This window comes from Paenibacillus sp. DMB5, assembly GCF_001517085.1.
In the GTDB taxonomy this organism is placed as follows: Bacteria; Bacillota; Bacilli; order Paenibacillales; family Paenibacillaceae; genus Paenibacillus_AQ.
Window position 1 is genome coordinate 1 of the sequence record NZ_LRAC01000136.1, and the last position, 57,671, is coordinate 57,671.

45 protein-coding genes, 2 tRNA genes, 3 pseudogenes and 1 other annotated feature (1 of these 51 running past the window's edge) are annotated in these 57,671 nt (G+C 51.3%); of the genes and pseudogenes, 37 read left to right on the plus strand and 13 right to left on the minus strand.

Annotated features, from left to right (window positions below; all coding sequences use genetic code 11):
* Positions 1–37 precede the first annotated feature (37 nt).
* Positions 38–445, plus strand: coding sequence for a hypothetical protein (locus AWJ19_RS21180; RefSeq protein WP_068726807.1), 408 nt, complete (start codon positions 38–40; stop codon positions 443–445).
* Here AWJ19_RS21180 and AWJ19_RS21185 read toward each other — a convergent pair.
* Both AWJ19_RS21185 and asnB read right to left on the minus strand, forming a co-directional pair.
* On the minus strand, positions 378–1,205 hold the full coding sequence (locus AWJ19_RS21185; protein WP_068726809.1) for a type II CAAX endopeptidase family protein: 828 nt from the start codon (positions 1,203–1,205) through the stop codon (positions 378–380). The two genes, AWJ19_RS21180 and AWJ19_RS21185, sit on opposite strands and share 68 nt — an antisense overlap.
* Positions 1,206–1,290: 85 nt before the next feature.
* Entirely contained in the window at positions 1,291–3,135 is a 1,845-nt protein-coding gene (gene asnB, locus AWJ19_RS21190) for an asparagine synthase (glutamine-hydrolyzing) (protein WP_068726811.1), read from the minus strand.
* A gap of 183 nt (positions 3,136–3,318) precedes the next feature.
* Here asnB and AWJ19_RS21195 point away from each other — a divergent pair, with 183 nt between their 5' ends.
* On the plus strand, positions 3,319–3,687 hold the full coding sequence (locus tag AWJ19_RS21195) for a hypothetical protein (protein WP_039876597.1): 369 nt from the start codon (positions 3,319–3,321) through the stop codon (positions 3,685–3,687).
* A 189-nt stretch (positions 3,688–3,876) separates the two neighbouring features.
* Positions 3,877–3,950, plus strand: a tRNA-Arg gene (locus AWJ19_RS21200).
* A 547-nt stretch (positions 3,951–4,497) separates the two neighbouring features.
* Here AWJ19_RS21200 and argS read toward each other — a convergent pair.
* From argS to AWJ19_RS21210, 3 genes are all read right to left on the minus strand, one after another.
* Complete coding sequence (argS, locus tag AWJ19_RS21205; RefSeq protein WP_068726812.1) at positions 4,498–6,426, minus strand: arginine--tRNA ligase; 1,929 nt, start codon at positions 6,424–6,426, stop codon at positions 4,498–4,500.
* A gap of 82 nt (positions 6,427–6,508) precedes the next feature.
* Positions 6,509–6,730 (minus strand) — a binding site (T-box leader).
* Between the two features lie 80 nt (positions 6,731–6,810).
* Complete coding sequence (locus AWJ19_RS37375) at positions 6,811–6,936, minus strand: hypothetical protein (RefSeq protein ID WP_277815829.1); 126 nt, start codon at positions 6,934–6,936, stop codon at positions 6,811–6,813.
* A gap of 31 nt (positions 6,937–6,967) precedes the next feature.
* Positions 6,968–7,273, minus strand: coding sequence for a hypothetical protein (locus AWJ19_RS21210; RefSeq protein ID WP_068726814.1), 306 nt, complete (start codon positions 7,271–7,273; stop codon positions 6,968–6,970).
* A 229-nt stretch (positions 7,274–7,502) separates the two neighbouring features.
* Here AWJ19_RS21210 and AWJ19_RS21215 point away from each other — a divergent pair, with 229 nt between their 5' ends.
* Together AWJ19_RS21215 and AWJ19_RS21220 are read left to right on the plus strand one after the other, a co-directional pair.
* A complete protein-coding gene (locus AWJ19_RS21215) occupies positions 7,503–7,853 on the plus strand; it encodes a hypothetical protein (protein ID WP_068726815.1) in 351 nt (116 codons plus the stop codon).
* A 393-nt stretch (positions 7,854–8,246) separates the two neighbouring features.
* Positions 8,247–8,984, plus strand: a pseudogene (locus AWJ19_RS21220) (exosporium glycoprotein BclB-related protein); the annotation flags it as partial.
* A 329-nt stretch (positions 8,985–9,313) separates the two neighbouring features.
* On the opposite strand, the gene AWJ19_RS21225 reads toward AWJ19_RS21220, so the two are convergent.
* The 5 genes from AWJ19_RS21225 to AWJ19_RS21245 all read right to left on the minus strand — a co-directional run bounded on the left by AWJ19_RS21225 (position 9,314) and on the right by AWJ19_RS21245 (position 16,104).
* Entirely contained in the window at positions 9,314–9,895 is a 582-nt protein-coding gene (locus tag AWJ19_RS21225) for a thioredoxin family protein (protein ID WP_068726819.1), read from the minus strand.
* 136 nt (positions 9,896–10,031) lie between these two features.
* Positions 10,032–13,370 carry a DEAD/DEAH box helicase gene (locus AWJ19_RS21230; RefSeq protein WP_068726821.1) on the minus strand — a complete coding sequence of 1,113 codons (3,339 nt, stop codon included), beginning with the start codon at positions 13,368–13,370 and terminating at the stop codon, positions 10,032–10,034.
* A 211-nt stretch (positions 13,371–13,581) separates the two neighbouring features.
* Entirely contained in the window at positions 13,582–14,271 is a 690-nt protein-coding gene (locus tag AWJ19_RS21235) for a TetR/AcrR family transcriptional regulator (RefSeq protein WP_068726822.1), read from the minus strand.
* Positions 14,272–14,338: 67 nt separating this feature from the next.
* A complete protein-coding gene (locus AWJ19_RS21240) occupies positions 14,339–15,376 on the minus strand; it encodes an ABC transporter permease (protein WP_068726824.1) in 1,038 nt (345 codons plus the stop codon).
* Positions 15,373–16,104: an ABC transporter ATP-binding protein gene (locus AWJ19_RS21245; RefSeq protein WP_068726826.1), complete on the minus strand. Its 732-nt coding sequence runs from the start codon at positions 16,102–16,104 to the stop codon at positions 15,373–15,375. Before AWJ19_RS21245 ends, AWJ19_RS21240 begins: the two co-directional genes overlap by 4 nt.
* A 685-nt stretch (positions 16,105–16,789) precedes the next feature.
* Here AWJ19_RS21245 and AWJ19_RS21255 point away from each other — a divergent pair.
* The 5 genes from AWJ19_RS21255 to pstA all read left to right on the plus strand — a co-directional run bounded on the left by AWJ19_RS21255 (position 16,790) and on the right by pstA (position 21,682).
* Complete coding sequence (locus AWJ19_RS21255) at positions 16,790–17,239, plus strand: hypothetical protein (RefSeq protein WP_068726830.1); 450 nt, start codon at positions 16,790–16,792, stop codon at positions 17,237–17,239.
* A 201-nt stretch (positions 17,240–17,440) separates the two neighbouring features.
* Entirely contained in the window at positions 17,441–18,856 is a 1,416-nt protein-coding gene (locus tag AWJ19_RS21260) for a stalk domain-containing protein (protein ID WP_068726831.1), read from the plus strand.
* A gap of 60 nt (positions 18,857–18,916) precedes the next feature.
* A complete protein-coding gene (locus tag AWJ19_RS21265) occupies positions 18,917–19,780 on the plus strand; it encodes a phosphate ABC transporter substrate-binding protein (RefSeq protein WP_068726833.1) in 864 nt (287 codons plus the stop codon).
* Positions 19,781–19,859: 79 nt separating this feature from the next.
* Complete coding sequence (gene pstC, locus AWJ19_RS21270) at positions 19,860–20,804, plus strand: phosphate ABC transporter permease subunit PstC (RefSeq protein WP_082708029.1); 945 nt, start codon at positions 19,860–19,862, stop codon at positions 20,802–20,804.
* Complete coding sequence (pstA, locus tag AWJ19_RS21275; RefSeq protein ID WP_068726835.1) at positions 20,804–21,682, plus strand: phosphate ABC transporter permease PstA; 879 nt, start codon at positions 20,804–20,806, stop codon at positions 21,680–21,682. Before pstC ends, pstA begins: the two co-directional genes overlap by 1 nt.
* A 203-nt stretch (positions 21,683–21,885) precedes the next feature.
* On the opposite strand, the gene AWJ19_RS21280 is transcribed toward pstA, so the two are convergent.
* Positions 21,886–22,758: a LysR family transcriptional regulator gene (locus tag AWJ19_RS21280; protein ID WP_068726836.1), complete on the minus strand. Its 873-nt coding sequence runs from the start codon at positions 22,756–22,758 to the stop codon at positions 21,886–21,888.
* A 135-nt stretch (positions 22,759–22,893) separates the two neighbouring features.
* Between AWJ19_RS21280 and AWJ19_RS21285 the strand changes: the two genes are divergently transcribed.
* The 7 genes from AWJ19_RS21285 to AWJ19_RS21310 all read left to right on the plus strand — a co-directional run bounded on the left by AWJ19_RS21285 (position 22,894) and on the right by AWJ19_RS21310 (position 31,008).
* Positions 22,894–23,487, plus strand: a complete 594-nt coding sequence (locus AWJ19_RS21285; protein ID WP_068726838.1) for a LysE family translocator — start codon at positions 22,894–22,896, stop codon at positions 23,485–23,487.
* A 252-nt stretch (positions 23,488–23,739) separates the two neighbouring features.
* On the plus strand, positions 23,740–25,539 hold the full coding sequence (locus AWJ19_RS21290) for a sensor histidine kinase (protein WP_068726840.1): 1,800 nt from the start codon (positions 23,740–23,742) through the stop codon (positions 25,537–25,539).
* Complete coding sequence (locus AWJ19_RS21295) at positions 25,539–26,510, plus strand: response regulator (protein ID WP_068726841.1); 972 nt, start codon at positions 25,539–25,541, stop codon at positions 26,508–26,510. Before AWJ19_RS21290 ends, AWJ19_RS21295 begins: the two co-directional genes overlap by 1 nt.
* Positions 26,396–27,163 (plus strand): helix-turn-helix transcriptional regulator, encoded by a 768-nt coding sequence (locus AWJ19_RS34240; RefSeq protein WP_157890061.1) that lies wholly within the window; start codon positions 26,396–26,398, stop codon positions 27,161–27,163. Before AWJ19_RS21295 ends, AWJ19_RS34240 begins: the two co-directional genes overlap by 115 nt.
* A gap of 242 nt (positions 27,164–27,405) precedes the next feature.
* Complete coding sequence (locus AWJ19_RS21300; protein WP_068726843.1) at positions 27,406–28,335, plus strand: ABC transporter permease subunit; 930 nt, start codon at positions 27,406–27,408, stop codon at positions 28,333–28,335.
* A gap of 17 nt (positions 28,336–28,352) precedes the next feature.
* Positions 28,353–29,231: a carbohydrate ABC transporter permease gene (locus AWJ19_RS21305; protein ID WP_068726844.1), complete on the plus strand. Its 879-nt coding sequence runs from the start codon at positions 28,353–28,355 to the stop codon at positions 29,229–29,231.
* A 67-nt stretch (positions 29,232–29,298) separates the two neighbouring features.
* Positions 29,299–31,008, plus strand: a complete 1,710-nt coding sequence (locus AWJ19_RS21310; protein ID WP_068726846.1) for an extracellular solute-binding protein — start codon at positions 29,299–29,301, stop codon at positions 31,006–31,008.
* A gap of 34 nt (positions 31,009–31,042) precedes the next feature.
* Here AWJ19_RS21310 and AWJ19_RS21315 read toward each other — a convergent pair whose 3' ends face one another.
* Positions 31,043–32,017: a DMT family transporter gene (locus AWJ19_RS21315; RefSeq protein ID WP_068726848.1), complete on the minus strand. Its 975-nt coding sequence runs from the start codon at positions 32,015–32,017 to the stop codon at positions 31,043–31,045.
* A gap of 178 nt (positions 32,018–32,195) precedes the next feature.
* Here AWJ19_RS21315 and AWJ19_RS21320 point away from each other — a divergent pair, with 178 nt between their 5' ends.
* The 3 genes from AWJ19_RS21320 to AWJ19_RS21330 all read left to right on the plus strand — a co-directional run bounded on the left by AWJ19_RS21320 (position 32,196) and on the right by AWJ19_RS21330 (position 35,533).
* Positions 32,196–33,539 carry a PLP-dependent aminotransferase family protein gene (locus AWJ19_RS21320; RefSeq protein ID WP_068726850.1) on the plus strand — a complete coding sequence of 448 codons (1,344 nt, stop codon included), beginning with the start codon at positions 32,196–32,198 and terminating at the stop codon, positions 33,537–33,539.
* A 126-nt stretch (positions 33,540–33,665) separates the two neighbouring features.
* Positions 33,666–33,884 carry a hypothetical protein gene (locus tag AWJ19_RS21325; protein ID WP_068726852.1) on the plus strand — a complete coding sequence of 73 codons (219 nt, stop codon included), beginning with the start codon at positions 33,666–33,668 and terminating at the stop codon, positions 33,882–33,884.
* A gap of 92 nt (positions 33,885–33,976) precedes the next feature.
* Positions 33,977–35,533: a FapA family protein gene (locus AWJ19_RS21330; RefSeq protein ID WP_277815830.1), complete on the plus strand. Its 1,557-nt coding sequence runs from the start codon at positions 33,977–33,979 to the stop codon at positions 35,531–35,533.
* 238 nt (positions 35,534–35,771) lie between these two features.
* Here the strand turns inward: AWJ19_RS21330 and AWJ19_RS21335 are convergent.
* Positions 35,772–35,846 (minus strand) — tRNA-Arg (locus AWJ19_RS21335).
* 216 nt (positions 35,847–36,062) lie between these two features.
* Here AWJ19_RS21335 and AWJ19_RS21340 point away from each other — a divergent pair.
* The 17 genes and pseudogenes from AWJ19_RS21340 to AWJ19_RS21415 all read left to right on the plus strand — a co-directional run.
* Positions 36,063–36,907: pseudogene (locus AWJ19_RS21340) on the plus strand (hypothetical protein).
* A 95-nt stretch (positions 36,908–37,002) separates the two neighbouring features.
* On the plus strand, positions 37,003–38,325 hold the full coding sequence (tig, locus tag AWJ19_RS21345; RefSeq protein WP_068726855.1) for a trigger factor: 1,323 nt from the start codon (positions 37,003–37,005) through the stop codon (positions 38,323–38,325).
* Positions 38,326–38,619: 294 nt separating this feature from the next.
* Entirely contained in the window at positions 38,620–39,210 is a 591-nt protein-coding gene (gene clpP, locus AWJ19_RS21350; RefSeq protein WP_068726857.1) for an ATP-dependent Clp endopeptidase proteolytic subunit ClpP, read from the plus strand.
* Between the two features lie 12 nt (positions 39,211–39,222).
* Positions 39,223–40,479, plus strand: coding sequence for an ATP-dependent protease ATP-binding subunit ClpX (clpX, locus tag AWJ19_RS21355; protein WP_068726859.1), 1,257 nt, complete (start codon positions 39,223–39,225; stop codon positions 40,477–40,479).
* 115 nt (positions 40,480–40,594) lie between these two features.
* Positions 40,595–41,727 (plus strand): annotated as a pseudogene (gene ispG, locus AWJ19_RS21360) (flavodoxin-dependent (E)-4-hydroxy-3-methylbut-2-enyl-diphosphate synthase).
* 198 nt (positions 41,728–41,925) lie between these two features.
* Positions 41,926–43,632 (plus strand): ATP-dependent protease LonB, encoded by a 1,707-nt coding sequence (gene lonB, locus AWJ19_RS21365; RefSeq protein WP_068726861.1) that lies wholly within the window; start codon positions 41,926–41,928, stop codon positions 43,630–43,632.
* 421 nt (positions 43,633–44,053) lie between these two features.
* Complete coding sequence (locus AWJ19_RS35335) at positions 44,054–44,209, plus strand: hypothetical protein (RefSeq protein ID WP_157890062.1); 156 nt, start codon at positions 44,054–44,056, stop codon at positions 44,207–44,209.
* Positions 44,210–44,327: 118 nt separating this feature from the next.
* Positions 44,328–45,560, plus strand: a complete 1,233-nt coding sequence (locus AWJ19_RS21370; protein ID WP_068726863.1) for a hypothetical protein — start codon at positions 44,328–44,330, stop codon at positions 45,558–45,560.
* Between the two features lie 109 nt (positions 45,561–45,669).
* Positions 45,670–47,031 carry an O-antigen polymerase gene (locus tag AWJ19_RS21375; protein WP_082708034.1) on the plus strand — a complete coding sequence of 454 codons (1,362 nt, stop codon included), beginning with the start codon at positions 45,670–45,672 and terminating at the stop codon, positions 47,029–47,031.
* A gap of 874 nt (positions 47,032–47,905) precedes the next feature.
* Positions 47,906–50,269 (plus strand): endopeptidase La, encoded by a 2,364-nt coding sequence (lon, locus tag AWJ19_RS21380; protein WP_068726866.1) that lies wholly within the window; start codon positions 47,906–47,908, stop codon positions 50,267–50,269.
* A 14-nt stretch (positions 50,270–50,283) separates the two neighbouring features.
* Positions 50,284–50,967 carry a ribosome biogenesis GTP-binding protein YihA/YsxC gene (gene yihA / locus AWJ19_RS21385; protein WP_068726868.1) on the plus strand — a complete coding sequence of 228 codons (684 nt, stop codon included), beginning with the start codon at positions 50,284–50,286 and terminating at the stop codon, positions 50,965–50,967.
* A 208-nt stretch (positions 50,968–51,175) separates the two neighbouring features.
* Positions 51,176–51,763: a non-ribosomal peptide synthetase module gene (locus AWJ19_RS21390; RefSeq protein ID WP_068726870.1), complete on the plus strand. Its 588-nt coding sequence runs from the start codon at positions 51,176–51,178 to the stop codon at positions 51,761–51,763.
* Positions 51,764–51,865: 102 nt separating this feature from the next.
* The gene (locus tag AWJ19_RS21395) at positions 51,866–52,648 is read left to right on the plus strand and encodes a CpsB/CapC family capsule biosynthesis tyrosine phosphatase (RefSeq protein ID WP_068726871.1); all 783 of its coding nucleotides are present in this window, start codon (positions 51,866–51,868) and stop codon (positions 52,646–52,648) included.
* A 138-nt stretch (positions 52,649–52,786) separates the two neighbouring features.
* Complete coding sequence (locus AWJ19_RS21400; RefSeq protein ID WP_068726873.1) at positions 52,787–54,763, plus strand: S-layer homology domain-containing protein; 1,977 nt, start codon at positions 52,787–52,789, stop codon at positions 54,761–54,763.
* A 103-nt stretch (positions 54,764–54,866) separates the two neighbouring features.
* Positions 54,867–55,646 (plus strand): Wzz/FepE/Etk N-terminal domain-containing protein, encoded by a 780-nt coding sequence (locus AWJ19_RS21405; RefSeq protein ID WP_082708036.1) that lies wholly within the window; start codon positions 54,867–54,869, stop codon positions 55,644–55,646.
* Positions 55,627–56,313, plus strand: coding sequence for a CpsD/CapB family tyrosine-protein kinase (locus tag AWJ19_RS21410; RefSeq protein ID WP_068726875.1), 687 nt, complete (start codon positions 55,627–55,629; stop codon positions 56,311–56,313). Before AWJ19_RS21405 ends, AWJ19_RS21410 begins: the two co-directional genes overlap by 20 nt.
* Positions 56,314–56,356: 43 nt before the next feature.
* On the plus strand, positions 56,357–57,671 hold the 5' portion of the coding sequence (locus AWJ19_RS21415) for a nucleoside-diphosphate sugar epimerase/dehydratase (protein ID WP_068726877.1). The gene runs 497 nt beyond the window's last position; only the first 1,315 of its 1,812 coding nucleotides appear in the window; its start codon is at positions 56,357–56,359; the stop codon falls past the right edge of the window.

The window sequence follows — 57,671 nt, forward strand, 5'->3', positions numbered from 1 at the left end:
CCCTTGATTTCGCCTGCGCTAGACCGGAATCGGGGGAATGAAGGTCAAAAATGCCCTTGAATTGGCCCGCGCAGCCCGAATCGGGAGAATGAAGGTCAAAAATGCCCTTGAATTGGCCCGCGCAGCCCGAATCAGCAGAATGAAGGTCAAAAATGCCCTTGAATTGGTCCGCGTAGCCCGAATCGGGAGAATGAAGGTCAAAAATGCCCTTGATTTCGCCTGCGCGGCCCGAATGGACAGAATGAAGGGCAAAAATGCCCTTGATTTCGCCGCACGGCCCAAAATCGGCAGAATGAAGGGCAAAAGTGCCCTTGATTTCGCTCGCACAGAGAATAAACTCGTGCGAAAGCCTACGTTCGCAGGTACAAGTAGCTCAGCTAAATTCCGTTCGGTGTACGATGGCGTCTGCCCAGTATCCGCATCAGCAGAATGCCGTGGAGGATAACGAGCATGCTGCATACCATAGCCATAACCTCTGCCGCCTGGTCGCTGGCAGTCAGCAGATCGAAGATGCCGTGCCAGACTATAACAGGAATAATACTCCAGCGGCTTCCGGCACAGATCCAGGCCAGCACAACAGAACCGTAAGTCAGGCTGATCGCCCAGCCGATCACCCCGGGGCCCATGCCGAGATAGCTTTCATTGAACCAGAAGGCAGGCAGATGCCAGGCCATCCAGATCAAAGCTACCAGCAGGGCTGAGGTATTCAGGGAATACCGCTTGTGCAGAGCCGGAAGCAGGTATCCGCGCCAGCCGCTCTCCTCACCGATCCCGAAGGTCAGCATCCATACCAGTGAGGTTGTCCAGAGATTGAACTGCGGCGGAAGGTCCGAGGTGAGGCCGAAGCTGTGCAGGTCAGGCGCTTTTCCCGTGACCAGAGTATGAACCAGGACAGCTACAGCTCCATAAGCCAAAGGTAATCCGGCGGATAGCACCAGCCATTTTTTGGGGAAAGCAACGGAAAAGGCTGTATTGAACCACCTTCTAAAGCCGTCTCCACCCGGCAGGATAAGGCTGCAGAGCGTTCCGAGGAGCGGACCGAAGGAGCCCATGTAGAATTGCCCGGGAAGCACAGGAAGGCCGGCTGCAAACTGCTTGTTGAGCAGCAGCGGCAGCCAGCACAGCCAGGTGAAGCCAAAGGATACAATAAGGAAGGGAACAAGTTTGGCGGAAGATAATCCGGACGGTTTTGCAGAGGTCGGCATCAGGGTTAATCCCCCCTTGACTAAGATATGTTTATCTATAGTTGTAGAGGTTTTAGGCCTGCCCCGCTATGGGAATAATCACGGCTTAGCCGATGGATACATTATACTTCTGCAGCCATAGATTCACCTGGGCGAGATAGGCAAACAGCTGCGGGCCGGACATCAGCTGGCCGAACCAGGGCAGGTTACTGGAGGATCCCGGTGATGCGGCAATCTCACGGATTTTGGCCGGATCGATCAGCGGCAGGATTGGAGCTGACGGATCGTCCAGGATATTCAGCATCTGTGTACGTACGGCGTTCAGATAGGCAGGATTATGGGTTTTGGGATATGGGCTTTTTTTGCGGTAAAGCACATCATCCGGCAGTACACCTTCCAGCGCTTTCCGCAGAATGCCCTTTTCGCGGTTGCCGACTGTCTTGATCTCCCAGGGGATGTTGAACACGTATTGCACCAGCCGGTGATCGCAATAGGGAACGCGTACCTCGAGCCCGACACCCATGCTCATCCGGTCCTTGCGGTCCAGCAGCGTAGGCATAAACCGGGTGATATTGAGGTAGGACATTACGCGCATCTGCGCCTGTTTGCCGGTTTCACCGTCAAGCCTCGGCACTTCAGCCACTGCGTCGCTGTAACGGTCGCCTAAATATTCCAGCGGACGTATCCATTCGCGGACTTCGGGCGACAATAGACCTGCACGCATCTCCGGGGCTACCGACCACGGGAAGGTTCCTGAGGATAGGGCCTCTTCACGGTGAAACCAGGGGTATCCGCCAAAAATTTCGTCAGCCGCTTCGCCGGAAATTGCAACCGTCGCATTCTTTTTAATCTCCCGGCAAAATAAGTACAGCGACGAATCCACATCCGTCATCCCCGGCAGGTCACGCGAATAGAGGGCGTTATCCAGCGCTGCCACCAGCTCAGGTGTATCAAAAGTGACATAATGATGATTGGTCTGCAGCTCATCTACCATCCGTTTAATCCACGGGCCGTCTGCGCCCGGCTGGAAGGAATGGCTTTTGAAATGCTTGTCGTTATCGACATAATCGACCGAGTAGGTGTCTACCTGTCCCTGGCCGCTGCGGTTGTAAAAATTCACGGCGAGTGCGGTCAGGGCACTGGAATCCAGCCCTCCGGACAGCAGGGAACATACCGGAACGTCGGAGACGAGCTGGCGCTCCAGCGTATCCTGCAGCAATTCACGCACTCTGGCGGCAGTTTCATCAACACTATCGGTGTGGGGATGGCTTTCCAGTTCCCAGTATGCATACTTGCGGATGCCGCTGCGGCTATAAATCATGGCATGACCCGGGCGAAGCTCGAATATATCTTTGTATACACCCTGTCCCGGAGTGCGGGCCGGACCGACGATGAAAATCTCAGCGAGTCCTTCCGGTCCGACCTTCGGCTGAACCTTGGGATGCTGCAGCAGCGCCTTGGGCTCGGAGCCAAAGACAAACACATCGTCTACATGGCTGTAGAACAGCGGTTTTACGCCAAGCCGGTCGCGGGCCAGAAACAGATGCTCGCGCACGCTGTCCCAGACGGCAAAAGCAAAAATTCCGTTCAGTTTTCCGGTGCAGTCCGGCCCCCACTCCATGTAGGCGTGCAGCAGAACCTCAGTATCACACTGGGTCAGAAAATGATGTCCGCGCTGCTTGAGCTCGGTTTTAAGCTCACCTGCATTATAGAGCTCGCCGTTATACGCAAGCGCGTAGACATTCTCATCCTGGCGGGCGATCATCGGCTGTGCGCCGTTCTCGGGATCAATAACGCTAAGTCTGCGGTGTCCGAGGGCGCAAGGGCCTGAAATCCACGTTCCGGCGGCATCCGGTCCGCGGTTGGATAAGGTTTCTGTCATTTTTACGAGCAGCTGCGAGTGCTGGGTAAGGTCACCGCGCCACTCGATAAAGCCGGTTATTCCGCACATGGTGTTCATCCTCTCTTTGTGCGATGCTACTGCTCCGGAAGCGGGGCTCCCTTGAAAAGCAGGTATAATCACTTGTTTCTTTTTTGCCAAGTAATACAGATATATGCCGATTGAAGGGATAAAATGTATGTCCTTATCCGAACACTAGGGTAGAGGAAAATTTGCCAGGAGGGATGATGACAAGTGTATTACATTAAAGACGCCAAGATCCGCAGAATGACTGAATATGACGGTGCTCCATGTGCCGAGGTTGGCGTATTGCCGGGAGCTGTAGGGGATTCAGCGCTTTTGGTATATATTGTGGAAGACCAGCATGAGGAAGGCTACGAAATTGTACGCATCCTGACGAATGATGCAGACACCCAAACCGACTGGTTTGATAATAATATGCATAATGCCTTCGAGGATGTGACAGTCAGTGCATTCACCGGGAGTCCTGTCATGAGCCCAGAGGATGAACGCTCCAAATTCCAGCGCGAGCTGCTGATCTTCGGCCATCTGAAAAAGCAGCTGGGTGAGCATTTCCGGCAAGTGTCGCTGAAGCGGCACTGATAGCCTGCTGCTGCAAGGCGGCCACTGCTCCGGCGGCGGATGGAGGGAGTGTATGCGGTGAACAGGGCCGTGGCACCCGCTGCCGGGGGCAGAATGTTTTTTTTGGCGTGCAGCCTTGAAAAAATATTTCAATGCGTTATAATAGATAACGTTGCGTTAATACATAGTATATAAATCTACACTTCATATGTCCCGGTAGCTCAGCTGGATAGAGCATGCGCCTTCTAAGCGCACGGTCGGGGGTTCGAATCCCTTCCGGGACGTAACACAAGAAGCAGCCTTCCTTTGGGGAGGCTGTTTCTGCGTTCCGGCGGGATGAGAACCCCAAGTCTGGGGGACGTTGGAGCATCGGCATCGTTAGCATCTGCTTCGCAATCAGCCCGAAAGGGCTGCATCCCTTCCGGGACGTAACACAAGAAACAGCCTTCCTTCGGGGAGGCTGTTTCTGCGTTCCAGGGAGAACAGGGAAGGGAGCAGCTTTAAGTGTAGATTGTACAACTAAAAGCACTGTCAGGCCCGCGGAATCCCACTTTAGCTGTACTTTGTGCAGCTAAAACTCCTGAAATCTGGATAAATGGACGATTTTGCTGATTTTAGTTGCACGGAATACACTTATCCCAATGAGAGATGCTTTTTTACGGGATATAGCTGCACAAAATGCAGTTATATCAATGGCGTTGCAGCCTTTAGGATCGATCAAGCAGTAGACCGGATTAAATCCCTCTGTATGGACTTTATTTAGTCCGGTCTTCCTCATATTTATCGAAGCAGGTAAGCCACACATTAGTTCAAAACAAGCAATCACGGCTGCTACATCCGCTCCGGCTGCGGCAGGCCGAGTACCTCCAGCACTTCACCGAGTGTGTCCCGGAATCTTTGCGTGAGCCAGAGACGGAAGGCCACGGATTCAGGCTCGCCTTTCAGAATCGGGCAGGCCGAGTAAAAATTGTTGAACAGCGACGCCAGCGTATGCGCGTAGCTGCAGATTGTATTCGGCGTCAGCTGAACGCTTGCGCTGTAGAGCGTGTCCTGCCAGTTGCTGAGATGCCTCAGCAGAGCGAGCTCAGCCTTTTGCAGTGTCGCCGGGAATACGGGAAGGGCATCCGTCTGCTCGGCTTCAGGGGTGGCTTTTTCCGCAGCAGGGTTAGCCTTCTCCGCATTAAGATTAGCCTTTGCCGCCGTAACCACTGCTTTACTGAGCACACTGCCTGCACGCGCATAGGTGTACATCAGGTACACGCCTGTGTTGCCGGAAATCTCGGTCGCCTGCTTGAAGTCGAAAATAATCTCCGTCCCCAGATTAAACCGCAGCAGATAATAACGGATGGCAGCGGTGGCGATGAGCCGGCTGGAGAGGCCGCTTTTGTCAGAACGGGTAGCGTCAATTGTGTTCTCCATCAGCTGCACCAGCTCGGTAACCTTGATGCCGATGCCCTGGCGGCCGGACATGGCGTAAGAGGCTTTGCCCTCGGAGATGTCGATGCCAAGCTCGGCTGCGGACGCCGGACTGAGTGAAACCACGCCATAGCTTACGTGATGCAATTTTTCAGCCTGCTCTGTGTACCCCAGTACCTCGAGTGCCTGCTTGACCATCGCCTGCGGATATTCCTGTCTGTAGTCGATGACATTAACCACCCGGTCAGCCCGGCCAAAAGCCAGCTGCTCTCCGCTCAGCCCCGTAGTCCAAAGTCCGGCGGTAAATTCGCTGTAGCTGAAATCCTTATCCAGCAGGCCGAATTTCCAGAGATGGTAAGCGATATCCTTAGCCGTATAGGTTAAAATCCCGTTCGAGCGCACCAGCACCTTATCCTTGTGATGCTCATCCGCATCTGGCTCTGACGACTCCTCCGCAGCCTGTTTGAGAATCCAGCAGCCCGCCAGCTTGCCCTCCGTTTCCTGCATGAATACCTCAGTCTGCTCCAGCAGCGCAAAAGCCGATGACCAGAAGCCCTCCTTAAGAATGCTGCTCTCCCAGACCAGCAGGTCATAGCCAATGCCAAAGCCCTTCATCTCCGCGACATGCTCCCGCACAATCCGTTCGGCAACAAGACTGCCCAGCCATGCGGTATTGCCGTGCCCTTCTTCCAGTGCGTGAAGAATCTCCGTCCGCTTGTGCACACTCTCCGGATGCAGCGCGTATTCTTTGTTCACACCGGCATAAATGTCCCAGCAGTAATCGCCAAAACGGACATGATCACCAGCCAGCGGCACATTCAGCAGCCCGACCACTGTATCTGCCAGCTGATTGCCGAGATCATCGACATAGTTATGCACCTCAACGCTATACCCGGTTTTCCGTAAAATACGCACCAGTGCATCCCCGATACAAGCGTTTCTAAGGTGGCCTACGTGCATCGATTTATTCGGATTAACGCTCGTATGCTCGATGATTACTTTTTCCCCTGCAGTCTCAGGCAGCTCAAAGCTGCGTCCGGCCCACTCCTGCCAGTCGATATATAGATTAATGAAGCCCGGTGCGGCAATATCGATTTTGTAAAATAGTCCGTTTAAATCACCTGATTGACTAATTTCAGTTGTTATCAGCTCTGCGATAGCCATAGGTGCCTTACGCAGTACTTTGGCCAGCTGCATGGCAATATTACTGGAGTAGTCCCCGAAATCGGGATTGGCCGGCTGCTCGAGCACAACAGAGGGAAGCTCCGTAACTGCTGCACCCAGAGCTCTGAACACCTGCCGGACGCTTTGCTCCAGGCTGTTTATGATAAGTTGGCTTAACATGAATATGACCTCCTATATTAGTTAAGGCTGCAGCATCGATGAACGGGTAACCTTTTTGCATAAGAAAAAGCCCTCATCTCATAAAAGAGACGAAGGCTTGATTAGCGCTCGCGGTACCACTCTCGTTGCTGAACCAGGGGTTCAACCACTCACAAGTTAACGGTCTTCAGCCGGGGCTTCCTACTGTTAGTTCAGAAGTCCATCTCCCGGGTGCGCTTCATGTATTGGCTCTGTACCGGTTTCCACCTATCCCGGCTCGCTGAGACTAGATCCAACACATTACTGTCCCGTTCATCGATTGCGTATGATTTTTTTCAAGTATAGCGAATTTCCGGAAGAAAGCAAGAGGCGGGAGGGAGAACGGCTGGTTTTTTATGAAAAATATTAATCCGAGGTAGGTGCTGCGGTGAGGGTTTTAATGTCTGTGGAGCCGTAGATCAGCAGTGCAATCACAATGACGAGCAAAAGTCCGCCGGCGAATTCCTCCCCGTCAAAATCCGCTTTTCCCATTAGAGCTGTTCCCCCTTTCCGGCTATATTCCTTATGTGTTATCCGCTTTTTGCTTCAGGGCGGTCATGATTTCGTTTAAAGTTAGGCTGCTGTTATCATCCAGAAAGCTGACCAGCTTATCCACGTTGCTCTGGCTCAGATTGCTTAACGTTTTATATTTGCCGACCAGGCCGACCACCAGAGAGGCATCAGTAAACATCTGAATCGAATCCACCTTCAGCTTGCCGGTCAGCAAAAGCGCTGCAACTGCGAATTCCAGCCCCTTCGGGCTTTGGGCTTTTGGATTTGCCGGCTGTTTCTTGGCACTTGTCTTTTTTCCTTTGCCAGGAGGGGCCATGGGACTCCCTTCTTCCATTTCCATCGTTCAGGAAAGCAGCAGCACAAAAGGCATTCTCTCCATGGAACAGCGTATGCGGATTTGAAGATTTCGGTGAATGCAGCCTGTCTGCCGTCCACACGGCTGGCACTGCACTGGAATATTAATATATTGTGCGGTTCATTGGAAGGCCGCTAGAATCAAAGCTTATTTTCATAGACGGGAGAATGGAAAGGAGGAATAGAACAGGATGGCGATATTATCAACAGGACCGATCGAAAATAATCCTGTGTCCGGGGTAAGACCTGCCCAGCTTGTAACTATCAAAATTGTTAACCGGTCCTCTTCGGCTGCTGCCGGCGTTTTGATTGAAGGCTACTACCTTACCACAATAAGAAATTTATATGTCAGTGAGGTTCTCAACCTTGCTCCGAATGAGGCTGTGAGCCGGGAGTATTTTGCAGATCTGGACGGCTATGAGTTTGTCATTACAACCGGAGAGATTATGGAGGCTGATCTGGGCATCTCCGTGTGGGGCAAGCAGGCAGGCGGCCAACTGGTGGAAGCCCACCGTGTTGTATCTTATGAAGTCATGGATTAATCACTAATTTCATAGAAAAGGAGAGTTGCGCAGATGAGTTTCTTATCTACTGGACCGATTGAAAACAATATGGTTGCCGGAACAAGACCCACAACCCAGGTAACGCTCCGTGTAGATAACCGTAGCAGCATTACGGCTTCTGAGGTGCTGGTACAGGCTTACTATCTGCTTGGCGGTGTAAGAAATCTGTATGTCAGTGAGACCCTCACTGTGGCTCCGAACCAGGTGATTACGAATAACTATTATGCGGACCTGGATGGTTTTGAATTTATGTTCGTTACGCCTACCGGCCCGCCTGATGATCCGATTCAAATCTCTTTATGGGGCAAAAACAGTGCGGGCGAGCTCGTAACAGCCCATCGTCTGGTATCAGCTGAGCTAATGGGCGAGGTGACCGGGGTCACAGGTGCAACTGGAGCAACTGGTGAAGCCGGTGCTACAGGAGCTACCGGGCCAGCCGGCGCAACGGGGGCAACAGGCCCAGGCAGTGGTGCTACCGGAGCAACGGGAGCGACTGGTTTGCCTGGAGCGACCGGTGTGACGGGAGCGACGGGGTTGGCTGGAGCGACCGGAGTGACGGGAGCGACTGGGGCTACCGGACCAACCGGCTCTGGCGCGATCATTCCTTACGCTTCGGGCGTTCCGGCTGCACTGACTACTGTACTGGGCGGGCTGCTTAATACTTCCAGCTTGATCGGCTTTGGCAACAGTGCTACTGGAGTTACCATCACTGGCGGGGTCATTGACCTCACAGGTGCTGCAGGTACGCTGCTCAACTTTGCTTTCTCCGTGCCGCGTGCGGGTACGATAACTTCCTTGGCCGCATACTTTAGCACTACAGCTGCATTGGCTCTGGTAGGCTCTACAGTAACAATTACAGCTCAATTATTCCGTTCGACAACACCGAACAATACGTTTACCGCTGTACCGGGTGCACTTGTTACCTTGGCACCGCCACTGACTGGTGTCGTCGCTTTAGGCACAATCAGCAGCGGCCTTACCTCCGGGCTCAGTATTCCTGTTACGGCAGGCGAACGGCTGCTGCTGGTCTTCTCGGCCTCTGTTACAGCAGGCCTTGATGTAGCTACTACAGTGGGGGGATACGCCAGCGGCGGTCTGACGATCGTCTAGTTACAGGTTTCTTTAGCTAACAATAAAATAATAAAGAGGGACTTCTCCAGCTTCCGGCTGGAAAGTCCCTCTTTTTATGCAAATCAGGCATAACTCAGCTACGCAAGCCCCGTTTAAAGGGAAAAATCCCCTTAACTCAGGCCAAACCAACCACGCAAGCCCTGGTTAAAGGGAAAAATCCCCTTAACTGAGCCCAAACCGAGCACTCAAGCCCCGTTTAAAGGGAAAAATCCCCTTAACTGAGCCCAAACCAACCACCCGGGTGGCTTGGCCTTGACCTATCGAATATAATTCCATGCCGATGCGATCTCAACCGGCTAAAAACCCATCTACACCAAATCACAAGCCTCTGCAGGCATCCAGTGCGCATCCTGGCCGTCCCATTTGACGTTGCAGCCGATCGGATTGGTCAGCGGTGTGGTAATGGCTTGTCCGGCGAGCAGCTGGGACAATGCGTTGTCCAGGTCGTTGACCGTCATTTTGGCGGTTTCACGCGGGTTATCGACGCCGCGGCCGGTGTAGACCAGCTTGCGGTCCTGATCAAAAACAAAGAAATGTGGCGTGCGCAGCGCACCGTAAGCCCGTGCAGTTTCCTGCGTGTCATCGCGGAGATAGAGCCACGGGAAGTTCTGCTCTTCCATCCGCTTCACCATATGCTCGTAGGAATCGTCCGGATGGGTGGTCTCGCTGTTGGCGTTAATTCCCGCAAAAGCTACTCCCAGCTCACGGTACTTTTCGGCGGTCTGGCGCGTGACCTCATCGGACCCGACGACGAACGGACAATGATTGAAGGTGAAGAAGATAACCAGTGCTTTGGCCGTAGCAAAGCTGTCGAGCGAATACGTCTGGCCGTCTGTTGCTTTTAGAGAGAAATCGGGGGCTGAAGCGCCCAGTTCCAGGGTAAAACTCATGTTAATGCACCTCCGTAGAATAGTATTAAAACCATTGAGAGAAGCGGCAGAAGGCCCAAACGGCCTGCTGCTTAAGCAATAACAATCCCTGCTATTATACTTTATTTGCTTCTGCGCTTCCAAATCCTTCAACTCATCAGAGCATCAGAATCTCGCGGATATCTTGCTCGGTGAGGGCCGAGAGCGCCTCTGCCCCAGGCTGGATGACCTCCTCGATCAGGTTCTTTTTCTTCTGTTGCAGCTCGTACATTTTGTCCTCGACGGTGCCCTGGGCAACGAGGCGGATTACCTGCACCACCTTCTTTTGCCCGATCCGGTGGGCCCGGTCGGCAGCCTGCTGCTCGACAGCCGGGTTCCACCACAGATCATACAGGATCACCGTGTCCGCTCCGGTCAGGTTAAGGCCGGTGCCGCCGGCTTTTAACGAAATGAGAAACAGGTCGCGTTCACCCTCATTGAACCGGCTGCACAGCTCTACGCGCTGGTCGGCCGGCGTCTTGCCGTCCAGATAAAAATGCCGGACGCCCTGCAGGGCAAGCTCCCGGCCGATCATCCCGAGCATCTCCGTGAACTGGGAGAAGATCAGCATCCGTTTGCCGGAGCTGCGGCATTCCTCGATGATCTCCAGCAGCTGGTCGAACTTGGCCGAGCCGCCGCTGTAGCCCTCGATGAACAGGGCAGGGTGGCAGCAGAGCTGGCGCAGCCGGGTGATACCGGCCAGCACCTTGATCCGGCCGTGGCCGAAGCTCTCATTGTCGAGATGCTTCAGCGCCTCCTTACGGAGTCTGGCGAGGTAAGCCATGTACAGCTTTTTCTGCTCAGGCAGCAGCTCCGAGGCATGCAGCGATTCGATTTTGTCCGGCAGCTCCTTGAGCACATCGCTTTTCAGCCGGCGCAGCAGGAACGGGCGGGTCCGCTTGGCGACCGTTTCCCGCGGCAGATCATGGAACGCTTTTTTGCCGGGGAACAGGCCGGGGAAAATAACACTGTAAATCGACCACAAATCCTCCAGCGCATTTTCCACCGGCGTTCCTGTGAGGGCGAAGCGGTAGCGGGCCTGCAGTATTTTTACCGCCTGGGCAGTCTGGGTTGCATGGTTCTTGATCATCTGGGCTTCATCCAGAATCAGGGTGTGGAAGGACAGCCGGGCATACAGCTCAATTTCCCGCCGCAGCAGCGGATAGGAAGTGATAATCACGTCAGCGCCTGAACCTTTGCGAACCGCCCTGGTACGTTCATTCAGGTTGCCGTCAGCAATAACGGCCTTGATGTCCGGGGCAAACCGCTTCAGCTCATTCTGCCAGTTGTAGAGCAGGGAGGCGGGAGCGACGATGAGCGCCGGCTTGCCGCCTTCACGGATATCCGTAAGCTCTGAGAGCAGGAATGCAATGCTCTGCAGCGTTTTGCCAAGTCCCATATCATCAGCCAGAATGCCGCCGAACCGGTAGTGGGCCAGCGTCTTCATCCACTGGAACCCGAACTGCTGATAGTCGCGGAGTACGGTGGAAAGGCTATCCGGCAGCGGAAAATCGAGATTTTCGGGACTGGCCATATTGGCCATTAACCGCCGGAAGGAGCGTCCAATCGTAACAGCATCGCCATGCCGGGATTCCGGATTCAACTGCAGTCCCTGAACCAGCGGCAGAGTAAATTGTGGTTTGTTAAAAGGAACACTGTGTACCCCGAGCTCATTCATGAACTGGATAATCTCCAGAAACTCCGCACTTTCCAGCGGCAGCAGCGCACCATCCGGGAGGCGGTAGTATCTGCGTTTTTCCTGCAGTGCCTCAAGAATCTGCACAATGTCATTCTCTCCGATGCCCTGCACGGCAAATTTGAACTCCAGCCAGTCGGTTTTTTCGTTCCAGGTCAATACAGCCTTAGGCGTGTAGGTATCGGCGGCGATCCGGCCTTTGACGGCAGTAGTGGCATACACCTGAAGCAGCGGCTCCAGGAGCGGAATCGTGTGGTAGAGAAAATCATACTCCGCTTCCTCATCGCTCATAATAAAGCCGCCTTCTGTCCGCACAAAAGATTCATGCGCCATCAGCCCGAGAATCCGCCGCTCGGCCTCCCCGTCCCGCATCAGGATGATCTCGCTGCCCCGGCTGCGGCTGTCCTCCTCCAGCGGATTAATAACGATGCTGCCATACTGGAATTCGAGGCCGGCCAGCAGCCGGTCCCGCACCCGGTCCAGGTACAGCCGCGCCTGCATCGGGGTCTGCACAATCCGGTCAGCGATCGCCTCGGCGATGTGCACGCTGCCCAGCTTTTTCAGCCCGGGAATGACCTGCTCCATAAAAGGCTCCATCTGCTCAGGTGCAATGGCAATCCCGTCCTTGCGGGCGGCGGCCAGCATCCGCTTCAGCTCGGCGAGCCTGCGGCATTCCTCAGCATCCAGCTTCAGCAGCTTGCCCCCGGCCAGCACCAGCCCGTAATCCTCCAATACCATAACCTGCGCCATGCCATCAATGTCCAGTCTATAGCCTTCCTCCGCCGACTGGTCGAACCGGAAGCTTAACGGCGGGGATTCAGTGGACAGCTGCAGCTTCTCCAGAATCAGGTCGCCCTGCTGCAGCCAAGCGGAGGGGGCAGCAAGCAGCGCCGGAAGCAGGCCATCCCAGAACAAGGGCGGAACCGCCAGCAGCCGCTCGCCGCCCATGCCGCCTGATTGTGCAGCATAGGGATTGACGCCGGCACGGTACAGCTTTTCATTGGATGAGATGTCAATCAGCTTCAGCAGAACATTGTTGTCTTCCTTGTTGAACGAGTGCAGCGAAGGATCGTAGCTGAAATGCCTGGAGAACTCAAAAGGCTCGCCGCGCCGGACATGCTCCAGGAAGGTTCTGATTTTTTGCACAATATAGAGGCGCTTGGGGCCGACTTTTATCTCAATGCCGAGCATTTGCGTGCTGTAGCTGACGGTGACCGGCTTGCAGATGAACTCCACCTGCAGCGGTGTGCGGAGATCGGAATAGCTGCCTGTAACGCTCGGCCGGGAGCGGCTTAAGCCTGCGAACACCTCCAGCATACCGTTCACCAGCTGGCGGTCTCCGTTGTGTGCTGCTGCACCAGTAGTGCCGCTATGTGCGGTGCGTGGTGTAAGGACGCCGGTCTCCGCCAGCAGCGGGTCTGATTCCTCATGAGGCGGGCTCTCAATCTCATCGTCCGCACCCTCCTCCAGACGCAGAATAGTGAACAGGCTGGCTGCGATATGCCGGCAAAAAGCCCCTCCGTGGTAATAGGCAGGACAGGTGCATTCCGCATTCACATCCCCGTCACTGTCGATGGCCAGCGCAACATCATAGCTCTCCAGCCCCTGAACCGCCGTGCGGTATTTGGAATATTCAAGCCTGTCGTCATTCTCTCTATAATTCAGCAGGACCCTCCCGGCTTCGTAGTCAGCACGGCCTTTATCCAAGGCATCACTTCCGCACAGCAGCCGGATGACCCGCTCGGGAACATAATAACTCATGTTACATTCACTTCCTCACACCTGTCCGGATTTTCCGGTTATTCGATAGTATTCATCTTATCAGAACAGATGTGCGTCTTAAAGTCCGGGACCGACTAGCCAGGACATTTTAGGGGGAAGTTACCAATCCTGTATCCGAAAAAAAACACTGCAGAAGGTGTCTTCTACAGTGGCTTTGGAGAGTATAAGCTCATTTTATACCAGCCGGACTTTACTGCTCACGCAGCGCCGGCCCGCCGATCCCGTGCAGCATGAAGCGGATCAGTTGACTGATCTCCTCCTCATCGTCCCAGTCCTTCTCCGGCATCAGCAGCAGTCGGGCCAGCAGATAGCCGATCACTGAGGACACAGTGAACCGGATAATGGCGGGGGTTGGCGCATCAATAACCTCACCTTCAGCCTTAAAATGCTCCGTAATCGCAGTCACCCGCTCCAGCACCTGCGCCAGGACATTTTCGGCAAACTGCTCGCGGAGTGCAGGCTGAAACGGGATTTCCTGAACGAGAATCCGGATAATTTTGAAATTTTTACGGGCAAAGTCCAGCCGGTTCACAATAAACGCCCGCAAAAAGGCCTCATAGCTCTCAAACGGCATATCCAGCACCCCATTAAAGTTGCGCATCACGAACGGGGCAATCATCCGGCTCATGGTCGGTCCGACGATGGACAGCAGCAGATCTTTTTTGGTTTTGTAATAGCGGAAAATCGTTCCCTCAGCTACGCCCGCCTTATGGGCGATCTCACTGGTGGATGCCGCCGAGAAGCCTTTATCGGAAAATATCTCTATCGCCGCCTCCAGGATGGAGATTTGCTTGGGCGTCATCTGCCCGTCTTCCTTGACGGCGAGCAGCTCCTCGATCCATTGCTCTTTATCGTGCTGCCCGGCACTTTCTTTAGTCATATCATGGCCCTCCAAAAATGATGCTGTCCCTCTATAGTATCACGGCTGCGGACGAAGTTACACCGCCCTACATTCTGCGGTGTTTGCGAAGAGCCAGCACGTTAAGAACCATGAACAGCAGCGAAAAGCCGACCAGCACATAGGCATTCAGGGCAATTGCGCTCCAGCCTTTGCCACGGATCATAATATCCATCAGCGCCTGGGCGCCGTAATAGATCGGGGTCCCGAGGCTGACCCGCTGCAGCCACAGCGGCAGCGTATCCATCGGGAACAGGCCGCTCAAAAAAATCTGCGGCACAATCACCAGCGGAATGAACTGGATCATCTGCAGCTCATTGCCGGCAAAGGCGGAGAGCAGCGTACCCAGCGTGAGCGCCGTAATCGCCAGGAGCAGCGTAATAAGCAGCACATAGCCAAAGCTTCCGGCCATCATGATGCCGAGCACCTGAATGGAGAACCAGGAGATCAGCAGCGCCTGGACGACTGTGAAAATGCCAAAGCCGCAGACATAGCCGATCACAATCTCCCAGCGCTTCAGCGGGGTGGAGAGCAGACGCTCCAGCGTACCGGTCGTCCGTTCGCGCAGGAAGGACACTCCGGCTATCAGGAACACGAAAAAGAAGACGAAGACCCCGATCATGATCGGACCGAAGCGGTCGATCGTGGTCATATCCTCGGCACCGTACAAGTAGCTGACGGCTGGCTGGATCTGCTCCTGAGCGGAGCCGGACGGACGGAGCTGCAGCACAGCTTCCTGCAGGGCGAGCAGAACCGCGCGGTTTGCGGTCGGGTTACTGCCTTCCAGCTTTACAGCAGGCGAGGTTCCTTCCAGTGTTATCAGGGCGTCTATGTCGCCGTCCTTCAGCGCAGCTTCTCCCTGTTCAGCCGTAGGGAAGTCTATAACGGCAGCGTCCTGCGCTTCCAGTGCAGAGGAGAAGATAGCGGCTCCGCCGGTTAGACCGATATTCGGCTTATAGGCATTACCGTTAAAAACGAGACTCATCAGGCTCAGGACGAGTAGAGGGGCTATGAACATCAGCGCCATCGTCCGCTTATCATGAATGAACTGCCGCAGAATGCGTAAGGTAATGGCACGTATTTTCATTTGCGGGCACCCCCATAGGTTAAAAAAGCTTCCTCGATCGTTGCGGAGCCGGTAGCCTGCATCAATCCCGCAGGCGTATCTACGGCCAGCAGCTGGCCATCGCGGATCATGCCCAGCCGGTCGCATTTTTCAGCTTCGTCCATGACATGAGTCGTCAAAACGATGGTCGTTCCCTGGCGGTTCAGCGAGCGCAGCTCCTGCCAGATGGACTGGCGCAGCAGCGGATCTATCCCTACGGTAGGCTCATCGAGAATGAGCAGCGGCGGCTCGTGCAGCAGAGCGATGGCCAGCGACAAACGGCGCTTCATGCCCCCGGAGTACTGGTCTACACGCTTGCGCAGGTGTTCCTGCAGGTTCACGAGCTCCATCACATCGGCAATCCGCCGCGTGCGGTTTCCGCCCTTTAGCCCGTAGAGTGCTGCAAAAAACTCCAGATTCTCCTTTGCGCTCAGCTCTGTGTACAAAGCATCCGACTGGGCCATATAACCGATCTGCTGCAGCATGGCAAGCTTCGGCATTTTGACGCCCATGACCTGCACATCACCGGAGCTGACCTCGTCGATGCCGGTCAGAAGCTTCACCAGTGTCGTTTTGCCGGAACCCGACGGGCCCAGCAGCCCGAAGGTTTCCGCTCGGTTCACCTGCAGACTGATATCCTTGAGCACCGTTTTGCTGCCAAAAGCCCTGCTGACATGGCTGACAGAAATAACCGGAGTATCCTGATCCATGACTATCTCCTCGATTCCTTTTATGGATTGTTATATTTATGAGTGAGTACTCACTCATTATTGTAGTGCGTTCTTTGCGCGTTGTAAATCTTTATTTACGGTTCTAAAAGAGTACACTCCTCTGTTCCAGCTCCTGTTTGCAAAAGCCGCTGTCGCCGCCAGGTGGAGCGGTGTAATCTACAGCTAAAATCCCTCCGATTCCGCCACAAGTAGGCGAAATGATCAAATCAAAGGCAAAAATGCCCTTGATTCCGCCCCAAGCAGGCGAAACGGTCAAATCAAAGGCAAAAATGCCCTTGATTTCCCCCCAAGCAGGCGAAACGAGCAAATCAAAGGGAAAAATCCCTCTGAGTCGTGCAGACGTTAGTAGGCGGCAGGCAGACATTCGGTATTTTAATCAGAAGCGCTGCCTGGCTTAATTGAAATTGTGTATAAAGTTACTGTTAACGTTCAGTTATTGTAAATACTCGGTTTGTTTCAATCTCCCATAATTAAATTAAATTTTTTAATATGAAAATTACATGAATTATGAACAACACCGTTTGCCGTCTGATTAATGCGGGTAAATAAGAATATATGCTCAAAATAATGACCCTAATCTCAACTTTTAATAATCGCATTACTAATCGCAGTCCTATCCCCATTCCCAAGCCTAGTCCCAACTATTATGAGGAGGCTTTTGCTGATGTCCGACAGGAAACCGATAATACCTCTGCTGGTTCTGCTAGCCGCAAGTCTAAGCTTGGGTGCATGCAGCCGGGCTGAGACAGCCGCAACGGATACAGGGAATTTTCATACTCTGGCTGAGGAGAGTATCAGTGAGCCGCAGTATTTACCCGGCGATTTGCCGATTCCGGAAGGCGCGGGTATTACGTTTACGGAAGGCGAGTTTGCGGGCGGCAAGAAATCATCTATGCTGATCTATGAGACGGATGAAACGATGGCTGAGCTGGGCACTACATACCTCAAATATGTGAAGGAAAAAGCACTCGAAAGCGGGACGCAGATTATGGATAAGGACAATCTGCTGATCAGCGGGAAAGCGCCGGGCAGCTATTCCTATTCGATCATCGGCAGCAGCTCGGAGGCGAAGCCGGGCGGTACCGAAATTATTGTAACGTGGGTTGAAAATTAAAAGTTTCATGCTTAATTGCAGGAGCCATTGAATTTTTTGCGGGAGATTTTACATAGCGTTAACTTTCAGGCTATCCCCAGGGTATTTTGGGGCTGGCCTTTTTGTGTACTTAATATTTCCAAAACATTCCTCTCGAACAGAATTCACACTGATAGCAGAAAATAGCATTAGCAGTTACCTATATGAAAAGGGTGAATCTAATTGAGAAATAGTAAATGGTTCAGCGTGGCTTTGGCTTCTGCACTTCTTGTAACAGGGGGAGCAGGCAGTATTCTGGGAGCGAACAGCGCGAGTGCCGCAGCCGTGGCCAGTACCGTCAAAACGGGGACAGCCACATGGACTGTAAACAGCAATCCGGCCCGGTTCAGCACAATTGACAGCAGCGGCTACAAACTGTATTCGCTTAGCCAGGTAGCCGGTGAGCTTGGTGCCAAGCTGATTCTCACAAACGGCGGTTTTGAGCTGAATGACAGCAAGGGGCTACATACGGTACAGCTTCAAGCAGGCTCCAAAAACTATGTGGTGGATGGTGCATCCCAGCAGTTTACGGTAGCGCCTGTCGTATATAACGGAAAAGTTTACGTAGAGCTGACCAAGCTCGTAACCGCTCTGGGCGGAGAGCTTTCGGCGGAAAGCCTGGAGATCCTGAGCTTTGCCCGTCCGGAGGGCCAGTTTGACACCCTGCACTGGACTGCCGACGGCAGCATCATTGCGAACAAGAGTGACTCCGAAACAGCCCAGCTGCTGAAGTTCAGCGCATATCCGGGCGATTATGAAGTGTTTTCTTCCAATGAAAGTGCGCTTGATTTCTCCGTATCCGCTGACCAGCAGTGGGGCGCGTTCACAGATGAGACAGGCCAGCTGAAGCTGATCAACCTGTCGAGCGGTGCCATTTCTTCCCTGGGCACCGACACCAGCGTGAAGACGGATCTGGTATGGTCGCAGGACGGCAAAACCATCTACTTCATCCAGGGCGACAAGCAGGAGAAAATTGCCCAGATCTCGGTTGAAACCGGAACAGTAAAAGCCGTGCTCGAAGATAAAGTGGAAAATAAATCCGAGCTGCGCCTCTCCGCTGATGCGAAAAGCGTGGTGTATATCGTCAACGTAACCGGCGTAGCCAAAAACGATGCCGACAGCACTGAAGATTCCCTGACTGTAGACTACAGCAAAGCCGGAGAGCAGCTCTTCAAGCTGGATCTTGCAACCAAGGATGCCAAGCCAAAAGCACTGACTACCGAGCTCGACAACAAGCTGTATCCAGAGATCCTGGCTAACGGCGGCGTGGTTTATCTGAGTGCAGACGCTGAAGGAAATGCAGCTAACACCCTGAAATCGATCAGCGCAGACGGAGCTACCATTACTAACATTGCACTGGATACCGAAGCAACCTGGTCTGCCGGTGTAGCTACGGGTCTGGTTGTATCCGGAGTGGCTGCTGACGGAAGCACTACCATCTATTCCATCGATGCAAGCGGCAATAAAACCGTCCTGTTCCAGACGGCTGAAGATGTATCCGAAGTTGCGGTATCCCATGACGGCAGCAAGCTTGCGGTAGTTAGCGATGGTAAAGTCCTGCTGATCCAGGGCGGCAAAGCACTGCAGCTGACTAAATAAGACACGTCCCTCATAGCCCACACAATATAACGGCATAGCGCCGGGAGGAGAATTCAGATCATGAAGCTTTTCAAAAAATTTACGGTAACAGCACTGACAGCAGTAATCGCAGTAACCGCATCATTCGCAGGTATTGCGGCGGCAGCCGACACCCTCAAGGGTAAAATCACAATCAACGGTTCTACTGCACTGCTTCCGCTGACACTGCAGGCCGCCAAGGAATTCCAGAAGCTGCACCCTAAGGTGAAAATTGCCGCTTCCGGTAAAGGTTCCGTAACAGGTCCTCAGGCTGTAAAAAAAGGCATCGCTGATATCGGCGCCTGCGACTGGGATGCAAGCATCGATGTTCCAGGGTTCAAGGCTTTTGACGGGCAGGTAGCGAACAAGGTAGCGGTTATTCCTTTTGCAACCATCGTTAACAAAAATGTCGGCGTAGACAACCTGACTACTGAGCAGCTGGCCGGTATTTTCTCCGGTAAAATCACCAACTGGAAAGAAGTCGGCGGTTCGGATGCCAATATCGTAGTAATTACCCGTTCTTTCGGTTCCGGTACACGTGTTAACTACCAGGCTAAAGCACTGGGCGGCGGAGACATCGTGAAGAAAGAAAAGAACTACAAGGAAACAGGCTCCAGTGGTGACATGAAGACTGCGGTTGCTACTACTCCTAACTCTATCGGTTATATCGACCTTGTATACGTAAGCGGCAGCGATATCAAGGCAGTGAAGCACAACGGTGTTGCAGCTACTACAGATAACGTAATCAACGGCTCGTACAAGATCTGGGCATACGGCTACTACATGACTAAAGGCCAGCCAACCGGCGCTACTAAAGAATTCATCGAGTACGTACAGAGCAAGAAGTTCCAGAACGGCTCGCTCAAAAAGCTTAAATTCATCCCGATCGCAGCAATGAAAGGCTAAGTAAAAGCTTCATTATATTGAACGGTAACAGCGGCCAGCTCCGGAATATTCGGGGGTGGCCGCTTACAGGAGGGAAAGTATGGGGGCACCCGTCCAAAGCCTGGCATCCCAATCGCCAAAGAAGGCTGAGCAAAGCAACATTAATGACAAACGCCACAGAAGACATCTGCTTGGCAACCGGTTATCGCGTTATTATTTCTTTTTTAGCATCCTGGCATTGTGCTTCGTGCTTGGACTTGTCATTGTATTCATCGGAAAAACGGCGCTGCTGCTGTTCGGGGATGTCTCTCCGGCCGAGTTCTTCCTGTCCTTTAACTGGACACCGGAGGAGGAGGCTTTTGGTGCAGCAGCCTTTATTGTAAATACACTTACACTGACTGCGCTAACGCTGCTGATTGCAGTGCCGATTTCTGTGGGGATGGCTGTGCTCTGCGCGGAGATTGCCCCGAAATGGATGAAGAGCTTCATCCGTCCTGTGCTCGACTTGCTTGTCGGTATTCCTTCTATTGTATACGGCTATCTGGGCCTCACTGTATTGCTTCCTTTCCTGCGCAGAATCAGCGGTGAAGGACTGGGCGACGGTGTTCTGGCGGCTGCGCTTGTCCTGGCACTTATGGTGCTGCCTACGATCTGCCGGATCAGCGATGATGCCATACTAGCGGTGCCGCGCAAATTCCGTGATGCAGCCTATGCCCTTGGCTCTACCCGTCTGCAGGTGATTATGCGGGTTGTGCTGCCGGCGGCCAAGCGGGGGATTATCTCGGCAATTATTCTCGGTATGACCCGTGCCGTCGGTGAGACAATGGCTGTGGTTATGGTCATCGGGAATACGCCGCAGCTGGCCAAAAGCCTGTTCACCCCGTCTTCCGTACTGACCAGTAACATTGTAATGCAGATTTCGAACGTGGAATTTGACTCGAGCTGGAACTATGCGCTGCATATGATGGCGTTCCTGCTGCTGCTCATTTCCTTTGTGCTGATTCTTATTATCCGCGTAATCGGCCGGAAAAGGGAGGATGCGTAATGAACTTTACCCGTAATCCTCATACTGCTCGTTCCCGGCGCAACAACAAGATTGCCACCTATGGCTTCTATGCGCTGGGTGCGCTGGTTATGCTGCTGATCTTCTGGCTGCTCTTTACGATTCTCAGCAAAGGACTGCCGCAGCTCAGACCCGAGTTCCTCGTCAAGCTCCCGGAGGAGATTGATCCGGGCGGCGGCATCGGGCCGGTGCTGTTCAACTCCTTCTACATCCTGTTTATCTCCCTGCTGATTTCGATTCCAATCGGATTGGGCGCAGGAATCTATATGGCTGAGTATGCTCCGGATAACCGCTTTACCGGCGCGCTGCGCATCTGCGTAGAGTCGCTGTCTTCGGTGCCTTCCATCGTGTTCGGTCTTCTGGGTCTGGCTATCTTCGCCGAATACTTCGACATTGGCCTGACCATTATCGGCGGCGGAGTCTCGCTGGCCCTGCTTAACCTGCCGATGCTGGCCCGCGTAACCGAAGAAGCGGTGCGTGCGGTTCCCGCCGACATCCGTGAAGCCGGCTATGCGCTGGGGATGACCAAATTCCACGTCATCCGCAAGGTTGTCCTGCCGGTGGCCCTCCCGGCCATCGTTACCGGTATCTGCCTCGTAGCGGGCCGCGCCTTCGGGGAGTCGGCGGTTATAATCCTTACCGCCGGCCTAAGCACCTCCGGCGAGATGTGGGACTTCAACCTGTTCTCCCCGGGTGAGACCCTCGCGGTGCATCTCTGGTATGTGCAGTCCGAGGCGATTGTCGAAGACGCGCGGCAGATCGCCGACAAGTCGGCGGCGGTGCTGGTCTTCGTCGTGCTGCTGATCAACTTCATTTTCCGGTTCCCCCTGTGGCTGGGCAACCGCAAAAAAGGACACTAAAATTAGACCTACTGCTGCACTCTAAATAGCTGTAATCATGTCAGGCTGCCGGATAAATCCGGCAGCCTGTTGTGTTATGAAGATGTAGCTGGCGGAAGAACATGCACGTTTGTACAATGGGAGAACGGTGAAGGGTAAATGCAATGGAGCTGAATTACCGCGCATCACTGATAGCTCCCTTTTCAGCAGCGCATGAACCTGGTCTAGGCCCACATTCGTTTGACGATGTCTCCGATTTGATTCCAGAGAGGATCCGCGAGGTGGTTGGCATAGCCAAAATGCAAATCGATTGTCAGATCAAGGCCGTTCCATGCCTTCAGCTTGTTCGCTTTGGTTAAACGCATGGCGATAGGTTCGGCCAGCAGGGAACAGCCGACTTCCTGTTGAACCAGTTCGCCGATCAGCAACTCGTCATCCACATACATAATTCGCTTGGGGGTCGCATCTCTGCGGGCGAAATAATCAATTGACTGTCTATAGAAAGGGCAGCCTTGCGTCGTCCAGATCCAGGGCTTTCCGGCGAAATAGTCCATTGCTTCCTCTTCGCTTGGTATCTCCCAGCTATTGGGGTAAACGACGGTCATTCTGAATGTACACAGCTTGATGGATTTGATGGACGGGTTCCTGGCCTCCCCATAGAAGAAACCCGCGCTAATCGTACCGGATTCTAAATCCGTCATGAAGTTCTCGCTTTTGGTTTCGATAAAATGAAATTCGGCCTGCGGTATCTGAGCAGACAAGAGCTCAACGAATTCCTGGACACGAAGAAGCATACCATCTGTGTTCAGTCCGATGCGAATGCGCTCTACCGGGTCATGATGAAGATCAGTCGCGGTTTGTTGGAAGCTTTTAATGGCCGTCATTATGTTATTGGATTCTACCAGCAGCTTGGCGCCTTTGTCAGTAAGGGACATGCCTTTAGGTGTCCGATGAAAGAGCTGAAACCCAATTTCATGCTCGAGCGCTTTCAAGTGTGCACTTGCAGCTGGTTGGCTCAAATTGAGCTGCGCTGCTGCTCCGGTTAAATTCCCCGTTCGAGCCACCTCAATAAACGTTCTTAATTGATATAATTCCATACCTTCCACCCTCTCGCAGGATGCTCCGGGAACGATCTGTTATTCTGATGGATCGCATCCGTTATTCCAATTGGACGTTCACCCCTTTGTGGGATTATATTAACCCCATTCTATTAATCAAGGAGTGTAAGCATAATGTCGATGCTTGTTGCCATGTGTCTATTTTCATTATCTATGTCCATCTCGCCAGGGCCTGTGAATATGACAATCCTATCTTCTGGCGTCAATTACGGGTTCAGACGAGCGTTCTCAATTGTATCCGGCGCTACAATCGGGTTTGTGCTACTCTTGATAGTGGTTGGTCTGGGTTTATCCAACATCGTAGCGCAAGTCCCGTTCTTCTATGACCTGTTAAGATATGCCGGATCCTGCTATATGATTGTTATCGGATACAAAATTCTGACTGCACGGCCGGATATGAAAACCACGGATGCCCAGGAACTGAATTATCGTCATGGTTTTTTGATGCAGTGGCTGAATCCCAAAGCCTGGATCGCCTGTCTTTCGGGGGTTTCGGCCTTTGGCCTGAACGATTCGTACTCGATGCTCACTATTTTTGTCTGCATTTATTTTCCTATTTGTTACCTATCGCTTTCCGCATGGGCGTTCATAGGAGTCAAATTGGTGTTTCTAACGAGAATTAAAAACGGTATCCGCTGGTTCAATATCGCCATGGGCGGCATGCTGATGCTCGTTGCGGTTTATCTCTTGCTGTCCAGAATACCCTGAGATAGCTTCCTATCTTTTCATTATATGTTTTCTGTATGCCTGATCAACTCTTTTCAAGACCGCTGCTCGAACAGCAATTTCACGTGCAATGAACTATGATTGCAGGTAAACTGAAATAATCGATCATGCTCAGAGGACGATCGATCCGGGAAGCGAATAATAGAATGAGTAAAATGGTGAGAAGGAATGATTACTTTAGGGACAATTGCCACCGATGAGCATCCTTTTCACCGAACAGGAGGGGGAGCCGGTATGGCGGGGCTTGTGCGGTTTTATCAGTCTTGGAGCGTGACCTCAAAATTTGTTATTATTTTTGTCTCGATATTATTTGTGTCGCTGCTGCTGACCGGATATACGCTCTACAGGCAGGCGGCGGAATCGGCGATTGACCAGGCCCAGACGATTATGGAGCAGAACCTGCAGCAGACCCGGACGAGCATCGAAGAGAAGGTCAAGATGATGGAGAATATTTCGCAGATTATCGCCTTTGACTCACGGATTCAGACGCTGCTGGACAGCGATTTTATCAACGAAAGCTTCCAGCTTCAGGATTACCGCGACAATGTTGCCCCGATTATTGATAATATCATGAGGCAGAATCCGTATATTCACTCCATCCACGTCTATATGAGTAATCCGCAGATTCCCGAGCTGTACGGAGGGTATGACGGATTTTTTAGTATCAGCCGGATTGCAGACGATGGGAATTACCGCAGCCTGCTGGATGATAACAGCATCAAATCCGCCTGGCGGAGTGTGCACAAGGAGAAGCTGCTGCTGGTACGGCCGGATGTCTCGCCGGTGGCAGATGTGCTGTCATTTAACCGGAAAATTTATTCCTTCCATGATTTCGGCATTGCCGGACTGGTCGAGATTGAAATCATGGAGAGCGAACTGTTCAAACCGTTGAAGGATTCTGTTTCAGGTACAGTTGGTAACGTTTACATTATGGACGAAAGCGGCAAGGTCGTTTCGGATACAATCGCTGAAGCCTACGGCGCCCGCGCGGAACAGCTGGGGCTGGGTGAATGGAGCTCCGGCGGGCCGGTTAACCTGCTGGCTGAGGTGGGAGGAACCCGGTCAATTGTCATTTCCATTCCGCTTGAAGGGCCGCAGCTGCGGATTATCGGCGTTTTTCCGGTCAGTCATGTGGTCGAAAAAGTGCAGGATTCGCTGTACACCACCCTATTTGTGCTGGCTGCGGCCCTGCTGCTGATGAGTTTACTTGTCTATTTTGTCACGGTCAAGCTGCTGTCCCGGATGAAGCAGCTGCTGAAGGCGATGAAGCAGGTCCGGGAGGATTCACTCGGGGTATCGGTGCCGGTCACCGGCAATGATGAATTTTCCCAGATGACCCGCAGCTTCAACCATATGACCCGGCGGATTCACGATCTGGTGGAGCGGGTGTACAAATCCGAGCTGCTGGAAAGGGAGGCGGAGGTGAAGGCACTGGAATCGCAGATTAACCCTCACTTTCTGTACAATACGCTGGCGACGATCTCCTGGGTTGCGCGCAAGGCGAATGCGCCGGATGTCACCCGGATCTCTGATTCGCTGGCCAAATTTTACCGGCTGGTGCTGAACAAAGGCAGCTCGGAGACGCTGGTTGCCGGGGAGCTGGAGATGGTCAAGGCTTACCTGGTTATTCAGAAGTTCCGTTTCGAGGAGCGTTTTGATGCGGTGTTCGAGGTGGATGATGAGGTTAAGGAATTTGTCACACTCAAAAATATTCTGCAGCCGCTGGTGGAAAATGCGCTCGTTCATGGCATCGAACCCAAACGCTCGCACGGCACGATCATCATCAAGGCAGGGGTCGAGGACGGCTGGGTGGTGCTGCGGATTATCGACGACGGTGTCGGCATGACGGCGCAGCGGCTGGCCGATATCCGTGAGGCAAAATCACTTGAATCGGCCGGCAGCGGATACGCGCTGGCGAATATTACAAGCCGGCTGCGTTCGCATTACGGCGAGGAACACCGGCTGGAGCTGTTCAGCAGGCCGGGCATCGGTACGGTGATTACCATCTCCTTTAAAGCCAGGAGGCTACTATAATGTTTACATTGCTGATTGTTGAGGATGAACGCTGGGAGCGTGAGGGGCTGACGGAATTTCTGGACTGGCCTGCACTGGGCATCGGGAAAGTTGAAACGGCCTTTGACGGCATCGACGGCCTGGAAAAAGCGCTGCAGCTGCAGCCCGATATCATTGTCACAGATATTCAGATGCCTGGAATGAACGGGCTGGATATGGCGAAGCAGATCCGGGAACAGCTGCCGCAGGTGCATATTGTCATTCTGACGGGATACGACGACTTCGAGTATGCCCGTGAGGCGATCCGCTTTCATGCGGCAGAATATCTGCTGAAGCCCGTTGAAGAGGAAGAAATGCTCGCAGTGATGACAAGGGTGGTCCGCAAATGTCAGGCGGAGCGGCTGCAGCGGCTGGAAGAAGGGCAAAAAGAAGAGCTGCTGGAAGCCGGGCAGCTTGCCTTGCTCCGTCATAGCCTGGGGGAGCTGCTGGCCGGCCGGGCAGCAGGACCGGATCCGGCTGCGGAGCTTGCGCTCCATCTGGCCCGGGACGGCGAGCTGAAGCCGGCAGCGTATGCGTTCTTTGCGGTGCGCGCTCCCGCTGACACCGGCAATGAACGGCTTGAGCGCCTGGCGGAAGCGGCGCTCGAGCGGCCCGTGCTGGCATTGCCGCTCCCCGGCGGCGGGAATGCCAGCTTTGCGCTGCTGCTTCCGCTGGACGCGGAGGAAGCAGCAGCGCAGCAGGAGCTGGCGCAGCTGCTCCTGGCCGGACTGGCCGCGCTGCCAAGCCTGCAGCGCCGGAAGGGGTTATGGACGATGATGGCTGGATCATCGTATATGGTGCGGCTGCGCAGTCGCCCGCGCAGCTGCCGGAGGCCGGCATGCAGGCTGCCCGCACGCTGGGACATGCGGTATGGGCTGGCCTTACGGGCATTGCCGCTGCCGGAGAAGAGGAAGCGGCGCGGCAGCGCTTCGCCCGTGACCCGGAGGGGCTGAGCCGCGGGTTCAGGGAGCTGGAGAAGCGTGCCCGCACCGCGCTGGGAAGCGGCCGGCTGCCGGAGGCCGAAGCGGTAGTCGGTGAAATGTTTGACCTGATAGCCGCTTATCCCGGAGCAGGCAGAGCCTATACCGGGAGCCTGATAAGCGGGCTGATCGACAGCCTGCAGACACTCACGGCTGCGGGTCATCCGGGCCAGCCGGAGGAAGGCGCGGGCAGTTTGGACAAACTGCTGGCCTGCGGCAGCCGGGAGCAGATGAAGCAGCTGACGCTGTCTGCCATACGCAGCACCGCTTACCGGCTGCAGGAGAAGCGGGAGCACAAGGAGGAGTATGTGACTGGCCGGATCATCCGGCTGATAGAGGAACAATACGGCAATCCCGAGCTCAGCCTGGCTTATTTGGCGGCCGAGGTATACCTCTCTCCGAATCATCTGGGCATGCTGTTCAAGAAGAGTACAGGCCGTACCCCGATCGAATATATCCAGGAATACCGGCTGTCACGCGCCGAAGAGCTGCTGCGCACGACGAAGCAGCGGGTTTCCGCGATCGCCGAGCAGGTCGGCATCCCCAACACGTCCTATTTCGGAACCCTGTTCAAGCAGGCCTACGGCATGTCACCGGGAGAATATCAGGGGCTTGCACAGCGCTGAACCTCCTTACGCATATCGGAGTAAGCACCAGCGAACCTTGTCCCTTCCGCAGAAGCGGAAGGGTTTTTTTATTTTGCGGAAAGAGGCGGACTGCTTCCAAAATTTCTGAGGGTAGATAGCGCTTACAAACATCGTTCGTTTTTGATATCAGCGTGCATTTTTTGTATATCGCACGGCTGAAAGCGTTTTTATAATAAGCCTATAGATAAATGAACCCACACCGCAGGAAAGGAAGTTGGACCATGAGCAGCATACCCGCCAAGCACAGGCTCAGAAGCCGGATCTGGCAGCAGAGATATCTGCTGATTTTGACACTGCCGGTCGTAATCTGGATGATTGTGTTCAATTACATTCCGATGTACGGCCTGATTATTGCCTTCCAGGAATATACGCCGTTCCAGGGCTTTATTCATAGTCCGTGGCTCGGACTCGGCAACTTCCGCGAGCTTTTCGCCGATCCGACCTTCAGGGACTCGCTGTACAATACCTTTAAGATCAGCATTGCCAAGCTGGTGTTCGGTTTCCCGGCGCCGATTATTCTGGCTCTTTTGCTAAATGAGCTGGTCTTTAAACGCTTTAAGCGGATCGTCCAGTCGCTCACGTATCTCCCGTATTTTGTCTCATGGGTGCTCGTCGTCGGCTTTATGTACACGCTGCTTGATCCGGACACCGGTATTATCAGCAAGCTGCTGGTCAATCTCGGCGTTATTGGCAGCGATACGATGCTGATGGGGGATTCCCGCTCGTTCCTGGTGCTTGTCGTCTTTACGGAAATCTGGAAAAATATCGGCTGGAACTCGATCATCTATCTGGCGGCCATCGCCGGCATTGATCCCCAGCTGTATGAAGCAGCTGTTGTGGACGGGGCCAACCGCTTCCGCCGGGTCTGGCATATTACATTGCCTGCGCTCAAGCCGACGATTATTATTTTGCTGATCCTGTCGATCGGCGGGCTGGTGAACTCCAACTTTGACCAGATGTTCATGATGCAGAACTCGCTGACCCAGGATGCAGCCAACGTGCTGTCTGTCTATTCGTACAAAATGGGTCTGGTCGCCGGACGCTTCTCTTATGGAACTGCAATTGGACTGTTCCAGTCCATTGTCGCTTTTATCCTGATGTATATCGCCAATTTCGCCTCAAACAAACTTACCAAAGAAAGCCTGTTTTAGGATAGGAGGAGGACTGTATGCTAACCCATTCGCGAAGTCTGGGCAGCCGGGCTTTTGACATTTTTAATATAATCCTGATGCTCGCCCTGTGCCTGGTCACCCTGTATCCGTTCTATAATATCCTGATTACCTCGTTCAATGATCCGACGGATGCTGCGCGGGGAGGCATCACCTTTTGGCCGCGGGTATTCTCGATAGACAACTACAAGATTGTGTTTCAGGACGAAAACATGCTGCGCGCCTTTGGCGTTACTCTTGCCCGGACGGTTCTCGGCACAGCAACAGCCGTTTTGTTCACCGGTGCGTTCGCTTACGGGATCTCGAAGACCGAGCTGGTCGGCCGGCGGATTTTCCTGCTGATGGCAATAATTACGATGTATTTCAGCGGCGGCATCATTCCCTACTATCTGGTAGTGGCAAAATACCTTCATCTAAAGGGGCATTTTCTGGTCTACATTATCCCGAATCTGTTCAATGTATTTAACGCGATTATTATGCTAACCTTCTTCAAGGCTCTGCCCAAAGAAATCGAGGAATCGGCCAAAATTGACGGGGCCAACGATTTGCGGATCTTCTTTCAGCTGGTGCTGCCGGTATCCAAGCCGGTGCTGGCGACGATTGCGCTGTACAATGCGGTCTTCCACTGGAATTCCTGGTATGATGCGATGCTGTTCGGCGGCGACAGGCTTCTGACGCTCCAGCAGATTCTGATGCAGATCATCAGCTCCAACAGTAATGTCAGCCAGCTGGCCAGCCAGCTTGGTTATGGTGCTGTCTCAGCGGCTTCACTGAAGCTCGCGACGATGGTGATTACGACACTGCCGATCGTGTTTACGTATCCGTTCGTGCAGAAATATTTTGTCCAAGGGGTCATGATAGGCTCGGTTAAGGGGTAACCGGAAATAGCTTCCGGACCGGGCGTTCATGTATATAGCCAATACCAAATATATGGGAGGTCAGTTTATGAAAGGGAAAGGCTTAAAGATAAGTGCGCTTACGATTCTCGCAGCGGGGCTGCTGGCGGGCTGCTCGGGTAACAGTGCGAATAACACGAATAACAATGCGGATACACCTGCAGAAACAGCAGTAGCGGGTAACAGCAATGCCCAGGCATCTGCTCCGGCGGCGGACAACGGTCCATCCTGGAAAAAGGATACGTCCCCGTTCACCTTCACCCAATATTTCTACGGCAACTGGGCATCCAATTATTTGTGGAAAGACCAGTTTGCCATGAAGCTTGCGACGGAAAAAACAGGCGTGACCATTGACCGCAAGCTGGCGACCGGCAGCGATGACGATTATCTGAACACGATGATTGCCTCAGGGGATCTTCCGGATACGATCATGCTGGACTGGAATAACCCTGCTGTCACGAAGCTGATCAAGAACGGCATGGTCTATTCCATGGATGAGCTGATCGAGAAATATGCGCCTGAGCTTAAAGACCAGCTTGATCCTGACATGGTAAAATACCATTCGATCGACGGCAAGCTCTGGTATCTGCCGAACCTGTATGAAACCGCCGACCGTCTGACCAGCGGCGTACCGATTACGCCGATCCGGCCTTGGTTCATCCGCTCCGATATTTATGCGGCGATCGGCAGCCCGGCGATTGAGACCCCCGACGATCTGATTAATGCGCTCAAGCTGGCCAAAGAGAAATACCCGGATGTAAGTCCGGTGGGTGTGGAATTTTTCGATGTTGCGAAGAACGGCTTCCACGGCAGCAACTCGATGGATTATCTGATCTATTCCTTCTCCCCGCATCTGCTGGAGGAGCAGGTGAAGGATGACCAGCAGATTGTAACGTATCCGATGCGCAACAAAGGATATATAGAAGCATTCCGTTTCCTGAACAAGCTGAGCCGCGAAAATCTGTTTGATCCGCAGCTGCTGATCTACAAGCAGGAGCAGTATGAAGAGAAGCTGTACGGTGCCCAGTATGCGGTGGCTTCCCAGTTCATGACCAACTTGTACACGCAATATAATCCGAAAATCGAAAGCACGCTCGGCAAAGAACAGACGTATACCATTCTGGACGGTCTGAAGGTGGACGGTCAGGAACCGCGTTATCCGGCTTCCCGCCTGATGGGCTGGCAGGGCCTGTTCATCACCAAAGCGGCCAAAAACCCGGAACGGATTATCCGGTTTGCAGAATATGCCTGGTCGGATGAAGGCCAGCTTGACATGAGATATGGTACCGAAGGCGAAACCTATGATATGGTTGACGGTCTGCCGAAGTACAAACCGGAAATCCTGGAAATGTCTTTGAAGGATAACGCCACTTTTAACTCAAAATACGGCTTCAACAACTCCCATCTGCTGTTTAGAGCCGGCAAGCTGTGGGATGATGCTTCTGCCCGGGATCTGAAGGAGAGCCAGCCGGTGCAATACGAAGCGATGAAGCTGCTGGAAAAATACAACTTCGACAACTACTCGCTCGGTATGGAGAATCTTGAGCCGGACGGTGCGACTGCCGAAGGCACGATCAATGCGAAGGTAAAGGATCTGTGGAACAAAACCATTCCGAAGCTGGTTCTGTCCAAGTCGGATGAAGAATTCGATTCCGCTTACAATGAATTTATTAAGCAAATGGATCAGGTGGGTGCGGAAAAAGTCGAAAAAGTGATGTACCAGCGCCACCTGGATGATCTCAAGAAAAAAGGTCTGTAATCTTTAATGAGCAGTGCATTGCGGGCAGCCGGATTTACGGCTGTCCGCTTTTTAATGGAGGAACAGCCTGAACCTCTGATTGGATTGGGCTGCCGCCAGCACTTCCACGCCCAAACCGGTTTGCCCCCAGCACCCCGGCAATAATCAGCGCCGACCCGGTCCAGTGGTACCAGGCTATCTGTTCTCCCAGAAACAAGGCTCCGGCTGCGATAGAAACGATGGTTGCCAGATTGGAGAACACACTCATTCTGGAGGCTTCCATCCGGGACAAAATATAAGTGGATGCGAGCGTGGTCGCCAGCGAGGAGATGACGCCCAGATAGAGAACCGCAACCGTAAAGGTGCCGCTCTTCAGCGGAATGAATAGAGTGCCAAGCGTTCCGTCAGCCGTATGGCTGATTAACGAGATACCAAAGAATACGACGAAGCCGGTAGCCATCATCACATAGCTGATTTCGGACGGAGTGAACTGTCTGGCCAGCAGGCGGGCCAGCACGCTATACCCGGCAAAAGCCACACAGGTCAGGAACAGCATCACAATTCCGGCCATATTCGTGAGGTTAATGCTGCTGCCCTTCATCATGAAGATGAACACGACGCCGAAGACGGAGAGGAAGACAGACAGCTTTTGCAGCAGGGTTGTGGCTTCTTTAAGAAACAGCGCGGCAATAATCAGCGTGACCACAGGGGTGAAGGCATACAGAATGCCTCCCTCGGCCGAAGTAGCATGCTGGAGCCCGAACACCTGAAGTGTAAAAAAGCCCAGCGGGTACATCGAAGACAGCAGCAGCAGCTTGTACACCGGCTTGCCCCGGTAGCTCAGCTTAACCCAGCCGAAGGCCACCGGAACCGACATTACGAGGAAGGAAGCGGCAAACCTGAAGGCCAGCGTATCCATCGGGCTGGAGAACTCCAGGGCTATTTTGGTAAAAAGAAAGGATAATCCGATGATCGCCGCATTTAATACGGCCAGCAGATAGGCAAGTTTGACTCCAGTAGGTTGTTTCATGGCGGTACTTCCTTTCCTGTGTACAATTTGGGATCAGGAGGTCCATTCATTACAGCCCCCGATCTGTTGCTTTAAAATTAAGGGAGTTCAGGCGCGGCCACAACGTGAGATTTTTTCAACTGTACCGGTACAGTTCGCTGCAAGACGTTATAATAGGGATATAAAAGGGGGGAGGCTTATGCGGAAATACGACATGGTTCTAGTGGAGATAGAGAAGCAAATCAGTACGGGGCAGTTCCGCCCGGGACACAAGCTTCCGTCGGTCCGCAGTGCTTCGGTTCTGTATGGCTGCAGCATCAGCACTGTGATCCGGGCTTACCGGGAGCTGGAGCAGAAGCATCTCATCTATTCCATCCCGCAAAGCGGTTATTATGTAGTCGAGCAGCCTGGAGCCGGGCCGGTTAATCCTGTAGATGACCTCATTGATTTCGGATCAGCCTCACCTGACCTGAATGTGTTTCCCTATCTGGATTTTCAGCACTGTCTGAATAAGGCGATAGATACCTACAAGTACCATCTGTTCACTTACGGGGAGACTCAGGGCCTGGCCGCCTTGCGGGAGACGCTGGTGGCGCATCTGGCGGACACCCAGGTTTTTGCCAGAACAGAAGCGATTTATATCACCTCCGGAGTGCAGCAGGCGCTTGGCATACTGGCGAAGATGCCTTTTCCAAATGGAAAAGAAACGGTGCTTGTGGAACAGCCGGGTTATAATCTGTACCTGCGACTTCTGGAGGCGGAGGGGGTTCCGGTTAAGGGCATTCCCCGTTCGGGAGACGGGATTGACCTTGAGCTGCTGGAGGAGTATTTCCGCACGGGCGGTATTAAATTTTTCTACACGATGCCCAGATATCATAATCCGCTGGGAACCACTTATACCAAAGAGGTACGCCAGAAGATTGCCTGGCTGGCCGGCAAATATGATGTGTATGTGGTGGAGGATGATTATATGGCTGATCTCGGGGACGGCCGGCACTATGATCCCGTTACTGCTTTTGACCAGTCGGGGCATGTGATTTACTTGAAAAGCTTCTCCAAAATCATCTTCCCAGGCCTCAGCCTCGGAGCCGCTGTCCTGCCCGAAGCGCTGCTGCCTGTTTTTCAGGCCCATAAAAGCTATATGGATACCTCGCTCCTGTCGCAGGCTGCGCTTGATATTTATATCAAAAACGGGATGTATGAGCGCCATAAGCATAAAATCCGCAGCCTGTATGCCGAGCGGATGAATCTCCTGAACGAAGCATTGCAGCACTATAATGCGGCCGGCCTGATAGAGGTGTCGCGGGTAGATTCCGGGATCTATCTCCAATTGAAGCTGCCGCAGACCGTCAATCTAGACCAGCTGCTGAAACGCCTGGCTAAGCGCAGGGTACAGGCGGTGTCGGGCAGGGGCTTCTATCTTTCAAACTATCTGGAGCGGGAGAAGTTCCTGCGCATCAGCATTTCACGTGCCCGCCGGGAGCAGATCGCCCCCGGGATTGCAGTCATTATGGAGGAAGTAGCCGCCGGGGGATGGTGGTAGCTGGTATCCGGTAGAAACAAAGGATTCGCAATTGCTTAAAATTGTTAATAATACTACAATGAAGGCAATTACGCAGATTGTGCATTTTTTCGACAAATGGGTACTTGCCAGGGAGGTGCAGCCCCGATGCCAGAACGCATGAGTGAGCAGGAGCTGAACAAGCTGATCAACATGCTGGAGCTTTCCGAGCATGTGGATGAGGATGAGCTGGATCAGGCTTTTATTGATCATGAAGTTGAAAGTGATCTCGGAGGGCGTGTGCTCGTCCGGGCAGGTAAAATCTTCGTCCAGGACCCGCTGCCCGGCGCAGTCCGGCCGTCATCTCGGCTGCTCCTCCGGTCGTAGTCCTCGTTAACGGGCAGGCGATTACGGGTCCGGCCGAGGTTACCTCACTGGATAAGATAGAATGGTCGATTACGGAACCTCCGCTATACAGAATTCATGTATCGGAGGATCATTTGCAGGCTTTTTTCACCCTGTATTCAACACGGCGTTACCAGTGGAAGCTGAATGACTGTTATTCCTCCAGTATGGTTGAAGTAGAAGCGGCGATGGACACGGACACGGTAATCGGGCTGCTGGGGCTCAATCAGGTCATTGCCGATTTCGAGCAGCGGGGCATTATGCAGAACCTGAACATTTCCGGCATTCATGCCGAGCTGCAAAACCCCACCTACCAGCCGATTACAGCGGCCAAGGGGCGGGCGGCGGTTCCGGGGGAGAATGCGGCGCTTGAGCTGTTTTTTTCGGAAACGATTGAGAATGAATTCAGCGAAATAGAGGGACAGGTGGACTTCCGCAGCCATCTCCGGATTCCGTCTGTGATCAGGGGCCAGGTAATTGCCCGCAAAATCCCTTACATTGAAGGGATTCCCGGCTGTGACGTGTACGGGGAAATTCTGTATCCGCCCCTCCCGGGCGATATTACGATCGTTGCCAAGAATAACACGGTGCTGCTGATCAACAATGAGATCCGTGCGCTGCGGGAAGGCCGGCCCCGGGTTACCGGGGAGAAGGTCAAAACTTTTGACATTACGACTACTTATACCGTTCCGGGCAACGTCAGCATCAAAACGGGGAATATCCTCTTTTCCGGCGATGTGGTGGTACGGGGGAATGTCGAAGACAATATGATTATTGAATCGCTCGGCAATGTCTACGTGGAAGGCAGCATATACAACTCTACCATTACAGCAACCGGCAGTATCGTCGTCAAGGGGAATGTCCTCAACAGCAACCTGTATTCCGGTTACTTCGGCGTGATGTACAACCGGATTTTTAACTGCTCGAAGCTGCTGATAGAGGAGGCTGCCCTGCTCAAAAAAGCGGTCCGCATGCTGATCCAGGCCGTCCAGGCCCGCAAGCAGAGCGTAAAATACGGCCAGGCGGTGCTGCTGCTGCTGGAGAGCAAATTTCAAAAGATTCCCCGTCTGATCAGGGAGCTGCTCTCCTTGCTGGAGACGGTCCAGGCGTCCTATCACCAGGATCTGGACCAGACGCTGCATTTCCTGAATCTGATGCTGAAGCCGGTGCAGCTGGTCGACTACATGAACGAGGCTTCGCTGAACGGTGTAATCGGCATAATCGAGGAGCTGCATGCAGGCGTGGCCCGGATGCAGGAGAACAAGGTGGAGGTCAACATCGGCAAATGCCAGAACAGTACGATCAAGTCCAACGGCGATATCAACATCCACCGGGACGGGATCGTGCAGAGTGAGCTGTTCTCCTCCGGCAGCATCACCTTCCGCAAGGTGTTCGCGGTGTGCCGGGGCTCCAAGCTGGAGGCAGGCGGCAGCATCAGCGCGTATTATGTCGGCGGCGAGAGCGGGGCGCAGTCCTACCTGAAGGCCAAGCACAGCATATCCGTACGCAAAATCTATGCCGGCCGGATCACCATCGACAGCTACACTGCAGACATTACTAAGCCGCTGGAAAATATGACGTTTGACCTTGAGAATATTCGTGCGGTCAAGCTGCGGATGGAGTCGGATTAACGAAGCGGATGCTCCAACGTCCCCCAGCATGGGGTTCTCATCCCGCCGGAACGCAAAGAAACAGCCCCCCAAAGGAAGGCTGTTTCTGCTTGTTACGTCCCGGAAGGGATGCAGCCCATTCGGGCTGATTGCGAAGCGGTTGCTAACGAAGCGGATGCTCCAACGTCCCCCAGACTGGGGTTCTCATCCCCACGGAACGCAAAAACAGCCTTCCCGAAGGAAGGCTGTAATGCTTGTTACGTCCCGGAAGGATTCGAACCCCCGACCGTGCGCTTAGAAGGCGCATGCTCTATCCAACTGAGCTACCGGGACATGATTACTCAAAAGCAAGCAAAAATTATGTTATCACAGATGAATAATTTTTTCAACTTGTTTTTTTGAATGCTCTACAGGATATGCTATAATCTACAATTGATCATGGATCGGATAAAAAGGAGGTGCCCTCATTAATCAATTCAATTCCCCCGCCAAAGAGAATGTCGTGCTGTTTCCGAAGACACTGGATTATTACCAGATTCAGCTTACGGTAATGCTGGAGAGTGAACGCTACGGGGAAGCGATGGAACTGCTGCGGTTTCTGCTGCAATGCCAGGGACAGGAAGAGCGGCACTACGAGGAATGGCAGTCATTGCTGGACTGGCTGGAGGCGGCGTTTCCGTATGATGCCGGTAGCACAGAGGTGGACCGTGCCGCTTCCAGCGAGGAACAGGATCTGAAAGAAGAGGATATGGCCCGAATTTTGGCAAAATCCAAGCTTGAGGAGGATGCGGGTTACCCGGATAAGCTGCTGCGCAAGGTGATGAATGAGCCGCTGTCGGAGGGCACCATTCTGGCGCTGGAGCAGCTATCGTATCTGGAGGGCGGCCATGTGGATGAGACGCTGACAACCTGGCTGCAAAAGACCCCGGTGCACCCGCTCCTGCAGTTCCGGGCGCTGCAGACACTTAAGAAGCGCGGCGTACAGGGAGTCATCCGGCTGGCACGCGGCAGCGAGCTGGCTCAGATCGAGATTGAAGCGGTCCCGCTTGCGAATGAGGATTTTCCGCCGCAGGTTGCCCAGGTTATGGAACGGGTAGCCGAGCAGGCGGAGGTGCATGAGCCTACACTCTATTATTTTGCCCAGGAGCTCTGGGGACAGTTTATTATGTCGATTTATGGGTCGGGCGAATATCGTAAATTGCTGGATGGCGGGGATGAGCTGCTTGATATCTGGGCGGTGCGCTGCACCAGCTGGTATCAGAGAGTCTGAACGGAACCCGGCAGGAGGAGGAGACCCGGGCCATGTACGGCATTACCGGAGGCATGCGCTTTCAATTCGAAGGGGCATACCGTTCTCTGAAAGGATTTGTTAAGAGTTCCATACTTGATAAATAAGGCGATGTTGTATATAATATAATGGTTATTCTGTGCGTGAAATACGTAATAATCTAAGTTAACATGCAACCTATTTTTGGAGGGAAAAGTATATTATGAAAGCAACCTGGGAAAAAATAGAGAAGAACCTTGGAGTTCTTGAAGTTGAAGTAGAAGCAGAGCGCGTTGCTGCAGCTCTCGACAAGGCTTTTAATAAAGTGGTTAAGAAAGCAAACGTACCTGGCTTCCGTAAAGGTAAAGTGCCGCGGCCGATCTTTGAATCCCGTTTTGGCGTAGAAAGCCTCTACCAGGATGCAATCGACATCCTTCTTCCTGAAGTATACGGCGAAGCTGTTGAGCAGACTGACATCTTCCCTGTTGACCGTCCTGAAGTGGACATCGAGCAATTCGCGAAAGGCCAAGCCTTCATCTTCAAAGCGAAGATTACGGTTAAGCCTGAAGTGAAGCTGGGCCAATACAAAGGCCTGGAAGTTCCTGCCCAGAAAGCTGAAGTTACCGAAGACGAGCTGAACGCTGAACTGAAACGCCTGCAGGAGCGTCACGCTGAGCTGGTTGTTGTTGAAGAAGAAGCGGCAGTTAACGGCGACATCGCTGTAATCGACTTTGAAGGTTCTGTTGACGGCGTTCCTTTCGAAGGCGGTTCGGCTGAGCGTCATTCCCTGGAGCTTGGCAGTAACTCCTTCATCCCTGGCTTTGAAGAGCAGGTTGTAGGTATGGCTACTGGCGATTTCAAGGATGTTGAAGTTACTTTCCCTGAGAGCTACCATGCAGAGAACCTTGCCGGCAAGGCTGCAGTATTCAAAGTGAAGCTGCACGAAATCAAGCGCAAACAGCTTCCTGAGCTGGATGACGAGTTCGCTAAGGATGTAAGTGAATTCGATACACTGGAAGAATACAAAGCAGACCTGAAGGCACAGCTGGAATCCCGCAAGCAGGATGAACTCAAAGGCGTACGCGAAAATGCGGTAGTTGACGCAGCAGCAGCCAACGCTGAGGTTGAAATTCCTGAAGCGATGATCAAGAGCGAAGTAGCGAACATGGTTCGTGATTTCGACAACCGTCTTCGTCAGCAGGGCATGAACATGGACATGTTCCTCAGCTTCTCCGGCCAGACCCGTGAAGACCTTGAAGGCCAGATGAAGGGCGATGCCGAGAAGCGCGTCCGCAACAACCTGGTTCTTGAAGTGATCGCGAAGGAAGAGAACATCGAGGTTTCTGAAGAGGAAGTAACCCAGGAGCTTGCTAACATGGCTGAATCCTTCAAGCGTACGCCTGAAGAGATCCGCAGCATTCTGGCAGCGAACGGTTCCCTGAGCAGCCTGAACGAAGAAATCTCCCTGCGCAAAACAATCGACCTGCTTGTAGCAAGCAGCGTTGAAGTTGAAGCTCCTGCAGCTGAAGAAGCTAGCGCTGAGTAAGATCTTCTGTAAACTCCATTTTACCTAGAGCGGCCAGGCAAGTCGGCCTCCATAATAGCAGTCAATAAGGCACGTAAGTTCTGTTACGTGCCTTATTTTTTATCGGTGGAGGGGCGTTTGTGTGTACATAACCAGAAGGCGGATTGGCATTCTGCAAGGAAGTACGCTATAATGGCAGGCACGCGGTATAATGCGTTTTTTGCCGATAGTGAAAAAATGACATCCCGCCGCGAACGTGTTAAAATATTTCTGAAACGGTAAGACTAATCTGTATAGAGAAAAGAGGTTGGTGGCATGAGTCTGGTACCTATGGTTGTGGAATCAACTAATCGTGGCGAACGCTCATACGATATTTATTCCCGATTGCTTAAGGACCGCATTATCTTCCTGAGCAATGCGATTGACGATGATGTTGCCAATCTGGTCATTGCCCAGCTGCTGTTCCTGGCCGCGGATGACCCGGAAAAAGACATACACTTGTACATCAACTCGCCCGGTGGTTCTGTAACAGCCGGCATGGGTATATATGATACGATGCAATATATCAAACCGGACGTTTCAACCATTTGCGTCGGAATGGCAGCCAGCATGGGATCACTGCTGCTCACAGCTGGAGCGCCAGGCAAGCGTTATGCGCTGACCAACAGCGAGGTTATGATTCATCAGCCGCTCGGCGGTGTTCAGGGGCAGGCGTCCGATATTTGGATTCATACAGACTGGATTCTCAAGACGAGACAGAAGTTGAATCAGATTTATGTGGATCGCACAGGTCAACCCCTTGAAAAAATCGAACGGGATACGGACCGCGATAACTTCATGAGCGCGGAAGAAGCGAAGGAATACGGGCTTATCGACCAGGTACTCTCTTCACCGATCATATCTTAAAGGGGTGGTTAGATGTTTAAATTTAATGATGAAAAAGGGCAGCTGAAATGCTCCTTTTGCGGTAAGTCACAGGAGCAGGTCCGCAAGCTTGTAGCAGGACCAGGCGTTTATATATGCGACGAATGTATCGAGCTGTGCACGGAAATCGTGGAAGAAGAGCTCGGTCATGAGGAAGAGCTGGATCTCAAGGATATTCCGAAGCCGAAAGAGATCCGTGACATTCTTGACCAGTACGTAATCGGCCAGGAGCAGGCGAAGAAATCGCTCTCCGTTGCCGTATACAATCACTATAAGCGTGTCAACAGCCAGAGCAAGATCGAGGATGTTGAGCTGACCAAGAGTAATATTCTGCTGCTCGGTCCGACCGGTTCCGGTAAGACCCTGCTGGCTCAGACGATGGCAAAGATTATCAACGTTCCTTTTGCCATTGCAGACGCTACTTCCCTTACTGAAGCCGGCTATGTCGGTGAAGATGTGGAGAACATTCTGCTCAAGCTGATCCAGGCTGCAGATTACGATGTTGAGAAGGCCGAACGCGGCATTATCTATATTGACGAAATTGATAAAGTGGCCCGTAAATCCGAGAATCCGTCGATTACCCGCGACGTTTCCGGTGAAGGCGTGCAGCAGGCGCTGCTGAAGATTCTGGAAGGTACAGTCGCTTCTGTTCCTCCGCAAGGCGGACGCAAGCACCCTCACCAGGAGTTCATTCAGATCGATACGACGAACATCCTGTTCATCGTCGGCGGTGCTTTTGACGGGCTGGAGCAGATGATCAAACGCCGTATCGGCAAAAAAGTTATCGGCTTCAACGCTGCAGTTGAAGGCCAGAAGGATCTGAAAGCCGGCGAATACCTGTCTATGGTATTGCCTGAAGACTTGCTGAAATTCGGGCTCATCCCTGAGTTTGTAGGCCGTCTGCCGGTTATTTCTACTCTGGAGCCGCTTGACGAAACAACCTTGGTACGCATTCTCTCTGAGCCTAAGAATGCCTTGACCAAGCAGTACATCAAGCTGTTAGAGATGGACAACGTGGCGCTGAAGTTTGAGCCGCAGGCCCTTGAAGCTATTGCCAAGGAAGCGATCAAACGCAACACAGGTGCCCGCGGTCTGCGTGCCATCATTGAGAGCATCATGCTCGATGTGATGTACGAGGTTCCGTCACGCGACGATATCAAGGATTGCGTGATTACCGAGCAGGTTGTTCAGGAGAAGGCACTGCCTGAGCTGGGCATCAAGAAAGACAAAAAGAAAGAGGAAAGCGCCTAAGAGCCGCTAGCCTTACAATAAACCACATCACAGCCTCCACCGTTCTCCCGCTTATCCCGCTTCACGGCGGAGCGGGAGGGGTGGAGCTTTGACCGTTATGGGGGAGAGAGAAACCATGTTCTTGAGACACCAGACCCGGCCCGTCAATGTCGGCGGCGTAATTATCGGGGGTAACAACGAGGTTGCTATTCAAAGCATGTGTACGACCAAGACCGCTGACGTAGAAGCTACAGTGGCTGAAATTCTGCGTCTGGAAGAAGCGGGCTGCCAGATCGTGCGCGTAACCGTCAACAATGAAGAAGCGGCTGCAGCGATCAAAGAGATCAAGAAGCAGATTCATATTCCGCTCGTAGCGGATATTCATTTCAACCACAAGCTGGCGTTGCTGGCGATTGAGAACGGCATCGACAAGGTGCGGATCAATCCCGGCAATATCGGCCGCCGTGACAAGGTAGAGGCAGTAGTCAAAGCATGTAAAGAGAAGGGCATTCCAATCCGGATCGCGTTAACGCCGGCTCTTTGGAGAGCCATCTTCTGGAGAAATACGGCTACCCTACACCGGAAGCAATGGTAGAAAGTGCTTTGTATCATATCGGTATTCTGGAAGAGCTGGATTTCCACGATATTATCGTCTCGCTGAAGGCTTCCGATGTTCCTATGGCCATTGAAGCTTACCGCAAGGCGGCAGAGGTCATCCCTTATCCGCTGCATCTCGGAATTACCGAGTCCGGCACCCTGTTTGCCGGAACGGTGAAGAGCTCGGCGGGTATCGGTGCGCTGCTCTCGATGGGCATCGGCAGTACCGTCCGCATCTCACTTAGTGCTGACCCGGTAGAAGAGGTTAAGGTGGCGCGTGAGCTGCTCAAGACCTTTGGCCTGATCTCCAATGCGGCTACACTCATCTCCTGCCCGACCTGCGGACGTCTGGATATCGATCTCTTTTCCATCGCGAATGAAGTGGAGGAGTATATCTCCAAGCTCAAGGTGCCGATCAAGGTGTCGGTGCTGGGCTGTGCCGTTAACGGTCCCGGAGAGGCGCGTGAAGCAGACATCGGCATTGCCGGTGCCCGCGGTGAAGGATTGCTGTTCCGTTACGGCCAGATGATCCGCAAGGTGCCTGAAGCTGAGCTGGTATCCGAGCTGAAGAAGGAAATTGACGTCATCGTGGAGCATTTTGAACGGACTGGCGAAATTCCAGGGCGGAAGCATGCCAATCTGGCGCCGGCTGTGCAGCCGGGAAATGCTTAAGCTTGTGTGCTTAACGCTGAACTGAACTCATAATCAATAACAAATTTATACTACGAATCCCATTAGATCCGGAGGCTCCGGAATCTGATGGGATTTTTTGCTGTATACGGCGTTTACTAATTTCTGAAACGGCTATACTACCTAGTAGCAGCCAATTGGGCCGAAGAGATAGAAATGAATGAAACAGGAGGGTGACCTATGGAATTAGGTATATTGCTGATGATCGTGCAGCTCTTTTTCGCGCTGGTTATCGGCGTTTATTTTTGGAATCTGCTGCGTGGACAAAAGACCAACAAAACTGCGGTGGACCGGGAGTCGCGCAAGGAGCTGGACAAGCTGCGGAAAATGCGGATGATCTCCCTGACCAAGCCGCTCTCGGAAAAGACGCGTCCGGCCTCAATCGGGGATATTGTCGGGCAAAAGGACGGGCTGCGTGCGCTCAAAGCGGCGCTTTGCAGCTCCAATCCCCAGCACGTGATCATCTACGGACCCCCGGGAGTCGGCAAAACTGCGGCTGCCCGGGTGGTAATGGAAGAGGCGAAGAAGAATGCGCTCTCTCCTTTTAAGCATGATGCCAAGTTTACAGAGATTGATGCGACTACGGCACGTTTTGACGAGCGGGGGATTGCCGATCCGCTGATCGGTTCTGTGCATGACCCGATTTATCAGGGTGCAGGAGCAATGGGGATTGCCGGAGTGCCGCAGCCTAAACCGGGAGCTGTGACGAAGGCACACGGGGGTATTCTGTTCCTGGATGAGATCGGCGAGCTGCATCCCATTCAGATGAACAAACTGCTCAAGGTGCTGGAGGACCGCAAGGTGCTGCTGGAGAGTGCCTATTATAACTCGGAGGACAGCAACACGCCGGCTTATATCCATGATATTTTCCAAAATGGCCTGCCTGCCGATTTCCGGCTGGTTGGGGCGACTACACGCTCACCGGATGAAATTTCGCCTGCCTTGCGTTCACGCTGCATGGAGATTTATTTCCGGCCACTGCTGCCGGAGGAGATTGAGGTGATTGCCACGGATGCCATCCAGAAGATCGGCCTGAAGCCGAGTCCGGAAGCGGTGGCTGTAGTCAAACAGTACGCGACCAACGGCCGTGAAGCCGTGAATATGATCCAGCTGGCCGCCGGGCTTGCACTGACCGAGCAACGGGATACGCTGAGTGCGGCGGAAGTGGAGTGGGTCGCGGGAAGCAGCCAGCTGCCGCTGCGCACCGAGCGCAAAATCCCGACCTCCCCGCAGATCGGGCTGGTCAACGGGCTTGCCGTCTACGGGCCGGGTATGGGCACGCTGCTGGAGATTGAGGTATCTGCCGCCCTGGCGAAGAACGGACAGGGCAGGCTGAACATTACCGGCGTAGTCGATGAAGAAGAAATCGGCGGCGGCTCCCGGACGATACGCCGCAAGAGCATGGCCAAGGGCTCTGTCGAGAATGTGCTCACCGTGCTGCGCATGATGAACCTGGAGCCGGACCGGTATGACCTGCATGTGAACTTCCCCGGCGGCACGCCGATTGACGGCCCGTCCGCCGGCGTTGCAATGGCGGTCGCCATCGTCTCCGCGATCCGTCAGCTCCCGGTCGACAACACCGTTGCCATCACTGGCGAGATCGGCATTCACGGCCGCGTGAAGCCGGTCGGCGGTGTCATCGCCAAGGTCGAAGCCGCCTTCCAGGCCGGCGCGACCACTGTCTTTATCCCGAAGGATAACTGGCAGTCCTTGTTCGCCGATGTTGCTCCGCTTCAGGTCATTCCTGTCGACACCGTTGACGAAGTCTTCCGTCACCTGTTCGGCTCCGGCACCGCTGACATTCGTCTGCCGGCGGTGTCGGGCGAGACATTCTCCTCGGCTTCGCTGCTCAAGGCGGATGCTGCGGGGGAAGGTGCACAGGCGTAAGACTCGAAACGATATGGAGGCTGTCTCTCAGAGGCAGCCTTATTTGTCAGTTGAAGCAACAAATTTTACTTACATAATTGGGAATTTGCAGTATTATATAAAGATGTTGTGAAAATATTGAATAGGAGTACGGGCGATGCTGAACAAGCCGTTACATAAAAAGTATATAATTGCTCTTCTGATTATCCTGTTGTTTCTATTTTCTTTCCTGCTGCCGGTTAAGGCGAATATTCTTGGATAGAATCCGGTTAGCTGAGCTTCCGCATTCACCCGGCAGCACCCTATGTGCATACTTTAATACCAGCAGTCCAGTACCGGAGGAATTATGTCCGGCTTTTTGTGCTGGTTGTACTATTTTCGCTTAATCCCTCATAGAATTGGTTAATAATCAATACTAACAATTCAGCAAAGGGGGATGCTCATGCTACACGAATGGAGACGCAAGTGGAATGACTTTCTGGCCGGGTACTATGAAACTCTTTATGCCGATTGCCTCGTTCCCGCCAAAAGAGAAGAGCTGCTGATGAAAGCCCGCGAGCATTCATACAGATCCTATAGATTGAGCCGGACGCCGTGAGGCGTCTTTTTTAGGGGATAATACATAAGGATAGTGAGAGAGTATTTGTTTGTATCCTTCGTGATACGAAAAATGATGATCTTTGGTTTGAAAAATTATTGAGCAGTTGGCGGATAATGTGGCGGCAATAGCGAGACATGGTATTGATCCTGTAACATATCCAGGTTCAGATTTTCAGAAGGTTCAGGCTGCTTTTGATGATGCGATAAATCAGAACCGTTCAATCACTCTTACACGAGTCTTCGACATTACTCCTGAAACGATTGTTATCAATAAGGCCAGCGACTTTCGAGAGCCTACAATGATTATCGGGGTTAATGGTGGAGGAATTAAAAAGACAAACAGCGGGTTTATGTTTACTTCCCCAACAGCAGATGTTTCAGACTTCCAATTAGAAAATATATACTTCCTTGGAAATCAATCTGCTAATGTAAAAGTTATTGTTTGCAGTAAGCTAATTCGACTAAGCACAAACAAATGCTATTTTGACAGTCTGACTACAGTAATGTATACAGATGACACTCGATATTTGCAATCTGTCCGTATGAATAATGATACTATCGTCCGCAATGTAGGTGCGGCTCTAGACTTCGCTGGTGCCTATGACACTGTTCTAACCAATGTTATAATGGAAAAAAGTTCTGGTTTTTTTATCAATCACAGAATGTTAGGCGTCAATGAAAACATTTATGGGTTTCGTATTAGAGACTGTACTATTGAAGGGCTGACCGGAACGACTCCGGCAATTAAGTTTAAATCTTGTGATAGCTTGTTAATTGATGGATGTTATTTTGAACAAAATGTAGGTGGACATATTGTGTTTGATGCCACAACCTCAAACTTGAGGCACGTCACGATATCTAATTGCCGTCACGGGGGTTCTGCTGATGTCTCCCATTTAATTAAGTGGGGAAAGACTAGTGCTGGTTGTTTTTCCTATAACAATACTAGTCAAAACATTGGTATTCATGATACCTCACAAGTAACGAGCGGCCGTATATTTTCAATATATGATAAAGCTATATCTGGAAGTGACAGTAACACTGGTAACCGCATTGATTACGTTAAAGATTTTAGTGATTCGTACACGGCACTTTCCGGGGTAGGAGGATACCGCACCATATGGGGATCAATGGTGCGATTGACGAGCACCCTTACTAACCAGACAATTAACGCAGGTGCGACAATCACCTATACATTTGATTTTTTGGAGCCAATTTATTCAGACAACATCGTATCCATTCAAATTTTTTCGGACAATGTCAAGATAACTCTTAATATAAGTCTGGTAATACTATTAAGGCTATCATTACCAATGATAGCGCATCATCAAAGACTATTACACAAATGAGAGCGACAGTTCTTAAAGCAATGCCTACTGTCCAGGGATAAAAAGGGCGGCTATTTATAGGAGAACATGGTATAATTCCCCTTGGTAAATATATTATTGGGGTGGGATTATGCTTTCTTTGGTTTTTGTTACAACAGCAGCTTTATTTATGTTTATGGGAAAATTCAAAACAGGTAAGACCTTTAACCCGCTGACTTTTTTCGTAGGTTTCTGGTGTTTCTGGGCCATTGTTTCAATGACGAATCCGTATCAGATGTTTGCAGTGTCTAACAAAACCTATCTTTTGGTATGGGTCCAGGTTGTTTGCGTTTCTCTTGGATATTTGGCAGTAGCTAAGAAGAATCTCTCAGCTAAATTCGACCTATCAGAAGTAGGCAGTAAAATTTTATATTCGAGGACCTTTGCATTTTTACAGCTATTCGTATTAACTTTCTTGACTTTTTATTATTTCAAATATAAAAGCTTATTGTCATCAATGACATCAAATGACATGCGCAGAATTATATTTGAAAAAGGGTTGTTGTTTTCGAGTTCGGCGGAATACATGTTCTATTACTGGGTAATCACGGCAATCATCTATGCATCTCTTGTAATTGCAATCTCAAGTTTTGCTTTGCATGGTAAGAAAAATCTCTCCCTATTCCTTGTCCTTATAAATTGCTTCATGTTTGGTCAAGTCGGACAGGGTCGCTTGGTGTATTTTTACATGATGGTGTTTTTGGCTGTCGGGTTAGGTCTGAAGCGTGATATCTATAAAAACTCCACTTTCAAAATTAAGCCGAAGAAAAGCTGGGGAGTCTACTTGGTATTGATCCTGGCTGTGATTTTCATAATGAACAGGACATCTGCTAGACGAATGGGAGTGTCGATGTCATTCGGGGATTCAATTAAAGTATTCTTTACCACCTCAGTAGAGCAGTTTATCATTTATTTCACTGGACCATTTCGAACGCTTGATTATTTCATCCAGTCAAATCTTGTAAACGTAACAGGGCATACATTTGGTCGCTCAGTTTTTGCCGGGATTGAAGAAATCTTGACTACTTTGCTGATACCTATCGGAGGTAGTCAACTACAAGCTAACATGGCGAACACTTTAATGGCATCCTTTACTTCTCCAGCTATCCATATAGGAGGCGGTTTATCTTTCAATGCTTTTTATACATCCGTGATGAATTTTTACATGGATGGAGGACTTCCGATGTTAATATGCTTGTCTTTCGCCTACGGAATAATAATGGGCATGCTTTACAATTTCTGCATGAACAATATGAACATCTTTACATTCTCACTGCTCGTTTACACTACCTACAATATGATTACATCAGAGATGAGATGGAACTACTCAGCTCCTGCCACTTGGGTTGTCGTATTTGTTCTAATCCTCGGGCACCGTTTGTATGTTAAACGAACGGTTGGGAGCAAAGGGCTTTATGATTACAAATCACCCAGTTTATTAACTAAGTTTTAAATTAGTCAGTAGGAGAAAACTGCGCATTAGTGTGTACGGATGTGTATTGATCTTCACTGATGAATATTAGACAATACTCCCATACACTGGGAGGTGAGAATTGGCTACATTCAGAAATAATATTACGCTGGCCCCTGCTGTTTGTGAGGAGTTGTGTAAGTACGTCGGGAAGAAGAATATCAAGATTTCGACCTGGACTCACCAGCGAATGAAAGAGTTAATCGAAGAAGAAAAGATGATCGAGGAGTTCCGGAAGAGTGGAGGTAGATGATCATGGACCACCTACATCATGAACGATAATGAAAGAATTTATCATCACAATTGGAATTGTAATAGCGTTGGTCTATATCGCATTTAATAGCTTTGCGCTGTTATATTTTGTCGGTTTTAATGCGATGAGAAATATTTTAGCTATGATTGGCCTTTTCTTCATCTTACGTCCACTGGTTCGTAATATTTGTAAGTTGTTTAATGGAGGATGGCACAAGTACTAATACTTGTGCTTTTTTTAATGTGCAGTAGTAGATATTTATCTTTATTAATGCGGATAAATGCCGATAACCAACGCTTATTGATAAATCGGAGACAAGGAGTATATGTTCACTTTAATCGAAGCTAAACTATCCATTGAAAATATAGATTTAAAAAAGGGCTAAAGTGTTACTTCCTGCTCTTATTTTGTATCTAGGTTGTATGGCATCTCCTTTTAATTTTATGTGAGACATATTATAACGACCAAATACAAATAATACAGAGAGTGCGTAGTCTGTTTTTCAAATGTATGATTTACCTGCCCCCAGTTGGTGTTTTCAACCTGCTTTTGTTAAAATGATCTATATGACATAACTTGAGAACCATGGGAGGTGCGAAAGCGATGATACCCAATAAATCCAAAGGTCGTCGTTTTCCTTTATTGCCGCTTAGAGGTCTTCTTGTGTACCCTAGCATGGTTCTGCACCTTGATGTAGGGCGCGAGAAGTCCGTTCGTGCACTGGAAAAAGCTATGGTTGAAGATAACCTGATTCTCCTCTGCTCCCAGTCAGAAGTGAATATTGAGGAGCCTGGACAAGAAGATATTTTTCGGGTCGGTACTGTTGCCAATGTGCGGCAGATGCTGAAGCTTCCGAACGGCACGATCCGTGTGCTGGTTGAAGGAGTGGAACGGGCCGAAATTATTCATTATACAGATAATGAGGAGTTTTATGAGGTTATGGCGCGCGAGCTGCCGGAGCAGGAGGATATCGATCAGGAGAGCGACGCTTTGATGCGTACGGTGCTCAGCCAATTCGAGCATTATATTACGCTGTCCAAGAAAGTCACTCCAGAGACGCTGGCAGCTGTCTCCGATATTGAAGAGCCGGGGCGTCTGGCTGATGTCATTACAAGCCACCTGGCACTGAAGATCAAGGATAAGCAGGAGATTCTGGAGACCATCGATGTAAGCAAACGTCTGGAGAAGCTGCTCGACATTCTCAATAATGAGCGTGAAGTGCTGGAGCTTGAGCGGAAGATCAACCAGCGTGTGAAGAAGCAGATGGAGAAGACCCAGAAGGAATATTACCTCCGCGAACAGATGAAAGCGATCCAGAAGGAACTCGGTGAGAAGGAAGGCCGGGCCGGTGAAGCCGAAGAGCTGCGCTCGCAAATGCAGGAGAAGAACCTGCCTGAGCGGGTGCAGGAGAAGATTGAGAAGGAAATTGACCGTCTGGAGAAAATGCCTGCAAGTTCAGCTGAAGGCAGTGTTATCCGCAACTACGTGGATTGGCTGCTTGGTCTGCCGTGGAGCGAAGAGACCGAAGATGATCTGGATATTCTAAAAGCGGAACAAGTGCTCGATGCCGATCACTACGGTCTGGAGAAACCTAAGGAACACGTCCTGGAATACTTGGCCGTGCAGAAGCTGGTTAAGGAGCTGAAAGGGCCGATTCTCTGTCTGGTAGGACCTCCGGGCGTCGGTAAAACCTCACTGGCACGCTCCATCGCCCGTTCGCTGAACCGCAAGTTCGTCCGCATTTCGCTGGGCGGTGTGCGTGACGAAGCCGAGATCCGTGGCCACCGCCGTACCTATGTCGGCGCCATGCCGGGTCGGATCATCCAGGGGATGAAAACCGCAGGAAGCCTTAATCCGGTCTTCCTGCTCGATGAAATCGACAAGATGGCTTCTGATTTCCGGGGTGATCCGTCCGCTGCTTTGCTCGAAGTACTCGATCCGGAACAGAACAATACGTTCAGCGACCACTTTGTGGAGCTGCCGTTTGATCTTTCAAAGGTTATGTTCGTGACCACAGCGAATGCGGTACACAACATTCCCCGTCCGTTGCTCGACCGGATGGAGATGCTGTATATTCCCGGCTATACAGAGCTTGAGAAGCTGCAGATTGCCAGCCGCTACCTGCTGCCGAAGCAGCGTAAGAATCACGGTCTTGAAGATGCACAGCTCGTAATTGAGGACGACACGTTGCTGAAGATTGTTCGCGAATACACGCGGGAATCCGGCGTGCGTAATCTGGAACAACAAATTGCCGCACTCTGCCGTAAGGCTGCGAAGCAGATTGTATCCAGTGAGAAAGAGCAGATCACGATTCTTCCTGCTGAAGTTAAAGAGTATCTGGGTGAATCCAAATACCGCTACGGAATGGCGGAGCTGGAGGATCAGATCGGTACAGTAACCGGACTGGCGTGGACTGAAGTCGGCGGCGATACACTGCTGATTGAAGTAACAGTGGTTCAGGGTACAGGCAAGCTCACGCTTACCGGTAAATTGGGCGATGTCATGAAGGAATCCGCACAGGCTGCCTTCAGTTACACCCGTTCCAAGGCTGAGGAGCTGGGACTCGCCCCAGACTTCCACGAGAAGAACGATATTCATATTCATATTCCTGAAGGTGCCATACCTAAGGATGGCCCGTCTGCCGGCATTACCATTGCTACCGCGCTCATCTCAGCACTCACCAGACGTTATGTCTCCAAGGATGTAGCGATGACGGGTGAAATTACGCTCCGCGGACGTGTCCTGCCAATCGGCGGACTCAAAGAGAAATCACTGGCTGCCCACCGGGCCGGCTACAAAAAAATCCTGCTGCCTAAAGACAACGAACGCGACCTTAAGGACATTCCTGAGAGCGTACGTAATGACGTGGAGTTTATACCAGTGTCCCATATGGACCAGGTACTCCAGCATGCGCTCGTAGACCAGCAGGCAGAGATCAGCAGTAAAGCGCCGAGTAGTGTGCATTAGAAAGGAAGTTCCATTTGAAAGTTAACAACGCCGAATTTATCATCAGCGCCGTAGGCCCTGATCAATACCCAACGGACGCCTTGCCGGAGATCGCTCTGGCAGGGCGCTCCAACGTCGGGAAGTCTTCTCTGATTAACCGTATGATCAATCGCAAGAATTTGGCCCGCACCAGTTCTACACCGGGTAAGACACAGCATATGAACTATTACCGGGTTAATCAGGATATGTATTTTGTCGATTTTCCAGGCTATGGTTATGCCAAGGTATCCAAGACACAGCGGGCCTCATGGGGCAAAATGGTCGAGAAATACATGGAGGAGCGTGAGACACTGAAGCTCATCCTGCTTGTAGTGGATCTGCGCCATCCGCCCACAAGTAATGATAAAATGATGTTTGACTGGCTCAAGCATTACGATCTGCCGCTCTGTGTGGTAGCAACCAAGGCAGACAAAATTCCCAAGACACGCTGGCCGAAGCACATCAAGATCATGAAGCAGGAGCTTGGCGTGCTGCCGGGAGATAATTTCATACCGTTCTCATCGGAGCTTGGACTAGGCCGTGAGGAGCTGTGGGCTCTAATTGAAGATTACAGCAGACTTAATGAGGCGGATGAAATTGAAGTGCCAATGGAACAAGGTGAACCGGAGGGGGTAACCTCTGGGCAGGAAGCTGGGCCTGATGAGGAAATCAAGTCCTAAGTATCTGCTGCTGCAATGCGTAAAAGCAAGCATCCGGGCGCATTCCTCACAGAATAGTGAGGATTATATAAAATATATTCCGCTCACCTTGTATTTTTAAGGCACAAGACCGATTATCCTGCTATAGTCTGTTTCCGCTCATGAGATAACCCGCACTCATCCATGTATAATCGTTGTAAAGGCTGTTATGAAGAATAGAGGGATGGTTATGGCTCAGCGATTGGCAACAGAATATGTAAATGCGACTTTGCAGATGACAGAATTTCAGATGAACCAGTTTCTGCTCACAGCCGATACCTGCTATATCAGCCACCGGGTTAAGGTCGCCGGAGGCGGGGAGCAGGTCATTGTTCTTGAGGAAGCCGGGGGTGAGGAAGTCCGCCTCACAGTTGAGAATAAGCGGGGGATATACACCTGTTCGCTATCCTGCCGTGTGGTCAATTCACATCTCAATAATGCTGTCCGCAAGCTGTTCGTCACCTATAAAGGGACCGGGACTGTGAATAGAATCTATAAAGGCTTTACTATGGTCTATTACTATGAGCGTGGATCCGTGCGCCGGATTTCGGAATTAACAGATTCGGGGAGTAAACTAATCTATCAGCACAAGCATTCCCTGTCAGAAATAATAAATGTATATAAATCAGATGCTGTAGAGCGGGAGATTATGGAGCTGCGCCGCAAGGCTGACAGATTGCTGGATTTACGCAATGCTGCACAGTCTGTTGAGGTACTTAGTGAGATCGATAAAGAGCTTGCGGCAATAGCCAAATTCATGTTTTTGCTGGAAGCCTAAGCTTATACAAAGTACATTTTTAGCAATCATTTCCTAGTGAAATGGTTGTATTTTTTTGACGAATCTATTCAATCCAACTGGAAAAGGACCGATAAATAGTATATGATAGATATTCATAGCCACATTTTGCCTTTTATGGATGACGGTGCTGCCGACTGGGAAGCGGCCCTCTCCATGGCACAGGATGCCGTACAGGATGGCATTTCTACTGTTGTTGCCACGCCGCATCATGCTAACGGAGTATATATGAATCCTGCCCCGGCCATTGGACAAGCGGTAGAGCTGCTGAATGATAGAATCCGGCAGGCTGGCCTTCCGCTGCTTGTACTTCCCGGCCAGGAGATCCGTGTCTACGGAGAGCTCTTGAATGATCTGGAGCAGGGTGAACTACTGACGCTGGCAAAGACGAGATACATTCTGTTAGAAATGCCTTCTTCCCGTGTGCCGCGCACAATGGAAGAGACCTGCCACGAGCTGGTCATTCAGGGCTTCGTTCCGGTCATCGCCCATCCGGAGCGCAACGCTGAGGTTGCCAGCAACCCCGCCAAGCTTGAGAGATTAATAGAGCTGGGAGCAGTGAGTCAGGTGACAGCCCAGAGTCTGGCCGGAACCTTTGGAAGCAAGCTGCAGAAGCTGTCTATCGATCTGTGCCGCAGGAATGCGGTTCATGTTATAGCCTCGGATGCACACGATAACAGTCATCGTCCGTTCGGACTGAGTGAAGCTATCAAGGTTGTAGAGAAGGAACTGGGCACTGTGGCTAGCGACAATTTACGCCAAAATTCGCAGAAAATCATCGAAAATGAGGAGCTAATTCGGGTTATTTATAGTAATTCGGGCAAGAAGCTTCATAGAATGTTCGGATTTTTTTCTCGTAAAGGGTGACCTGCCTGTAGAATGATGGTAGAATTGTTTTTACTGGGTTATTGTTACAATTCTTTATTTAGATGAGTAAGGGCGCAACTTATCTAGCATTACCGCAGTATAAGATTTTATAACTACATAAGAAGAGGTGGATGACAAGTGAGTTTGAAGAAGAAACTGGCAGTATCAACTCTAGCAGTAAGTATGGCAGCAGCATCCGTAGCAGGGTTTCCATTCAGCAGCGAAGGATTGGCCAAGCACTTGAGCGGTGTGGCATCAGCAGCTTCCGTATCCCACGATACTGTGAAGAACAAGATCAAGGCGATTTACTCCAACCTGACTGTAACAGAAGCAACTTATCTGAAAGCCTATTCTACTGAAGTATCAGGCTTAAGCCAGGATAAATTTGATGAAATTTTCGCTCCAGTTCTTGGTAAGCTTGAACTGAACAATGAGGAGAAGGCAACTTCCCTGAAATTGTTCAAGAGCGTATCCAGCGTAGTTTACAACGTTTATGCCGATGATTTCGATGCGCTGAAAGAAATCCGTTACGATGTTGACAACGTTAAGCTGTTCAACAGCATTGCAGCCAAAGCCCAGGTAGAAGGTCTTACCTTCGATGATATTCTTGATTTCTTCTTCGCTACTAACGGCGTAGAAGCAGAACTTCGCACTCTGCTGGGAAGCAAGACTAATGCTGAACTGATCAACATCATCGCTAATCCTGAATCCCAAAAGACACTGGTTAAGGATGCTGTATACAAGGTGCTTCAGCACAAGACTGGTGCCGGTGAATTGACAGTAAGCCAGGCTGTTTACAACCTGGGGATTACTGCTGATGACATCGTTAAGACATTTAATAACGTGAACACTGAGATCAAGTCTGCTAAGCAGGCAGCTCAGGCGCTTGCTCTTGGTTACATCCGTGCATATCCGCTCACTACAGGCGGTAATAACGGCGGCGGTGGCGGCGGAGTCGTTACTACACCAACAACCCCTACTCCAGGTGTTTATGATGTTTCCAAGCAAGTAACGGTTGTTGGGAACAAAGCGACTCTTAATCTCGTAGACGCTGATGTACTCAAAGCATTTGATGCTCTTGTAGCTGCTAACGCTGGTAAGACTGGCCTTACGCTTACACTGAACCTTGGTACAGTGAGCGCTGCGACTGTAGAAGTTCCGCTGTCCAAAGCAATTATCGAAGCTGCAAAAGCTAAAGGTATTGCTAACGTTGCTGTAACCTTCAATGGTTTGACAGTAACCATTCCTGTAACACAATTCAGTGAAGCAGTAACTTTGACAGTTGCTACTGAAGCGGATACTACAGTTACTTCTATCACTACCTTGAAATTGGCTTCCAAGGTATATTCCTTTGACTTGACAGTAGGCGGAGTAGCAACAACAACCTTCAAGCAACCGTTGACTATCAAGCTTCCACTGGTTAATACAGCAGGCCTTGATAAAGAACTGCTGTCGGTAGCGAAGATTGTATACGGTGCACTTCAATTCCAGGGTGGGGTTGTTGACGGTGATTACATCGTTGAGCCGCGTGATACTTTCTCTTCCTATGCTGTAGTAGAGAATAAGGTAACCTTCAGCGATGTCGCTAATGTACAGGCTTGGGCTGGCAGACAGATTCAGGTTGTAGCAGCTAAAGGCGCAATTGAAGGAATTGGCTCTGGCAAGTTCGCTCCTAAGAGCAATGTAACCCGCGCTGAGTTCTCCAAGATGCTGATCCGTGCACTGAACCTTGAGAACAGCACAGCAACTGAAAGCTTCAGCGATGTGGCTTCCACAGCATGGTACGCTCCTTATGTTGCAGTAGCAGCTGAGAAGGGTATCATCACTGGACGCAACGCTTCGACCTTTGATCCAAATGCAACTATCACGCGTGCTGAGATGGCAACAATGATCTCCCGTGCAGTTAAATCGCTTAACCCAGCTGCAACCACAGATGCTTCCGCACTGAGCAAGTTCTCGGATGCTGCGAAGATCAGCGCTTCCCTGAAAGACGGCGTAGCATTTGCAGCAAGCAACAACCTTGTAATCGGTAATGCAGGTAAGTTTAACCCTAACGATACAGCTACCCGTGCAGAAGCTGCAGTTATCATCTACCGTACAATCAACTTCAAGTAAGCAATAATGAAGCAAGTGGAGAGCCTCCTCTCGTCAGTCTGAGAGGAGGCACTTTTTTAGCACAGATTATATTATTTTAGAAACCGCTTGGAGGGAAATTCACTTGTCAGCTCAAGAATTGGATCTTCGCGATTATTTCCAGATTGTTAAGAAGAGACTGTGGATGATTGTCAGTATTGTGGTCGTCGTATGTCTGCTTGCCGGGGTGTACAGCCTGTACATTAAGAATCCGGTGTATGAAGCTTCAACCAAGATTATTGTTAATCAGACGCAGCAGGTACAGACCGCAGCATCACAGCTGGATTTGAACCAGATTAATACCAATATTCAATTGATTAACACCTATAAAGAAATTATCAAGACACCGGCTATTCTGGATGTTGTAGCCAAGAATTATCCGGAGTTTAATACTACTGCCGAAGAGTTGCTTAAGAAGGTTAATGTGAGCTCCGTCAATAATACGCAGGTGATGACACTTGTCGTTCGAGATAATTCATACCAGAGAGCAGCAGAAATTGTAAATGCGATTTCACTTGTGTTCAAACAGGAGATCCCTTCCTTGTTCAATGTACAGAATGTATCGATCCTGAATGAGGCCAAGCTCAATCCGCCCGTTGCACCAGGGCCGGTTGAACCCAACGTCGTGATGAACATGGCTATTGCCTTTATCGTGTCTCTAATGATCGGGCTTGGTATTGCCTTCCTGCTGGAGTATCTGGATGATACATTGAAGACGGAAGAGGATATCGAGAAATACCTGGGTCTGCCGACAATTGCTATGATCACAAGACTCGGCCAGGAAGAAACGAAGGGAACAGCAACACAGGCTCAGACGTTATCCAGAAAGGCGGGCGAACTCGAACATGTCTCAGCAGCCAAATAAACAACGCCACCTTATTACTGTAACCAACCCGCGCTCTCCGGTATCTGAAGCGTTCAGGGCGCTCCGTACAAATATTGATTTCTCCTCTGTAGATGAACGGATACAGATTATTATGGTTACCTCTTCCGGTCCGGAAGAAGGGAAGTCCACGGTTACAGCCAATCTTGCAGCTGCTTATGCTCAGGCTGATAAGAAAGTGCTGTTAATTGACGGTGACCTGCGGAAGCCAACGGCTCATAAGACATTTTCACTAAGTAACCGCTATGGATTATCGTCATTGTTATCACAACAGTCTGAATTAAGAGATGTTTTACAGGATTCTGGAGTTCCCAACCTGTCCATTATGACTTCGGGACCGATTCCGCCTAATCCTGCTGAAATGATGGCCTCCAATCGTATGAGTACGGTTCTGCAGGAGCTGCGTCAGCAGTTTGATGTAATCATGTTCGATACTCCGCCGCTTCTTGCTGTAACAGATGCGCAGATTGTTGCCTCCAAGAGTGATGGTGTCATTATGGTTGTCAGCTACGGCAAAGTAAAACGGGATATTGCAGTGAAGGCCAAAGCGAACCTGGACAGAGTAGGCGCGAAGATGCTGGGTGTGGTGCTGAATAATGTTAAACGCAAAGCCAGTGAAGGCTACTATTATTATTACTATGGAAATTAATATTGTTCTATAGATCAAATTGTTATTTTTGGAGGCACTAAAAATGACAGCGAAAACCAGAGTGTTCATGTTGTTCCTGATTGATCTTGCCATCATATGGTTCAGCATCGTGACATCTTATCTGTTCCGTTTCTATAGTGATATTCCTCAGGAATATATAGTGCAGATGCTGTTTTACGGAATAATCTGTACTCTTTCTTTTGGCGGCAGTCTGATTTATTTCGGACTATACCGCAGATTATGGCAGTACGCCAGTATTGGTGAGATTGTATCGGTCATGAAGGCTATTGTAGTAGGGGCGGTAATCTCATACGCAGTAGCTTTTGTTATGCTTCCGTCTCGTGTCCCTTTCAGCATAGAAGTGCGTTCTGTTGAGACTATTCTTCTGTTGGTGGGTGGCGTACGTCTATTCTGGAGAGTCTTCCGCAGAGGAAGATTTAACAGTGTAGATACTGAGGTGCATACCTTAATCGTTGGAGCAGGAGATTGTGGAATTCTGATTGCCAGAGAATTAATGGGCGCATCCTTTGCCAATACCCGTCTGATTGGTTTTGTTGACGACAGTGCCGATAAACTTCATTTGAAGATCCTTGGCGTTCCGGTACTGGGGAACCGCTATGATATACCAAGAATCGTAAAAGAACGGGGCATTCACGAGGTTATTATCGCCATGCCTTCGGTATCGCGAAGTGAAATCTCCGAGATTGTAAGTCTGTCCAAGGCAACCGGAGTGAAGCTGAAGATTATTCCTGCGCTTAGTGATTTAATAACCGGAAAGGTATCCATCAAGAAGCTGCGGGATGTCAGTGTGGAAGACCTGCTTGGGCGTGAACCTATCGTAGCTGACATGAACAGTATTCTTGGTTATGTACACAACAAGACTGTATTGGTAACAGGAGCCGGAGGCTCAATTGGCTCCGAGCTATGCCGCCAGATTTCACCCTTTGCACCGGACAAACTGCTGATCCTAGGTCATGGCGAGAACAGTATTTACACAATAGAGATGGAGCTGCGTAAGAGCTTTCCGGAGCTGCCGATTGTGACGGTAATAGCCGATGTACAGGATCGGACCCGGATGATGGAGGTCTTCGAGAGCCATAAGCCGCAGGTTGTCTTTCACGCGGCAGCACATAAACACGTTCCACTGATGGAGCGTAATCCTTCCGAGGCCATCAAGAATAACGTGTTTGGCACACGCAATGTGGCAGATTGTGCGGATAAGTATGGAGCGGAACGCTTTGTATTGATCTCCTCAGATAAAGCGGTTAATCCGACCAGTGTTATGGGAGCTACAAAACGAATTGCTGAAATGTATGTACAGAGTCTCAATACAACAAGCAATACAAAGTTTTCTGCAG

Excerpts from the sequence above, each read along its gene's own strand:
- AWJ19_RS21180 (WP_068726807.1), top strand. The coding sequence starts at position 38 with ATGAAGGTCAAAAATGCCCTTGAATTGGCCCGCGCAGCCCGAATCGGG.
- AWJ19_RS21185 (WP_068726809.1), bottom strand. The coding sequence starts at position 1,205 with ATGCCGACCTCTGCAAAACCGTCCGGATTATCTTCCGCCAAACTTGTT.
- asnB (WP_068726811.1), bottom strand. The coding sequence starts at position 3,135 with ATGTGCGGAATAACCGGCTTTATCGAGTGGCGCGGTGACCTTACCCAG.
- argS (WP_068726812.1), bottom strand. The coding sequence starts at position 6,426 with ATGTTAAGCCAACTTATCATAAACAGCCTGGAGCAAAGCGTCCGGCAG.
- AWJ19_RS37375 (WP_277815829.1), bottom strand. The coding sequence starts at position 6,936 with ATGGGAAAAGCGGATTTTGACGGGGAGGAATTCGCCGGCGGACTTTTG.
- AWJ19_RS21210 (WP_068726814.1), bottom strand. The coding sequence starts at position 7,273 with ATGGCCCCTCCTGGCAAAGGAAAAAAGACAAGTGCCAAGAAACAGCCG.
- AWJ19_RS21215 (WP_068726815.1), top strand. The coding sequence starts at position 7,503 with ATGGCGATATTATCAACAGGACCGATCGAAAATAATCCTGTGTCCGGG.
- AWJ19_RS21225 (WP_068726819.1), bottom strand. The coding sequence starts at position 9,895 with ATGAGTTTTACCCTGGAACTGGGCGCTTCAGCCCCCGATTTCTCTCTA.
- AWJ19_RS21230 (WP_068726821.1), bottom strand. The coding sequence starts at position 13,370 with ATGAGTTATTATGTTCCCGAGCGGGTCATCCGGCTGCTGTGCGGAAGT.
- AWJ19_RS21235 (WP_068726822.1), bottom strand. The coding sequence starts at position 14,271 with ATGACTAAAGAAAGTGCCGGGCAGCACGATAAAGAGCAATGGATCGAG.
- AWJ19_RS21240 (WP_068726824.1), bottom strand. The coding sequence starts at position 15,376 with ATGAAAATACGTGCCATTACCTTACGCATTCTGCGGCAGTTCATTCAT.
- AWJ19_RS21245 (WP_068726826.1), bottom strand. The coding sequence starts at position 16,104 with ATGGATCAGGATACTCCGGTTATTTCTGTCAGCCATGTCAGCAGGGCT.
- AWJ19_RS21255 (WP_068726830.1), top strand. The coding sequence starts at position 16,790 with ATGTCCGACAGGAAACCGATAATACCTCTGCTGGTTCTGCTAGCCGCA.
- AWJ19_RS21265 (WP_068726833.1), top strand. The coding sequence starts at position 18,917 with ATGAAGCTTTTCAAAAAATTTACGGTAACAGCACTGACAGCAGTAATC.
- pstC (WP_082708029.1), top strand. The coding sequence starts at position 19,860 with ATGGGGGCACCCGTCCAAAGCCTGGCATCCCAATCGCCAAAGAAGGCT.
- pstA (WP_068726835.1), top strand. The coding sequence starts at position 20,804 with ATGAACTTTACCCGTAATCCTCATACTGCTCGTTCCCGGCGCAACAAC.
- AWJ19_RS21280 (WP_068726836.1), bottom strand. The coding sequence starts at position 22,758 with ATGGAATTATATCAATTAAGAACGTTTATTGAGGTGGCTCGAACGGGG.
- AWJ19_RS21285 (WP_068726838.1), top strand. The coding sequence starts at position 22,894 with ATGTCGATGCTTGTTGCCATGTGTCTATTTTCATTATCTATGTCCATC.
- AWJ19_RS21290 (WP_068726840.1), top strand. The coding sequence starts at position 23,740 with ATGGCGGGGCTTGTGCGGTTTTATCAGTCTTGGAGCGTGACCTCAAAA.
- AWJ19_RS21295 (WP_068726841.1), top strand. The coding sequence starts at position 25,539 with ATGTTTACATTGCTGATTGTTGAGGATGAACGCTGGGAGCGTGAGGGG.
- AWJ19_RS34240 (WP_157890061.1), top strand. The coding sequence starts at position 26,396 with ATGCAGGCTGCCCGCACGCTGGGACATGCGGTATGGGCTGGCCTTACG.
- AWJ19_RS21300 (WP_068726843.1), top strand. The coding sequence starts at position 27,406 with ATGAGCAGCATACCCGCCAAGCACAGGCTCAGAAGCCGGATCTGGCAG.
- AWJ19_RS21305 (WP_068726844.1), top strand. The coding sequence starts at position 28,353 with ATGCTAACCCATTCGCGAAGTCTGGGCAGCCGGGCTTTTGACATTTTT.
- AWJ19_RS21310 (WP_068726846.1), top strand. The coding sequence starts at position 29,299 with ATGAAAGGGAAAGGCTTAAAGATAAGTGCGCTTACGATTCTCGCAGCG.
- AWJ19_RS21315 (WP_068726848.1), bottom strand. The coding sequence starts at position 32,017 with ATGAAACAACCTACTGGAGTCAAACTTGCCTATCTGCTGGCCGTATTA.
- AWJ19_RS21320 (WP_068726850.1), top strand. The coding sequence starts at position 32,196 with ATGCGGAAATACGACATGGTTCTAGTGGAGATAGAGAAGCAAATCAGT.
- AWJ19_RS21325 (WP_068726852.1), top strand. The coding sequence starts at position 33,666 with ATGCCAGAACGCATGAGTGAGCAGGAGCTGAACAAGCTGATCAACATG.
- tig (WP_068726855.1), top strand. The coding sequence starts at position 37,003 with ATGAAAGCAACCTGGGAAAAAATAGAGAAGAACCTTGGAGTTCTTGAA.
- clpP (WP_068726857.1), top strand. The coding sequence starts at position 38,620 with ATGAGTCTGGTACCTATGGTTGTGGAATCAACTAATCGTGGCGAACGC.
- clpX (WP_068726859.1), top strand. The coding sequence starts at position 39,223 with ATGTTTAAATTTAATGATGAAAAAGGGCAGCTGAAATGCTCCTTTTGC.
- lonB (WP_068726861.1), top strand. The coding sequence starts at position 41,926 with ATGGAATTAGGTATATTGCTGATGATCGTGCAGCTCTTTTTCGCGCTG.
- AWJ19_RS35335 (WP_157890062.1), top strand. The coding sequence starts at position 44,054 with ATGCTACACGAATGGAGACGCAAGTGGAATGACTTTCTGGCCGGGTAC.
- AWJ19_RS21375 (WP_082708034.1), top strand. The coding sequence starts at position 45,670 with ATGCTTTCTTTGGTTTTTGTTACAACAGCAGCTTTATTTATGTTTATG.
- lon (WP_068726866.1), top strand. The coding sequence starts at position 47,906 with ATGATACCCAATAAATCCAAAGGTCGTCGTTTTCCTTTATTGCCGCTT.
- AWJ19_RS21390 (WP_068726870.1), top strand. The coding sequence starts at position 51,176 with ATGGCTCAGCGATTGGCAACAGAATATGTAAATGCGACTTTGCAGATG.
- AWJ19_RS21395 (WP_068726871.1), top strand. The coding sequence starts at position 51,866 with ATGATAGATATTCATAGCCACATTTTGCCTTTTATGGATGACGGTGCT.
- AWJ19_RS21410 (WP_068726875.1), top strand. The coding sequence starts at position 55,627 with ATGTCTCAGCAGCCAAATAAACAACGCCACCTTATTACTGTAACCAAC.